We start from the raw sequence: 57,671 nt of genomic DNA, 5'->3' as shown, positions 1-57,671 counted from the left end.
ATGCCACTCAACTCGATCAGTGACCTTGTGGTCCGTGTTGTCAGTGTATGTCGCAAAAGCTTGATATTGAACGGAGTACCCTGCAATAGTAGTCTCTTCTTTCGGAGTAATAAGCAAAGACAGAGCTTCAGCATCCGTGACCTTAACATTAAAATGTTTACTCTCTAAACCACCTAAGCTACACCAAACTTGGGTGATACCTGGTGACTTACCGACTAAAGATTGCTTATCAACCACAATGATGGATGGGTCCTGGCTATGCCAAGTAACGTTCGGTGTAACCGTATGAACAATACTCTTACCAGCATCATCATTATCGTATTCATAAGTCCCGTGAACATCGAGTGTAAGGTTTAAGCCACTCGCTATAGATAATGTAGGTTCCTGAACAACCATTAATTTGGTTAGCTTAGCCTTTGTTACCGTGATGGAAATCGGGTTACTAGATACTTGATTTTCCCATGCGGTAATTGTCGCGGTACCGGGCTGTTTTCCGGTGATGATTGTGTCAGAGAGGTTCACTCTCACAGTGTCACTGTCTGATATAAGCTTCACACTTTTTGTGATATCGCGGTTGGTACCATTAGTATATTGGCCTAGGACTGTATACTTTATTACCTGTTTTGGGACTATGCTCGTTGTATCTACTTTTAGAGATAGTGTTTTTAATTTTGCTTCTTCTACCGTAATGCTGATCCATTCACTTTGCACGCTACCTACTTGTGCTCTGACACGTACGGTACCGGGTGCATGTGCAGTGGCCTTTCCTTGAACAATGGCTAAAATATCAGAACTTTCTGAGGTGTCTTTGTTTTCTACAAACCAGTCGACTTCGCCTGTGAAGGGACGTTGTGTGCCATCGGTAAATTCACCAGTGATATGAATCTGGGTATTTAGACCTTTAATGATGGTATCATCTGCACTGATCACTAATGTTGTTAATTTTTCTGCGGTAACGACCACAGGAATAGATGGTGATTGTATAGATAAGTATTCAGCATGCACACGGGTGTTACCTTCTTTGATAGCAACTAGCTCGCCCTGTTTATTGAGATGAGCGATGCTTTCATCATCAATAACCAATGTCGCAGCGTTGCTCAGGTCCTTAAATTCTTTGTTACTATAAAACCCTTTGACTGTAAGTGTTTTAGTTAAACCTTTCGGTAAATTTATTTCATCAGATTTGACGTCGACTACAACTTCGAGCTCGCGTAGTTCTGCAGGTTTTACCACTAAGTCGATGCTTGAGCTTAAGCCACGATAAGATCCTGTTAGGGTTGCGCTACCTGCTTGCATTGCGACTACCTTACCTTCGCTAACTTCAATCCCAGCCGAAGTTATCCAAGTGACACCATCAGTGACTCTACTCACACTGTCATCGGATAATGTTGCGGTTAATGATATATCTTGTCTTTGACCTTGGAGCATCTCATGTTCTTTCAGGTCAATATTAATTGATAAAGGAACTGCATCTGTGATTTTTAGCCTTGTTTTTGGGCTGATCACATTGCCTTTTGAGGCTGTGATCATTACAACCCCGGGCTTAAGTCCTTCTACTTTACCACCCGTAATAACTGCCAGTGCTTCATTATCGACTTGCCAAGATACGTCATCAGTTATGACCTGTGTAGCCCCATCGCTATAATAACCAACGGCATCATATTTCTGGGTAAACCCAGCTGGGATCGTGGAGTCTGTACGGCCAAATGTCGTCGCTTGCTTGCGATGGATCTGAATTGATGTCAGTGTTTTTTTATCTGAAGGCTTTGGTGCTTCGCCAGTACTATCGCTACTGCTACTGCTACTGCTACTGCTACTGCTACTGCTACTGCTACTACCGCTGCTGCTACCATCGCCGCCACCGCCACCGCCACCACAAGCAGTTAATATACCTAATGTACAAAAGAGTAATAACCAAGACGTAAAACGTATCATTTTCTAACCTTTTTCGGAATAAAGTAATATATATAGAAATGTTAAATAACTGAGTCCGTCCTGGAAGTACTGCTTTTAGCAATCATTGTATGTAAGTTTTTAATCTATTTCTGTAAAGCAACATATTAAAAAATGTTTCGTATGTTGCGGTATGCCGACATTTTAATTTTTTGTTGGCACTAATTTGAGGGCGCATATTATCAATAAATGTTTATAATTCACGTTGATTTACGTATCTTTTCCTGTTGCTTACATATCTTTTCTCGATGCTTACGTATCTTTTCACTTTCTATTTATGCGATAAATATCAATTGTTTAAATTCATCTTGGATGGAATGTTTTTTGAGGGGATAAGGAGACTATTAGATTTATCATTGATTGTCGCGGTACTGTTACTTGATTAATGGGATGATCCAATTGCTTGGAGTAGGGGTTACATGACGAGATTACAAAATGAAAATGCCGCTCATTTTAATTGAGCGGCATTACATATATCAACTTTATCTATGCTGATGATGATTTAGTCTATTGAGACGCAGCTGACATACCCTTGGGTATCATATGGGAGATTCATCTTGACAGGATTATCATTTTTTCTATCTAAATCAACCATGGTATTAGTATCGGTAGCATTGGTGAAATAATCACTATCTATTAGTGTCTCATCGAATAATGACATCGTTCTTAACATTTTCAGTTCTTTAACCGACGCAAGTTTCCAATTATGGCGATCGTTGAACCTTGCATTCGATAGGCCTTCGCAAAACTGCGTAGCAGACCCATCGTTGGAGTTAAAGTGCTTAAATTGTGGATGCTGACCTTGCCCCTCATAAATGACATGATCGGGTCTTAGACGCACTCGATCCGCTTCGTTTAAGGTATTATAGTCCATCATACGCAATATTTCTTTTGAAGGTGTTAAGCTAAAGAGGACATTGCTACTATTTGTGATGAAACTTACGACATTTGGTTTTCTATAGATCACATTGATGTTGTTAACAGTGAATTTTTTAGTGGTGTCAATATCACCTAATTTAGCCGAAATATCCGTACTAGACGAGGCTGTATCGTCTTGCTGACGAGCAAGAGCAAGGCCATCTTGGTCAATTGTTATTACCTCAGAGCTACTGCTCCACTCTACTTTCTCACTAATGTCATTACTTGTGCCGTCGGTGTATATACCTGTTGCACTAAGCTTCATATCAGTACCATAAATTAGTCCGAAGGAAGTTGCATCAATAAGAATCTCTCTTAACGCCTTAGGACCTACTTGAATCGTCATAGAGAATGTTATTGATGAGTCACTTTTATCGGTCACTGTAACTTCGGTACTGCCTTCTGATATCGCTTTGATTTCACCAGGTAAAGCAGTGAAAGTCACAATCGAATTATCAGCACTGTGCCAATTAAAATTCTTTGCATTTAAAGCAATCGCTTTCCCTAAACTATCAGTACCAATGCCCGATAATTGATATTTTTGACCGAGAGCAAAACCGTCTTGCAATTCATCTAGTTTAATCGTTTTTAATTTGGCTTGACCAATCTTAAGGCTAGTGCTCTTTTTTAACTTACCGAATGTTGCGCTAATGATGACAAAACCAGAATCTTTGGCATGGAGCGTATTATCTATAAAAGATGCTCTTTCTATCTCTGAACTTGTCCATTCAACCTGGTTTGTCACATTTTTCTCTGAGTTGTCAGAGTATGTCGCAACAGCTTGGTATAGGACGGAATACCCTGCATTAGTAGTCGTGTTCTTCGGCGTTATATCCAAATCTGTTGGTATTGCAGCGGTAACCATCAGTTGGTGATGATCACTTTCTATACCATTTAAAGTACACCATATAGAGGTGATGCCTGGTGTCTTACCGACTAAAGATTGATTCTCAACCGAAATGATATTGTGATCCTGACTATGCCAGGTAACATTCTGTGTCACTTTATGATGATTTTCCGCACCAGTTATCTCATCATTATCCAATTCGTAAACCCCGTAAACCTCGGGTTTAAAGGTTTGGCCAGCAGGACCTTCGTTCAGATCTGTTAATAATAACTTTATTAGCTTAGCCTTTGTTACCGTTATGGTAATCGGTTCGCTTGATATGTCGCCTCTAGATGCGGTAATTGTTGTTGTGCCGGGGATTTTTCCGAGAATTGTTCCGTCAGTATGGTTAATCCTCACAGTGTGATTATCCCTCTCTGCAAGGACTAACGTATCATTTGTTAAATTTTTTCTGGTACCATTATCATATAGACCCATGACGGTATAACTTGTTGTCTGATTTGGGATAATATTAGGTGTCTCTACGGTGAGAAATAGTTTTTGTGCTTTTGCTTTTACTACAGAGATACGGACCGATTTACTTTGCACGTTACCTACTTTTGCTGAAACATATACGGTACCCGGTACAAGTGCAGAGGCCTTTCCTTGATCAAGGGCTAAAATATGAGATCCATCCAGTTGGTACATGTCTTTTACAAACCAGTCGACTTTGCCTGTGAAGGGGCGTTGTTCGCCATCGGTAAATTCACCAGTAATATGAAGCTGGGTATTTAGACCTTCAATAATCTTTGTTTCATCTGCAGTGATCACTAGTTTTGTTAATGTTTCCGCTGTAACGACAACAGGAATAGATGGTGATTGTATAGATAAGTATTCAGCATGAACACGGGTGTTACCTTCTTTGATAGCAACTAGCTCGCCCTGTTTATTGAGATGAGCGATGCTTTCATCATCAATAACTAATGTTACTTCGTCACTTAGATCCTTAGATTCGTCGTTGCTATAAATCCCTTTAACGGTAATTTTTTTCGTTAAGCCTTTCGGTAAATTTATTTCATTAGATTTGACTTCAATTTTGAGATTATCTAGTACCGCTGGTTTTACCACTAAGTCGATGCTTGAGCTTAAGCCACGATAAGCTCCTGTTAGGGTTGCGCTACCTGCTTGCATTGCGACTACCTTACCTTGGATAACCTCAATCCCAGCCGAAGTTATCCAAGTGACACCATCAGTGACTCTACTCACACTGTCATCGGATAATGTTGCGGTTAATGATATATCTTGTCTTTGACCTTGGAGCATCTCATGTTCTTTCAGGTCAATATTAATTGATAAAGGAACTGCATCTGTGATTTTTAGCCTTGTTTTTGGGCTGATCACATTGCCTTTTGAGGCTGTGATCATTACAAGCCCGGACTTAAGTCCTTCTACTTTACCATTTGTAATTACTGCAAGTGCTTCATTATCGACTTGCCAAGTTACGTCATCAGTTATGACCTGTGTAGCACCATCGCTATAATAACCAACGGCATCATATGACTGGGTAAGCCCTGCTGCAATATCGTGTTTAATGTTACCAAATGTTGTTGCTTGCTTGATATTGATCTGGATTGATGTCAGTGTTTTTTTATCTGAAGGCTTTGGTGCTTCACTGCTACCAGCGCTACTACCGCCCCCACCACCACAAGCGGTTAATATACCTAATGTACAAAAGAGTAATAACCAAGACGTAAAACGTATCATTTTCTAACCTTTTTCGGAATAAAGTAATATATAGAAATATTAAATAACTTAGTCCGTCCTGGAAGTAACGCTTACTGCTTTCTAATTACATATAAGTTTTTTAATCTATTTCTGCAAAGCAACATATTAAAAAATGTTTAGTATATTGCGGCTGTGCCGACATTTTAATTTTTTGCTGGCACTAATTTGAGGCGGGATTTTATCAAAAAATGTTTATAACTCACGTTTATTTACGTATCTTTTCCTGTTGATTACATATCTTTTCTCGATGCTTACGTATCTTTTCACTTTCTATTTATGCGATAAATATCAATTGTTTAAATTCATCTTGGATGGAATGTTTTTTGAGGGGATAAGGAGACTATTAGATTTATCATTGATTGTCGCGGTACTGTTACTTGATTAATGGGATGATCCAATTGCTTGGAGTAGGGGTTACATGACGAGATTACAAAATAAAATGCCGCTCATTTTAATTGAGCGGCATTACATATATCAACTTTTACCTATGTTAATGACAATTACTTTTCTTCGGAGTTGCTGATATTGAAAGTAGCTGTATTATCAATATCACCTAATTTAGCAGAAATTTCCGTATTAGACGAGGTGCTATCGTCTTGCGCATGAGCAATACTATCCTTGTCAATCGTTATTGCTTCAGAGTTACTGCTCCACTCTACTTGACCACTTATGTCATCGTTTGTGCCGTCAGTGTATATACCTGTTGCACTAAGCTTCATACTAGTACCAGAAATCAGTTTGAAGGAAGTCGCATTAATAAGGATATCGTTTAACGCTTTATGACCTACAGTAAAGTGCCTCGAAGATTTTACTTTTGAGCCCGTTTTCTCGATTGCTGTAATTTTGGAGTAGCCTTCAGACATTGCTTTGAACTTACCTGGTGAAGTTAAAGCTAGCACTTTTTCATTAGCACTCTTCCAGTTGAATTTATTTACATCGATATCAAAATTTTGATATGAACTATTACTAGCAATCCCTGTTACTGTATATGTTTGGCCGACAGCAATACTACCTTCCTTTGGGTTTATAAACAGCGCCACTAATTTAGCGTCACTAATCGTAAGACTAGCGTTATCTGTTAATGTACCGAATGTTGCGTGAATGGTGACCCTTCCCGCATTTTGGGTATGGAGCGTATTACCTATAAAAGATGCTTTTTCAATATCTGAACTTTTCCATTCAACCTGGTTTGTCACATCTTTCGTTGAGTTGTCAGAGTATGTCGCAACAGCTTTGTATAGGACGGAGTACCCTGCTTTAGTTACCGTGTTCTTCGGCGTTATATCCAAATCTGTTGGTATTGCATCGGTGACCTCTAGCTCAACATGATCACTCTCTATACCATCTAAAGTACACCATACAGTGGTCCTACCTGGTGACTTCGCGACTAAATTATTATCATCAACTGTAATGATGGAGGCATTATCACTATACCAAGTAACCATCGTATTAACGTTACGAGGAGTATTTTCCCTATCGTAATAGGCGTAAACATTGGGGCTAAAGGTTTGCTTAGGATGGAGTCGAAAGTTATTTACATCGATTAATAAGTTAGTTAGCTTAGCCTTTGTTACCGTTATGGTAATCGGGTCACTGCTTATATCACCCATTGATGCGGTTACAGTCGCGTGGCCGGGGTGTTTTCCGACAATTTCTCCATGTATCAAGTCAACCTTCACATTTTCACTGTCTGAGATTATTAACCCATTTCTTGTTAAATTCACTTCGGTATTATCACTATATTGACCCATTACTTTATAATTTGTCGTCTGGTTTGGGATAATATTAGATGTATCTACTGTTAGAATGAGTTTTTGTAATTTTTCATCTTCTACATTAATCCAGATCGACTCACTTGTTACGTCATCTGCTTGTGCCCAAACCTCTACACTACCCTTTCCAATCGCAGTAGCCTGTCCTTGAACTACGGTTAAAATTTCAGAACCGTTCCCGAATATGCTTTTTACAAACCAGTTGACTTCGCCTGTGAAGGGGCCTTGTTTGCCATCGGTAAATTCACCAGTAATATGAATCTGGGTACTTAGGCCTTTATTGATGCTTTCATCTGCACTGATCACTAGTTTTTTTAATGTTTCAGCTGTAACGACAACAGGAATAGATGGTGATTGAATAGATAAGTATTCAGCATGCACACGGGTGTTACCTTCTTTGATAGCAACTAGCTCGCCCTGTTTATTGAGATGAGCGATGCTTTCATCATCAATAACTAATGTTACTTCGTCACTTAGATCCTTAGATTCGTCGTTGCTATAAATCCCTTTAACGGTAATTTTTTTCGTTAAGCCTTTCGGTAAATTAATTTCATTAGATTTGACTTCAATTTTGAGATTCTCTAGTACCGCTGGTTTTACCACTAAGTCGATGCTTGAGCTTAAGCCACGATAAGATCCTGTTAGGGTTGCGCTACCTGCTTGCATTGCGACTACCTTACCTCCGCTAACCTCAATTCCAGCCGAAGTTATCCAAGTGACACCATCAGTGACTCTACTTACACTGTCATCGGATAATGTTGCGGTTAATGATATATCTTGTTTTTGACCTTGGAGCATCTCATGTGCTTTCAGGTCAATACTAATTGATAAAGGAACTGCATCTGTGATTCTCAGCCTTGTTTTTGGGCTAATCACATTGCCTTTTGAGGCTGTTATCATTACAACCCCGGACTTAAGCCCTTCTACTTTACCATTTGTAATAACTGCCAGTGCTTCATTATCGACTTGCCAAGTTACGTCATCAGTTATGACCTGTGTAGCGCCATCGCTATAATAACCGACGGCATCATATGACTGGGTAAATCCTGCTGCAATATCATGTTTAATGTTACCAAATGTTGTTGCTTGCTTGATATTGATCTGGATTGATGTCAGTGTTTTTTTATCTGAAGGCTTTGGTGCTTCACTGCTACCAGCGCTACTACCGCCCCCACCACCACAAGCGGTTAATATACCTAATGTACAAAAGAGTAATAACCAAGACGTAAAACGTATCATTTTCTAACCTTTTTCGGAATAAAGTAATATATATATAGAAATGTTAAATAACTTAGTCCGTCCTGGAAGTAATGCTTACTGCTTTTTAGCTAATCATTGCATGTAAGTTTTTAATCTATTTCTGCAAAGCGACATACTAAAAAAATGTTTAGTATGTTGCGGTGTGCCGACATCTTAACTTTTTGTTGACACTAATTTGAGGGCGCATATTATCAATAAATGTTTATAATTCACGTTGATTTACGTATCTTTTCCTGTTGCTTACATATCTTTTCATTCCTTTATTTTCCTTATTTATCAATGCTCTGATATGAAGCGGGAAGGGCTGACTTATAGTCTTTGTGTGTGTGATGAACAATAAAGGCATGATTTAAATTAATATATCTGATTATTTACTTTATCTAATATGGCCTTTATTACGTCAAAAGAATAATACCAACAGGTGATTAATTATGGTGCGTTGGCATAAGACGGATTGCAGAGTTTGGGATTGATGGTGTATTACAAGCACTAGAAGACTTTATGTGAGCTTCCATCACTAATTAAGCATAATTAATGATTAGGTGTTTATTGAAGGTCTTCTGTTATGGTTAATCATCATTCAAGTAGTTTGTGGTTATTTCGTTCATAAAAGAAAGCATTGTTTTTAATCGTGGTGATGAACTTTTCTTACTGGCATAGACGGCATAAATCGACACATTTGGGCTAACCTTTATTTCTGGTGCAATTCTGATAAGTTTCTTTTCTTTTACTAATTTCCGACAATAAATATCAGGTAATAGGGATATTCCTGCACCTGCCACGACCGAGTCGCGTACCATCAGAACATCTTCGAGTTGGTTTGCCATAGGGAAGGTAACAGGATATTCATTTCCATCGGGTGCGAATAAACAAAAATTAGCAGGGTAATTTTCTTGGCTATGATAATAACGCACATGTTTTTGTATTTCTAACCAACTGGAGTTGACTAACTCTGGGTTAGCAGATAAATAGGCAGGGGAACTCATCCAGCAAAGCTCAATATCTGCGAGATGTTGGGCATAAAACCCTGAAGGAGCCAACGGACCAAGCTGGATCGCTAAATCTAACTTGTCTTCATACAAACTCAAGATTCGTGTTGTACTTTTCATGTTTAAGCGAATGTCTGGAAAACGCGTAACAAAGTCATTTAAATGTGGAGCCATGACTTCTCGTGAAAATGCCAAGGTGACAGCGATATTTAATTCCCCGGCAAGTCCTTTTTGGCACAATTCATCACCAGCAAGGCTAACCTGTTCGAGTAATGGTTTTAGTTGCTGATACAGTTGCGCTCCATCAGAAGTCAGACGAAGATAACGATTGTTACGTTCTAGGAGTTTCACATTAAGCCGCTCTTCTAAGCGGGCTATAGCACGACTAACACTTGATTTTTGTATGTTTAATCGTACAGCTGCTTTTGAAAAACTGTTGCTTTCAGCTACGGCAATAAATAAAGGTAAATCATTCAAATTCCAATTCATACTTATCCTAAATATAATGCGTAAATAAAATGGGTATTATGCGGTGTAAAGGTTTTATCTTCACTACAACTACTCATAGATATAGGTTGTTTAACGAACTGAGTCTGCTAACACTGAGTTTATCTTAACTATTTAACGCTATTAAGCAAGGTTGAAAACGAGCAACGCTGTGTTGCTTTATTGAGACTATTGCGGTGACGATGAAATCAATATAGTGCATGGAAGAGAGATACCTACAAATATAAAATTAAACAATAATATTAAATTAATTAAATTTATCTCTCTGATTATTCTGATTTCAACAAATAGAGAGAATCAATGCCTACGTATAAATCGAATACCTTAATGAAAATTTGTTTATTATTGGGGAGTAGCTTACTTATTATGGGGAACGCTGCTATAGGCCCTTCATTGACACAGATTAATCAGGTGTTTAATGACCCGTTCTGCGTGTCATTACTCATGACATTACCTGCGATAGGGGTGGTATTATCTGCGCCATTTGTTGACAAGCTAATGAGATTCACTGGAGAAAAAAACACACTACTTATTGGGTTGTTTATTTATGGTGCCGCAGGTAGCAGTGGTCTATGGCTTAACTCAATCTATGCGTTATTATGTTTTCGCTTGTTATTCGGCATTGGTATTGCGATATGTATGACTGTTATCAATCATATTATAGGAAGTGCATTTCAAGGTAAATCGCGTACAGATTTTATCTCTTTTCAATCAATCGCAGTTAATCTGGGGGGAATTGTGTTTGTGCTCTTAAGCGGTAGCTTAGCAGAATATAGTTGGCGTTTCCCGTTTGCCCTATATTTACTGTCTTTTGTTATTTTAATTATGTCAGCAAAGGCGATTACTATACCCATCCATAGGGATTATGAGATCACAAAACGTTTAACACTATCTGATATTAAAGGGGTCTTTCCTTCCTATGCAATGGGCTTAATTGGTATGCTTTTTTACTATATGATCCTTATTAATTTACCTTTTACACTGGCTTCATCTTTATCCTTAACGAGTAGTATGATCGGCATAGTTATGGCCGGTATGAGCGTGATTTCGGTGATTGTCGCTTATTTGTTTAGGCATATGTTGTCAACGTTGGGTGAGCGATGGTTATTGGTTATTTGCTTTACCTGTTACGCCATTGCATTAACTTTTCTTGCACTAACTCAATTTGAATGGCGGGCTTATGTCACGATTGTATTCTCAGGAATAGGTTTTGGATTATTACTACCAACGCTAAGCCATATGATAATGTCGTTAAGTACTGCGGTACTGCGTGCTCGTTTAATGAGTGGATTTGTAATGTCTTACTTTTTAGGGCAGGCGCTTAGTGCATTTGTTTTACAGTTAAATATGCTACTACCAGATGGGCTAGTTTTTCTTATCTTTGCCATGATCTCGACTATTGCTGCATGCTTGTGCGCACGTTTTCTCGATATAAAAGAGCCAAAGGAGGAGACGTTAAACGTAAAAGAGAATGAAGTCTGCTTTGAGAAGGACTTTTCATGAAATTAGTACCTGCTGTTAACTTAGTACCTCATTATATGAATGATCCCGGGTCTCTGACCAAGCGACTTAAAGCTAGATGTGACAATTTCCATATTATTGAGCAAGAAAAAGGTAAGTTGGATCCGAGTACGTTTTTTCGTCAAAGCATATTGATGAACAACCAGTCTAGTTTAATATTAGCGCGATCGTCTTTAATGTCAGAGGACGCTGTGATAGTGAATAAATTTTGTGAGCTTGGAGATAAATCTTTGGGTGAACAATTATTATTTGCAGAGCAGAATGTAAAGCGTAGTGAGTATACGTTTTTCCACGTTAGTCAGCTTGATTGTGGCATGATAAATCTAGATAGAACGGAAATAGTGTATGCAAGACGTTCTTATTTTAGATGGCAGAGCAACCAGTTATCATTACTTGAGATATTCTTACCTGATGCACATGATGTGTTAGAGGGCGCTTGTGTTGAGTAGCCATCGCTAATTAAGCGTAATTAGCGATGGCAGTAAGGCGTTGCTTATATCTGGGTGATATTAAGCGTCGTCTTCTTCTGATTCGTCAGACTCTTCAACGATTTCTTCTGCATTATCTTCAACGCTTTCTGAAACGAGGCGAATACGACGTGCGTTACGTTCGATTTGGTTTTGTAAAAAACCTTTTAATTCAGTTTCAGCCCAAACTTGTGCTTCTGCTTCTGAAGCAAAGCCAGCTTGGCTTTTTGATACAACTGTTTTTTTAGATGTGATTTTTCTCACGATTTCAGCAGTCCAAGAACCGTCTACTAGTACCAAATTAAAATCGTACTTTTTACCTTTTGCCATGTGTCTATTTCCTAGCGATTATTCAGTGTGGTGATATCCCCAAACTACTTTAGGATGCTTTATCTGAGACTAGCTTGGATATCTTATTTGTGCTTTTTCATTCTACTTAATCATCGCGATACGTTTTGTTATCAACACTGGATAAAGAGAAATGAATTAGAAGGCGGGATTCTAGGCTAAAATGACAAAAACACCAGCAGTTAATGAAATTCATCGCAACATTTTATTATATTACGCCGTTTATTGGCGGTATTTGCGTAAAGAAGGGTAATTTTAATTAGTCTTACTTGTTATATTTTATGATTGTCGGTAAAAATAAACCCTATGATTAATGACAACGTAAGAATGTATGCGCATCACTAAACCAACAAACAACGCAAATATAAGCCTACTGTTAATAGTAGCGTTTTTGATTGTTTGTATGGTTAACAATGCTTATTCATTTAATCAACCTGTGTTAAGTAATGCTCAATTAACCAGTGCTGAGTTAAATAGCCAGACTCGTGCTAATGAAAGTGTGAACTATAGTGCTGATTTTAGCGCAGTGGTGAACACGGAACTTACAGATGCCAGTTATCTTGATAGCAGTGGCGGTGTCTGTAAACTGACTGAGAAATTATTACAAAAATCCAGTACGCATATGGACGAGCTAGTCATGGTCATTTTAATGATCATCCTATTCAGTCATTATTTTACGCGTCAGCCACTCAACTTTACTTATCTAGCAAATACATTTGTCCCTTCTCGACGCCGTCACCTTATTTTGTGTAAATTTGAAGAGTAATATTTCTTAATATACCTCTGCGATAGCTTAAAATACAAAATTTAATCACTGTTTTATATTAAAGCGTATTTAATTGATGTTTATAGCTTGGGTATACAAAAGAATAATTATTTTTATCGACGCCCCATTAAATACAATTGGTATTAAAGCATCAGCAAGATGACTTTAAGTACTTTTTGGAGATATGACTTGAAGACAATAAAAACCTTATTTGTGACTTGCTTGCTATTTATATCCGCGAGTATTTCAGCGCAAACAACAGGCTGGTTACAAGCACCATCACACCCACCAATTCAGTTACGCTTTATGCTGACAGGGCAAGTGGATAAAACCAATAATACAGTGCCCGCTGTACTTGAAGTAAAGCTTGCTGATGACTGGAAAACCTATTGGCGTTCACCGGGTGAAGGCGGTATCGCACCAAGTATTGATTGGCAAGAGTCGACAAACCTTGTTGACAGTGACTGGCAGTGGCCAGTACCAAAACATTTTTCATTGCTTGGGTTAGAGACTTATGGGTATAGCGATGCGGTTAGCTTTCCAATACAGTTACAGTTCGAAGACATGAATAAACCATTGGTATTGGCGGGTAAATTAACCTTATCTTCGTGTACTAATATTTGCGTATTAACTGATTATAATATTAACATGTCGGTTGATATTCAAAGTTTGAAAGCCGATTCTGAAGCGATGTTTTTATATAACAAAAGCATTACTCAAGTACCGATAAAAGTAGATGATAATAATGCTATTCAATTAGTATGGGATCACGCTAACAGTCAATTACAAGCGACAGTGTCTGGTTATACTTGGGGTGAAACACCGACATTATTGCTTGATGGAGACTTAGATACGGCCTTTAAACTAAAGACGGTAGAAGAGTCCGGTGATCATTTAATTGCGGTATTCGACGCCAGTAATTGGCTGGGTGACGTTGAATTAATCGATAAAACGTTAAACTTAACCGTCATCACTTCAGCTCAAGCGTTGGAGTTTTCGACGCCTGTTATTGCGGGGCAAGTCACTATCGCAGGTCAGTCTCTAATGGGAATAGTACTGTTTGCTTTATTAGGTGGCTTAATCCTCAATATAATGCCGTGTGTATTGCCGGTTCTGGGCATGAAATTGAGTACTATTATCGATGCGCCAAGTGTCGAGAAGGGTAAAATAAGGCAACAATTTCTTGCTTCTGCGGCTGGTATTATCGTGTCGTTCTGGTTACTTGCGGCCTTCATTTTTACATTAAAAGTATCGGGTCAGGCTATCGGCTGGGGGATTCAATTCCAAAGTCCCTGGTTTATTGCGGTTATGGTTATTATCACAGCTGTATTCTCATTAAACATGTTAGGGGCATTTGAGTTTAGTTTATCGTCAAACTTACAAACGAAATTAGCCACCGCGGGTGATGACAGTAATCGTGGGCATTTCTTGCAGGGCATGTTCGCTACGTTACTCGCAACGCCTTGTAGCGCACCATTTTTGGGTACCGCGGTTGCTTATGCGCTGGGTGCTGATACGTTAAGTTTATTTGTTATCTTTACTGCTTTAGCCATTGGCATGGCCCTGCCGTGGTTGTTAGTTGCAACTTTTCCAAGCCTTGTCAGTCTATTGCCTAGACCTGGTGGCTGGATGGGGTCGGTGAAAACTGTTTTTGCTGGTTTATTAATGCTGACTTGTTTATGGCTAGTGACCTTGCTGTCTAATTTCTTACCTACACTTGCTATTTATGGCTTGTTTAGCCTTGTGAGCTTGGTATTTATTGGTTTTATGATAAAACTTAAAGGTAAACGCGCAGTACTTATCAGCGTTAGTGTTGGTTTGTTGCTTGGTAGCGGTGGTATGTTAGCTGCGTCGTTAACAACGAGCAAGTGGTCAAACGGTTTACCGGATGACTTAGTGTGGCAAAATCTTGATACTGTACGTATCGATGAGCAAGTCAAAGAAGGTAAAACGGTATTTGTGAATGTCACTGCGGATTGGTGTATTACGTGTAAGGCGAATAAGATAGGTGTCGTATTACAAGATCCAGTTTATAGCAAACTGCAAACAGACAATGTAGTAACAATGGAAGGTGATTGGACGGTAAGATCTGAAAACGTGACGGGTTACTTACAAAGTAACGGTCGTTTTGGTGTGCCATTCAATATTGTTTATGGTCCTAGGGCGCCAAACGGTATACCACTGCCGGTCATTTTAAGTGGCGATGCTGTGATGAATGCAATTAAGCAAGCGAGCGGCGAATAATAATTAATTTCTGCCCTGCGTATATGCGTGGGGTATGACGATTCGTAAAATAAATACAGAAACAAATTTAATAAATAGGAATAACAATGAAAACGAAATTATTAACACTTTCTACCACTATCTCAGCCGCTATTTTAGCGACGCAAATGGCGTGGGCAGCACCAGAACAAATAGATATGACGGCTGTACAACAAGATAAGTTTAACCAAATGGTAAAAGAAACCTTGGTAAATAATCCTGAAATCTTAAAAGAAGCAATTATTGCGCTACAGGCTCACGAACAGAAAAAAGTTAAAGCGCAACAAGATCAAAGCTTAGGTGATAATCATGCAGCCTTGTTTAATAATAAAATGGATCCGTGGATGGGCGCTGAAAATCCTAAGCTAACCATTGCTTACTTTACTGACTTCAACTGCTCTTACTGCAAAAAAATTGAGCCAATATTAGATCGATTAGTCGAAGAGTTTCCTGAAGTACGTGTTGTCTATAAATTTGTGCCAATCTTAGGTCCAAGCTCCAAAGAAGCCGCTGAGCTAGCATTAACTGTTTGGGAAAAAGAACCTGCAAAATTCGATGAATTACACAAAAAATTAATGTCACGTCCGAGCCGTTTAGACAGTGATGCTATTGAGAAAGTAGGTAAACTAACGGGCACTGATGAATGGGTAGATAATACGGGTGCGAGTGTTGAAACTACAATTAATGGTAGTATGAACTTGATGCGTGAGTTTGGATTAACTGGAACACCGGGTCTTATCTTTGCTGATCAAATTGTCGGTGGCCTTGTGCCTTACGAGAAGCTTAAACAGCAAGTGAAACGTGCACTAGAAGCACAACGTAACAAGTAGTGTTGATATTAATTTCATCATCAAAGGAAGCAAATAAATGAAACAACGGCTACTTGGTTGGACTAAGCAATTAGTGATATTTCTATTGTTAGCCCTTGTTATTACTACGGCTGTGGATGTATGGCGTGGGAAAGAGTTTCCGAAACATAACATTCCAGCATTAGCTGGGATGACATTGGCCGGAGAACAGGTTGACCTTGCCGAGTTAAGTAAAGATCAAGCTGTGGTTGTTTATTTTTGGGCAACCTGGTGTCCTGTGTGTCGTTTTGTTAGCCCTGCGGTTGAGACATTATCGGAATACTACCCGGTGGTGACTGTCGCCTTAAGTTCTGGTGAAGAGATAAGGGTGAAGAAATACTTACAGCATCATGAGTATGATTTTGATGTAGTGAATGATGAAAACTATGACTTGGGTCGTGACTGGAATGTGAAGGTCACCCCAACCATCTTAATTGTGAAAGATGGTGAGGTTAAATGGTTCACCACCGGATTCACCAGTTTGCCTGGGATCTGGTGGCGATTAATGTTGAGCTAAAATTCATCCCAACTTTCGTTATTTGATAATGCGGCTATCGCCTTGTCATTGGATTGCTTTTTCTGCGCCGTTATTGGCGGTGTAGTGGATTGTAGTCCATGGCGGTAGCTTGTATTATGACGACGTTGTCGCTGTTCTTGTGGTGCGTGTTGTCCGTTTTGAAGGATGGTTTCTTGTTGCTCTGTTTTTATCAATTTAAAGAATTGAATTAACTGGGTCATGTGATTAACTTGTTCTGACATGGCAGAGCTGGCAGCCGATGCTTGCTCTACCAGTGAGGCGTTCTGTTGGGTAACCTCGTCCATTTGATTTACAGCTTGATTCACCTGCTCAATACCGCAGGATTGTTCCGTTGCTGCGTTACTGACTTCTGCAATCATACTAGCAACATGTTCAACAGAATGAACGATTTCTTGTAAGGTTTCACCCGAGTCATTAACCAGTGATGACCCTCTTTTTACTTTTTCAACACTGTCACGGATCAGGTCTTTAATTTCTTTTGCTGCATCAGCCGAGCGTTGTGATAGATTTCTGACTTCAGCAGCTACGACAGCAAATCCACGTCCTTGTTCTCCGGCTCGCGCAGCTTCTACAGCGGCGTTCAGTGCGAGTAGATTCGTTTGAAATGCGATTTCATCGATGACGCTGATAATATCATTGATACGATTACTCGCGGTGAGAATATCTTTCATTGCTGAAACCGCATCTTGTACGGTTTTACCGCCGTTCTGTGCTTTGTTTTTAGCTTCTGTTGCAAGTTTATTTGCTTCATCGGTATTGGCTGCACTTTGTTTCACGGTAGCGGTGATTTCTTCCATACTCGATGCTGTTTGTTCAAGAGAGCAAGCTTGTTCTTCAGTGCGTTGACTGAGGTCGGTATTACCCAGTGCAATTTCGTGTGATGCTGTACTTACCGTCTCTGCAGAGGTTCGGATCTGGCTGATGATCGAAGTGAGTTTAGCGATAGTATTATTGGCATCATTTTTAATCTTTTGAAATTCACCATTATATTCTTGCTCGATTGACTGGGTTAAATCACCTTCAGACATACAAGAGAATAAGCCCCCGACATCGCTGACAAACGACGATGAGCTTTCGAGTAACTCATTTAATCCTAAGCTTAACTTCGTGAAGAACTCATTTTTACCTTCAAGCGAAATACGTTTAGATAAATCACCATTTGCCGCCGCTGCAACAATCGTGTCGATCTCTTGTTCGATTGCTAGCTCTGCGGTTTTATCATTCCATTCCACGACGGTACCGAGACGTTCATTCGCTGCGTTTATCACTGGATTAAGTGTTAACTGCATGGTTCTACCGCCAATATTGATATTTGCCTCATGGGTAGATGACAATCCTTGTAGTATCTGCTGTTGATGTTGTGGGTCTTTATGAAATACATCGATACTTGAGCCGAATAAATTGTCGACATTAAAGTCGGGTAACTCTTTTTTGAAATCTTTTTCAGCATTTTTAAGTAATTTATCAACCGACTCATTCATATAAATAATATTACGTTGACCATCTGCCACCATGACATTGGCTGTTACGTTGTCTAAGGCATTTTTGATACGTAATGCTTCTTCGGCGGTTAATCGTGACTCTTGAATATCGAAATTGAGTTTGGTCTGGGTGATGTAAATGGCTTGAAATAATCGACCAAACTCACTGTTATTACGAATTTCAAATTTGTTCTCGTATTTACCTTCATTAATTTGACTGAAAATACCAATTAACTGTTTGATTGGCTTCATGATAGCTCGGTGTAATACCATGATGGAAAGACAGGCTAGGATGAGGAATGTTGCCAGTCTTTCAATGCCAAGACTTACGAATGAATCCGCGATTTGTGTATGTAGCGTGCTGGCAGCTTGCAGCGTGAGTGATGTATAGTTTTGCTGCAATTGTGAAAGTGCATTAAGCGCAGGTTCATCATCAATGTTCACACTGGTATCAATTTGGCTTGTTCCAACACCGTTAGTGATAAGTGATTGAATACTGTCTAGATGCTGGCGATATTGCTCTGCGACAAGTGAGATATCTTTTAACGCGTGTTGCTCTTGTAAATTAATATCTGGTAGTGCTTGGTAGCGACTGAGCTGATTAAGTAATTTTGTATAACTTTGAATAAACTGCTGTCGGTAGTTATCATCCTGATGTAAAGCATAATTTTTAAAGTGCGGAATGATACCGCCGTAACCTAATGAGGATGTGATCTCGTTAATGAGCGCCCCACGTGCGGTGACATTGGTTTGGTAGTTATCCCAAGTGGCCTCTATTTTGTGCACGCTTGTGTATTGAATAAGCGCGCCTGCGACTAAGATAAAAGCGACAAATGTGGTCAATATTGATACTTTGGCTTTGAGTCCGGTGTTAACAAGCAGTTGTTTGAGTGTGTTCAATGGCTTTTTACGTGGTTGGTTATCGGTATTCATCGCCAGATAGGTGAGCTCTGCGTCTTTAACTTCTTGCTGTGTTGGTTTGGTTCTGACCGACATAAATTCGATGACTTGACCGTTTTTTTTGATGGGGATAACATTGGCGATCACCCAATAAAAATCACCATTTTTTACTCTATTCTTAATAATACCTGTCCACGGATTACCTTGCTGTATTGTTTCCCACAGGTCTTTAAACGCGGCTGCTGGCATATCGGGATGCCGAACGATACTGTGACTTTTACGTAATAACTCTGCTTCGGTAAATCCACTTAGCTCAATAAAAGCGCGATTTACGAATGTAATACTGCCTTTTAAATCAGTTTTGGAGACAAGAATATCTCCGTCTTTCATAAACTGTTCTGTATCCGTAATTGGCATGTTGATTTTCATTGCCATTGCCTCCAATTGGGTAAGTTATGATAAACAACCCTAGCTATAAATTGGTAATATGAGAGGCATTAGTAATAGAAATCAAATTATTGCGAGCTAGATCTTATAAAATAGATGATCTCTATAGGATTATGCGCAGCGAGGCATTAGGTCGAGTTGCTTGTGATAACGTTAAGCAGATAACAGTTTAACCCCTTTCAATACCGAGATCGTATAGCCGTATTGATTTTGATAAAACTTAGAAATAAAGCCACTAATATAAATGTATGACTTTTCAGTAACAGCTTGGCTGTGATTGAACTGAACCACACGGCCGGTATCATCTTTACCGCGTATATCGTAGCGTTTGGTGACGATTTGGTATTTACAGCTATTTACCGTAATACGGCAACGTACATAATCACCTAGCTTGCCTTTTAAGCGTAATGCCTCACTAATATTACTACCGTCATTATGTAATGCGAGTTTTTTGTCGGTTGCTAATGGTGATTGATGGCTTAACAAACCTTGGTTATTCACGATATAGTTTGAAATAATTAAAGTCGCTGTTGCCAGTTCATTTTCTGCCAGTACACTTTGTCCACACAGTTGTTTTAATTTGTCGTTTAAGCTGGTGGATTTCATTTGTTTGGTATACAAAATCGCTTTTTCAACAAACTCAAAACTGAGGTCTTTAGGATAAGCTGATTTTTGATAGCGTTGGGCTGCTTTTTTATAAGTTGCGTGATTAAAGTTATGATGGAATTGGATTGCATCCTGTTTACTGACGAAGCCGTGTTGGCGAATTTCATCTTCAACAATCGCTAAATATAAGCGTAGTGGGGCACCGGATGAATAAACTTGGCTAAAGACACTGCTTTGCAGTTGATCGAGATGACTAATTAACGCGGGTAGTTTTTGTAAATAATTAACAAATGGCATTAGTTCGGGCAGGCGTTTTTTTACACAGGCTAAATGAGCACAAAAATCACCTTGCTGCGGATGACTGAAGATAAGACCCTGACTGCGATTAGTCGTGGTATTACAGATACTACAAATACGGGTAAAACCCGGATTTTTTAATAAGTTGATTGGTTGTGCGTATTCATTTATTGCATAGATATTTTTGTTATCAGTGATATCATAATACGCTTCGATAATATATCGCTCGTCACTTTGTTCCAAAAGATCTAATGTAATTTCATAACCTTGAGCAGTCACCAGTTGGTCTGCTTTTTTTACTGTCAGCGCTGGTACAGGGTTCACAGTAACAAAGTCTGAAAAAGCAAAGGAATCAAAAGGTGCAAGTAAGTCTTCTATGGTAGACTTTAGATTAGCGTATTGCTCAGTTGTAATTAAATATGGCATTGTGGTGTTAAACAGTTATGAATAGAAAAATGGAGAGCACATACTTTATCGTGCCCGATCATATCGCGCAATCATCATCACTTTCTGATGCTGCATTTCGCTTATTAGTATGGATGTTATGCAAAAAGAATAAAGATCGCATTGCGGATTTTTCGCGTTTCTCATTGCAATCAGATAAACAGCATAGCATTACTGAACTGATTAATAAAAACTATCTTCAGCAAGATGATACTGGTTTGTACATCAACAACGCCATTATGTATGAAGACTTTAAAGAACAAGTTGAGGTGCCTGTATCTGCGCCTGATCCAAGTCTACAATATTTCCAGCAAGTATTTGATTTGGTGGCTGAGTACTCTCAGAAACGCTTGAATTTCAATAACAGTAAATTCCGTGTGCGCTGTGATGAATTTATGCGTCAAGGTTTTACTATTGAACATATCAAGGTGCTCTGTATTCAACTTAATAGCCGTAACTCTGCCTTTGACTGGTATGAGCTTGATAGCTCTGAATTACAACATATTAAAGATGTATCAGCAGTGAATAGAGTGAATGCACCATCCAGTATTCAGTCTGTGAGCAATCCGTCCTCTGCAGCGCGTCAGCCTTTTCAGCCAACGCTAAGCCGTCAAGGTGTTCGTCATATCCAGAATCAAAGTGGGTTTATGCCGAGCTATCATCAGATTAGGCAAGACCCACAAAAGATGGCGGACATTAAGCAAGTTTATGACTATTGGTTTAGTTCTAAACGCTTACAGATGTCGCAATATATTGCACCAAAACAAGCGCATTTTGAGAAACTACATAGTTTGCTAATGTTGCATTCTATTACCGAACTTAAGCGTGCTGTTGATGGTGTTGATCACCGCCGTGATTTGGTAAACAAAGGCCGTAATTTTAATGATATTTTTACTAACTCCGGTAACATTGAGAGCCTGATTAGTTTAGCGGATAGTATGGAAGTTAGCCAAGCTGATTCTCCCGCGTTACGGATCTTTAGTTATTGGCTTGAACGCACGCAAACGGCTGTCGGCATTAATTTACGCATGACCGCAGAGCAACGTGACAGACTCATATTACGTTTGGAAGTCTTTACCGAAGCCGACCTTAAATTAGCGATTGATGGTGCACAAATAGACCCTTATTATCAATCTGTTAACTTTGCGTTTGGGCTATTATTTAAAGATGATACTAGCGTGCATAGCTTGATATCATTAGCCCTGAATGGCAAACAAGATGTATCGAAAGCAAGTCGTAAAGACAGTAATTTAAACAAAGCCTTAGCTGATATGGGCATTAGTAAGTTGACGGTTGGCATGACCGCGCAAAACGGCGGACAATCACGACCACAGATGAATGAACGCACGGTAACGCCAGCGCCATTAAAAACATTGCCACCACAATTCATCGATCCGGGCTTTACTGATAGTGACGATGATTAATGTATTAATATAGTGATAGTGCCTATATGGATCTTAAAACACTAAATTTTGATAGTAGGGTGTATGGAACAAACAATTAATTTATCTCAGCCACAAACCGAAGCGATTGCAACTATGTACACCATGCTTGCAAGTAGTTTTCCGTCATTTAATTATGATTACGATTCGGCACAATTTAATATCTGGAAGCTGACATTTTCTAAATATGCGCCTGAAGCGGTTATCAAGGTCGCAGAGCAGATCCCAACACTGCGCCGCAGCAATGGTTTACCTTATGACTTTCCGCCTAGTTTACCTGTGGTTGCGGATATGATCATGCGTGAGTCTATCGTATTAATGGGCCATTCCGATCACGATAAAGCCTATGAACGCTTATTTAAATTTAAACGTAAGAGCCCCGCGGAACGTGCCGCGACGGGTGATAACTTTGTCTATACTCTATACCGCCAATTAAACAATTATATGGCGATGGACGCCGATAAATTCCGCCCTATTTTTACCCGTGAATATTTGAAACTGGCAGATGGTGTCACGAAAGGCACCATGACGTTAGAAGAAATACCACTGGCGATTGAGAGTAAATAGGCATTATTGGCTAGTATATAAACTGGTATTTGATGCCGGCGATACAAATTAATTTAATATTAAGCCTGTCTAGAGCAGGCTCTCCCCCCAACTTTGTCCCTGTTTGTAACATCCTTTTAATTGATAGCCACCACGATATTCCTGTTGGTAACAAGTATTACTAAGTTTCTATTTAGCTAAAAGTATATTTAATATGTTCTAACAACATAAATGATCTATCATTTTAATATAGTGCAATGATTAATCAGACTAAACGATATGGATAAATACCAGTGCGTCCTAAGCGAATGGCCAATTTTTTATAGCTGCTGTATCCCGTCCCAATTATTTAACTTATTTTATTCAGGATATTCATGAAGCAATCCCCCCCTATAAATCACCAAAGCGGAAAACCTGGTTATACCGGTTTTAAGCGAATATTTAAAGCGACTGGTTATTCGATGAAGGGGCTCCGTGCAGCGATTAAATATGAGTCTGGGGTAAGACAGGAATTACTATTATTACTGATATTTACGCCTGTCGCTTTTATGTTAGATGTGACTAATGTCGAAAAAATTTTATTGGTTGGAACCCTAGTATTAGTGTTGATTGTTGAGTTATTGAACTCTGCAGTTGAAAGCACGGTTGATCGCATTGGCTGCGAATACCACGAGTTAAGTGGTCGCGCTAAAGATATAGGCTCTGCAGCAGTATTTGTGAGCCTCTGCCTTGCTGCCTTTGTATGGTTTATGATTGTGGTTTTATAGTTAAAAATATAATTCGACTCGTTATAATTATAAAAGGAATAAATATATGATTTGGAATGGCATGACTAAGGTAGATTCGAATATCTTAAAAGGTTTGGGTATCTTAATGATTGCTATTCATAATTTCATGCATCGCTTTCCTACCCCTAGTGAAAATGAAATGGAATTTACCTCGGGAAAAGTGTTCAATTTATTTGATATTTTATTAACTGAGCCCGCTGGTATTATTCGTGCACTATTTAGTTACTTTGGCCACTTTGGGGTGCAGATATTTATCTTTTTAAGTGCTTATGGCTTAATGAAAAAGTACGCAAAAAATGAAAATAAGCTGTTATATATAAAATTTATTATTAGTCGCCTTGTGAAAATTTATCCGATGTTTTTACTCGCAATCGTTTCATATTTTATTTTTATGTTCACCTTTAATGTTGTTTATAAGGGTATAGGGTTTACCGAATGGTTAATCCCTCTTTCAAAACCTCTTATTTTTAAATTATCTCTGCTATATAACTTTTATCCATATCAAGGTTTATCGTTAGTTGGCCCTTGGTGGTTTTTATCGTTTATTTTTCAATTTTATTTAGTATTTCCATTTATATTGGCGATGTTCAAACGATTTGGAAACATATTTTTAATCGCTATAAGTTTAGTCAGTATCACTATTTCGTTGCTGACTAACGGTTATCTATATAGCAATGTCAGTGTTTTTATTACCGTTATTGGCCACATGCCAGTATTGTGTTTAGGGATTTATTTCGCGCAGGATAAGCCAGTTAACTTACCAAATTGGTTGTTTGGCGTGTCAATTTTAGCATTCGCCGCTGGCAATTTTAATGAGTATGCCTTCTTAGTGAGTCATTTCTTTTTTTGTATTATCTTGCTCTTTATTTTTAGCTTCATATTGAAAAACATTAAAGAGGGCAGTTTAGTATTCAAAACATGCATGTTTTTTGGCACTATCTCGATGCCGTTATTTTTGGTTAATGGATTCTTAAGAACGCCATGGGAGAGTATGGCCCGTGGGATAAACAATGAATTAATAACCATAGTATTGTGTTTATTGTTTTTGACAATCGCGTCGCTTTATTCGGTGTTTTTGTTGAAGGTTAATAATAAGTTACACCGTTTATTAAAACGATAAATCGACAACGATATGATGAGATAGCGTGCGAACGATATAATTTCGTTGCCTAGACACGCTATGTTTAGGTATCTCTATTTGGTAAAGTATATTATTTCTGAAGAGTCATTCAACGCATATTTTTCTTGCTTTATTCTTGGGTGGAAAACTGATTTAGTATAATCAATTTGTGTTGCTGTAACGCCTAACCATTCTGCGAAAGTGTGTGGGAAATCTCTCATGAAATATGTTGTATTTTGCATGTCACTGCTGGTCTTGCTACTTGAGATAAATATAAGTGGTACTTCAAGTGCTTTTCTTTGAAATAAACTCCCCACACCATGAGATTTATAGGGTTTTCTTTCTATATCCACGAGTCCGTGATCTGAAAAATAGATGATCTCATAATCTAAAGAGGTAGATTCGAGCAGAGAAACTACTTTATTTATAAAAATGCTGGTGTTTAGGATCGTATCATCATAACAGTTTTGCTCATCTTGCAATTGCTCTCTATAAGCATCTTCTAATTTGATTGCATTTTTTGTTCTTTCACAAAAATCGAAATGAGAACCAATCATATGAAGAAAGTATACATTATTTGAATTACCATCTAAATGCGCTTCTAAATCTTCGATTAAAACGAAATCAGAATTTGCTTGTTCATAACTCTTATTATGAAATATGGTTAAATCTGTTCTTTTCGCAATATTAGTGATAGGGCTATCGTATATCCCAATCTGACCTTGATTAGAAAACCAGAATGTATTAAAACCAGAAAGATTTGCTAAGTCGATAATGTTCAAGTTGTTATTAATATTTAGCTTATCATTGATGGCTAAAATTCTACTTAAGGCCATGCCGGTTTGGGGGGCTGGCGCAATTGGATCTGAAATTAACGTCATACCATTTGTTTCTTTTAGAGGTTTAGTCGTATTTCTATGGTATCCATATGAGAATAAAGATGATTTTTGCACAGATTCACCAATAATAACGACATAATTTTTCTTATTGGATGAATTTGAAACTATGATATTTTCCCATTCTGCTTTGATCGGACTGTTTTCAATTTTTTTCAACTTTGAATAGGATTGTGATAGGGCAATTGGCTTTAATAAAGGCATATTAAATAAAATGTAATAGGCTCTACTCATAGGGACCAGTACAACCTCTCCCGTTAGAGACACTGAAAATATTGAATTATTCTTGGCTTGTGATGAGGATAAACCAATTAATAAAATTAGGGCCAGAATAAGAACTAAACTGACTTTAAAACCTCCTAGGTATTGATTTAGTCTAAATAAAATAAACGGAGTTATAATTAATTGAAAAAACACAATGAATGGGATATCAATAGAATGAAATAGCTCTATAGTTTCTTTCGTATTTGTTTCCATGATACTGATATAACTACCAAGTTCAAAGCTACCATATTGAATTTTAACAAATAGAATAGCTGATGAAATGATACTGACAATGACAAATAAAAATAAGTTTAGATATTTAAATTTGAACGTTGAAGATAAAATCAAAATGAAGAGAGTGCTAATGCTGGCTTTAAGTAGAACCCCAATTATATACTTTATATTAGAATAATTTAAAGTTTTACCTAAAGATGCTGTATCTACAATGATGTAAATATAATATGTTAAAATTAAAAAAATAGAAATAGTTAAGTATATTCGACTTTTAGATAAACTAAGCGGTATTTTATTTGTCATTAAATATATAACCAAGTTAACAATAACTATATCGAATATTAGACTATAACAGTTGAAGTGAAGCTCAGATTCAGTCGTATTCTCGTCTGTAAACCAATCGTTCTGATCTAATCGGCTCCAAAAAAACCATATTTTTATACTTTGTTAACTTCACTTTTTTATATCCCTGCTTTACTTAGACAATGAGGTCAATAAGCAGGGATGTTTAATGATAGATCTGCATACGGTTAATCCGCGTTTACAAATATTTTTAAGCTTCATGCTAACCCTTGTTACTGGCCTATTGTGGTATCAGACTAAAAACTGGTTAGTGCCTGTGGTATTTCTTGTTACGCCAATGTTTTTGATTAGCTTACTGAAGATCCCATTTTATATTGTAATTACCTTTGTTATTTTTTCTTATTTTCGTATACACGAAGCCTTTCCGGTACTGATCCCGTTGCGTATTCCGCTGGCGTTTTCTCTCATGTCATTTTTTGTTTTAGGTTGGCATATCTATTTGACTAATCGAATTAAGGTTTATTGGTCAACAGAGCTGACATTTGTATGCTTGTTTCTGGGGTGGGCTGCATTTGGTATCGCATTTGCGTATAACCGTCAGGCTGCATTTACGCTTTTTTCTGATGTAATCATTAAAGTTTGGGTAATGACAATTGCGATCTGCTGGTTGGTTCGTACTATTTACCATTTTCGTATTGCGACTTATTTATACGTGGGGGCAGGGGCTGTTGTAGGGCTCAAAGCGATTAATAATAAGCTACAAGGTATTGGTCTAGTTGAAGGTACACGAGTGACAATTTCACGGGAATTTGGCTCATTAATTGGTGATCCTAATGACTTAGCGTTAGTACTTCTGTTCCCCATGTCTTTTACTTTATCAAATCTGTTGCAATCTAATATTGGTAAATTGCATCGGGTATTACTAGCAATGGCTTACGTTATTTTATTTTGGGCGATTATTGCTACGCAAAGTCGTGGTGGGCTGATGGGGATCATGGCGGTGACTGGGTATTTTGCTGTTAAGCGAATTAAGAATAAGATATATGTATTAGCGGGTGGTGCACTATTACTACCTATCTTAGTGGTGATGGCGGGTATTTCAGGTCGTACGTCTGGAGGTGCGGTAGAAAAAGGAATTGATGAATCAACCATGGGGCGGATTTATGCGTGGATCGCATCATGGGAGATGGCGGTAGAAAACCCACTGACAGGGGTTGGGGTAAATAATTTTTACCTTAATTATTACTTGTTTAGTCCTTTCTGGGATGGAAAAAACCACGCGGTACACAGTACGTGGTTTCAGGTTTTAGGTGAAACTGGATTTGTAGGTCTAGCGCTGTTCATTGCACTTATTATTGTGATATTTAGACAATTATGGCGGACAGAAGTGAGTAGTCGTGTGTTAGTTGTGAGTGAACGTAATACGATTGTAACCTGTAATGATGGTATTTTTGCAGGGTTAGTTGCGTTTTGTGTGGCTGGTACCTTTTTGACTCAGAGCTTTACTTGGCCTTTATATATTTTATTGTCGATGAACGTGGCGCTAGCTAAGATCCTATCTGAAAAATTGGCGGCGACCGATCTTAGCAAGGCTGGTTAAGAAAGTTGAAAATTTCCGATAAAGTTAAGTCTACGTATTAAATAATACCAATGATTGTGCTATGTTTTCTCTATTATTTTTTATCGAGTTCATCTGCATTGCCTGATTATTCTTTTTCTACTTTTGCTCAGTTATTTGGTGCAAATTGCCGTACATTATCGTTTTGTCCCGAGGGTGCTGTGTTTACCACTAAACGGCAACAAACCTATCACTATCCTTGGACTACGTTTGAACCTAAACTAAAGCATTTCCGTGGTTCATTTTTTGATACCTTAGTACTTAATTGGGAAAGTCAGCGTGTTCGTTTAAATGGTATTGATAAGGCTGAGGTTACAGGGTTAATTGATGAGTTGTATTTTCGTGCATTAGAGGGGAAAGAAGCCGAGATCCTCGAACTGTATCAACAGCTCACACAAGTGATTGAGCAGGGCTATATTTCCCATTCAAAATGGTTGGCTTTACAGACATGGTTATTACCTTGGGCTGATTGGTTTGAAATATTACCGCAAATTAATAAGATCCCAGCGGCTCTTAAATTACCCTTAGCACATTTACGTTTTTGGCAGCAAAGTCAGGTCGAAAATTTAGATAAATATAATCAAGCTGTAATGAACAAGCAAAAACAAAACTATAAAACCCTATTTGATAGGCTTGAAACACACCCACTTACCGAGAAGCAACGCGATGCCTGTATTGTCGCTAATGATGCTAACTTAGTATTAGCGGGCGCTGGGTGTGGTAAAACCAGTGTCATGTTAGGGCGCTGTGCGTATTTATTAGAGTCACAGCAAGCTACGGCTGATACGATCTTAATATTGGCGTTTGCAAAGGACGCAGCACAAGAAATGAAAATACGTTTAAAAGAGCGACTTCCAAACGCGAGGATCACAGTAAAAACATTTCATGCCTTAGCGTTAGATATTATCAAGCAAGTTGAAACGAATAAGCCGAAAATCAGTAAGCTAGCGAGCAGTGATAATGCGAAACAACAATTTTTTAAGCAGGCCATCGCGACGTTGCTGATGGATGCTGGCTTTAATGCATTGTTTAGTGAATATTGTTATGCCTATGTGGCTTGGTTAGGCAAGTTACCGAGTGAAAAACATGAACAAGAAGTTACGCGATTATTAGCAGGAAAAGGTGGGTATAAAAAACTGCTAACCCAACTTGTCGAATTAACGATGCAGTATAAAAATACCCGCACAGAGCGCGCTGAAAAAAGGTTAAGTGCGTTACCTGATAGTGATTTTGCGGCATTAACACATGAAGTCGTCGTTATATTACTTGAACACTATCAGACGAATTTAGCGGAAAATAATGAGATTGATTTTGATGAGATGATCACCAAGGCAAGTGATTATGTGAGTAATGGGCAGTTTAGTTCACCTTGGCTGCATATTCTTGTCGATGAATTTCAAGATATATCTCAAGCACGAGCGAGCCTAGTCAGGCTGTTACAGACGCAACATGATGATAGTAAATTATTCTGTGTTGGTGATGATTGGCAGGCTATTTATCAATTTGCAGGCAGTGATATCGCGGTTACAACACGCTTTAGTGATTATTTTGGTATGACGAGTACATTACCACTCGATACTACGTTCCGCTTTAATGACCAGATTAGTGCTGTTGCGAGCGGCTTTGTGATGGTAAACACAGAGCAAATGAATAAGAAAATAACAACATATAGCAAAGCAAAAAAAGCCTGTATACAGGTTAATTACTATCAGGTTAGTGACAATAAGCGTAGCGAAAATAAAAAAAATGATGATGCAGCAAGGTTACTGTTAGAAAAAAAATTAAAGCAAATAGCCGCGAGTGTTAAAGGCGAAGGCAAGCAAAAATCAGTGTTATTGCTCGCTCGATTTAATTTTCAATTACCGGATAATAAGACACTGACAGTGTTATCCACGCAATACCCTCAGTTAGCCATCAAAGCCATGACGGTGCATAGTTCGAAAGGGCAAGAAGCCGATAATGTAGTAGTGTTAGCGATGGAAGCAGGCGAGCATGGCTTTCCTTGTCATAAATCCCGCCACCCCTTTGCGATGATATTACAGCCTGATGTGTCTGGTTTTCCTGATGCAGAAGAGCGCCGGTTATTTTATGTGGCATTAACACGGGCTCGTCAGCAGGTATATTTACTTTGTAATAAAAGTAATCCGTCGAGCTTTGTGGAAGAATTAGTAACAGGGGACTACGCCGTTACAATTGCAAAATAGATTGGAACTTTGTCTGATAACAATTACTGCTTATTGGTCTTACTCACTAATGAGTGACTAATTAACTAACGTTGTTTGTTGTTTCAGTTCCAAGTTTACGTTGAAAATCTTGTTGTACGATTGCCAATGCTTTGATCACTGTTTCTGTCGGTAGTTGGCTTTCTTCAAGTAGTTGGATGAGGTCAACGGCAAGTTTTATATGTTTTGGCGCGTTTTCTAGCGACATAATAAAGAATCCTTACTTATTTTAGTTATATATTGCATATTAAGATTTTTAATTGGTAACGAAATTGTTATTACATAAGATCTTTCTTTTGTTCATAGCGTTGTAACTGTTGGCGGACTTTTGCTGTTGCAGCCTGACAACGTTGTAACCTTTGCCTCGTTTGTTGTAATTGAAGTGGATCGGTTTGTTGATCTATCATTGCTTGCAAACGGCGTTCATACTCTATTTGTTGCGCTAATTTTTGATATAAATAGTGTGATTTCTGCAATAACTTCTTCGCAATAACAGCATAATTTGTTTGCTCATCTTTGACTTCTCCACGCCTAAAATGACACTGTCGTAATACGCCATTAATAGCTCTAAATTGATGTGCTACTTTTTCTAATAACACGTCCTCTATAGATAATGTATTTTCTGGCGATGAGCTTGGCTGCTTTGTGTTGGTTGCCTGTTTATCAACACTCTTATCAAAACTCTTATCAAAATAGTGTTGTAAACGCGTCATACTCTTTTCTAATTCAGCTATGTATTGCTGAATATCGTGGCTGTTACCGATAAATAAGCCAGGGTAGAACAAGGCGCGATCGCGTAATTTATAATTGATGGTCGTTGTGTGACTCGAGTTGACTTGCTTACTCAACTCACTCAACTGTTTAATACGTTGGGTGAGTTGGTTGAGCTGTTGTTGCTGACGGGTTATTGTAGCCATGCTTGATAAGCCAGCTTAAAGGCAATAATAATAACGACAGTAATGAATAATGGGCGAATGAACTTAGCCCCAAAATGAATAGCTGTATGTGCACCAATGATCGCACCAACCATAATTGATAAACCCATGCTTAAACCCAGATACCAATTGATGTGGCCAAGGTAAATAAAGGTCAGCAGGGAGGTGAAGTTACTGGTAAAGTTCATTGCTTTAGCAACACCAGAGGCAAACAGGATATTAAGTTTATACAGTGCCATTGTTGAGACAGTCCAAAATGCACCGGTACCTGGGCCTGCGACACCATCATAAAAGCCGATAATACACCCTTGTAAGCCCTGCTTTTTATGTAGTGCAGGGTTATCATCAGGTAAGGTTTCACCTGTGTGTTCTTGGGTTTTGCTAAAGATAGAATAGATAGCAGTAAAGATAATAATGACGGGTAATAATTTCTCTAGCCAAGCGGTGCTGATGACGTTAACTACGAAGGTACCACATATAGCTCCGGTGGCTGTAAACAGAAATGATCGCCACCAAAATTTGGGATTAAATAAACGCTTCTTATAGAAGGTTATTGCTGCAGCGCATGAACCAAAACTGGCAGCCAATTTATTGGTACCTAATGCAAGGTGTGGCGGTAGGCCTGCACTGAGTAATGCGGGTACTGTTAATAAACCACCACCGCCAGCAATAGCGTCAATGAAACCAGCAACCAGCGCAACGCTGCATAAAATTATAAAAACCGAAGGTTCTAAACCAAGTTCTAACATCAAAACTCTATATTTCTTTTATAAGGGGGAAGCGAATTAAGCAATGCTGGTCCATAGCGTTTACTAACAACTCGCCGATCAAGTAGCGTGATTCTACCAGAATCTTTCTCTTTTCTCAGTAATCTACCACAAGATTGGATCAATTTTTTACTGGCTTCGGGAACTGAGACCTGCATGAATGGATTTCCACCAGATTTAGTGATCCATTCCGATTGCGCTTCTTCAACAGGGGAGGTCGGCACTGAGAATGGGATTTTAGTGATAATTAAATTTGTGAGTAAATCCCCAGGTAGATCAAGACCTTCAGATAAGCTACTCGTTCCAAATAAGATGCTGGTTTTATTTGCTTTCACGTTTTCTGCATGTTTTTGTAATTGTTCGGCACGTGAACTTTCTTTTTGTACCAATAGTTCTAATTTTGTTGTACTACGAATAATTTCAGCGACTTGATTCATTTGTCGGTACGAACTAAACAACACCAAAGATGCTTTTTTGTCCGGCAGTAAACTTGGGAGTTTTTCTGCTAATAACTCAGTGAAACCGTGCTCATTTGGTGCTAGTGCTAAATTAGGTATATATAGCTCTGCTTGTTCAAACTCAAACGGTGAGTCGAGTTGCAGGTGCTGCGTTGATTCATCATTTAATAAGCCGACTTGGCGGCGGAAATAATTAAAGTTGCCGAGTGAGGTTAATGTTGCTGAGGTCAAGATCGCAGCGCCACATTGCGACCACAACATGTGTTCTAGTTTACTGTCAACATCAATCAAGCTAGCTGCAAAGATATGGTCGTCTTGGCGAGTGCCACTTTTCTCTACCCATTTTGCCAGTGGTGTGCCTTTTGTTTCTTTAATCAACATGTTCCACACTTGATGCAGATTCTCGATGCGTTGCAGGTAAAAACCCACTTCGGCAATGAGTTTATTTGCTTTAACTTGTGGCAACTGATCTTGTTTTACTTGTTCGGCAAGAATATCAACAATTTTTGCTGTTTGGCTAACGCCACGTTTGGTTTCATGATTCATGTTTGCTGCCAGTTCTGCTAACGATTCTGGTAGTTCGCCATCAGCAAAGCGCCAAGAATCATCACTAAATTGGCGATCGTTAGCGGACATTAAACTGTGGACCTTGGTGAGTTCTTTACTGATAGTATTGATTGAACTGAGCAGTTTTGTGACCGGATCGGATATCTCGCTTGACGCGATAGTTTGCGTGAGTTGGCGCATTGATACCGCCATGGTTTGTAACCAGGCTTTTGCGCCGAGTACCGAAGCATGCGCTGACGAGAAATCACGGGTAATGCGTGGTAAATGATGGGCTTCATCCAGTACGTAATAACAGTCTTCTGGTTTTGGTAGAATAATGCCGCCACCAAGCTCTAAATCAGCTAATAATAAGGCGTGATTTACAATGAGCACGTCACATTGGTCCAAGGCTTCACGTGCTTTATGAAAAGGGCAATTACGGTGTGCGCTAAATGATTTACTGCAACTGTGACGGTCTGAAACAATTAATTGCCAAATATCGCCGGGGATCTGGGTGGGCCAACTGTCGATATCGCCTTTCCATTTACCTGCTGCGTAGGCCGTAAACATGCGCTTGATAAGCTGTAAATCGCGTTTTTTAGGAACTGTGGCTAAGTCAGCAAGTAGTTCTATTTGGTCATCAGCTTGCGAAAGCATGGCAAGCTTTTGTTCACAGCAATAACGCTGACGACCTTTCACCAAGGCAAACTCAAATTTAAGCCCTGATTGGCGGCGAAAGAAAGGCAGTTCTTTGTGCAAAAGCTGCTCTTGTAGTGCAATGGTGGCTGTTGAAATGACGAGGGTCTTTTTCGCTTCGGTGGCGAGCGGGATCCCTGCAATCAAATAAGCTAATGATTTACCTGTTCCTGTACCTGCTTCGGCTATAATTAAACGACGATTTTTATCAAAATTACCGGCGAGGGTTTTTGCCATTTCAGCCACAAGGATATTTTGTGATTTACGGACTGCAAAGTCAGGCAGTGAATCGCGGATGTTCTGATAAACATCACGAATAGCTTGTTTACTCTTATCTGAAAGCATGTTTACTCTTATCTGAAGCATGCTTGCTGTTTCTGCAAGCACGATTTAAAGCCAAGGTCATTAGGATTGTATTTTAGCGTAATTATACCGTCTGTATAGATATTAAGTAGGGGAACACTGATAAAATCACAGTAGTTTATAAAAATATTGACTGGCTGCTTGATTACTACTGACAAAGCTGACAAAGCTGACAAATTAGAGACTGAAAGCTTACGTTTTGTTTTATATGATTGCGTTGTTATTCATACGTCATAGTGTAAAGGCATTCATATAACTAAATTCGTTAGTATTACAGTATTGTTAGGGTTATTATTTGATCGCTATACTTGGGTTATACCGAAAAATTACAATATTCATACCATTAGACTAAATGATAGTGAACTAAACTTACCTAGCGCTTAAGTGTTTTCTTATCCCTGTATTTTACTTATTTATAATGACATAAGGTTTCTTTGAACATGTTAGAAAATGGCAAAAAACACATTTTAATTGTTGAAGATGATTTAGAGATTTGTCGTCTTCTCGACATGTTTTTACGCACTAAAGGATATAAAGTATCACTTAGCAATAATGGTACAGATGGACTCGCCGATATCATCAGATTACAACCTGATCTGGTGGTATTGGATATTATGATGCCGGGTATGAACGGTATTGAAGTGTGTAAGCAAAGTCGTGAAACTTATACTGGGCCTATTATTATGCTTACCGCTTGCAGTGAAGAAATATCTGAGATTGCAGCGTTGGATACGGGCGCTGATGGTTATCTGCATAAACCGTTACGACCGCATATTTTACTCTCTCATATTGAAGCATTGTTACGCCGCGAAAGCAGAAGTAAGAAAAATGATAATGCGTTAAGTCATACTGGTACGTTAACGATAGATACATTGAAGCGTTTGGTTACCCGTGATAATGAAGAGATTATCTTAACCGGTGCAGAATATGAAATGTTGGAATATTTAGCAAAACAAGCGGGAACAATTGTTAGCCGTGATGAGTGTTATCAAGCATTAAAAGGGGTTGAATTTGATGGCTTGGATAGAGCACTCGACATGCGCTTATCCAGTTTACGTAAAAAGATAAAAGATGATGTAGCACCGTATCAAATTATCAAAACAATTCGCTGTAAGGGCTACCTTTTTGTTAAACAATAATATATTGACTAATCTCAATCGAGTAATAAACCGTAATAAGGGTCATACACTTTTTTTTAAGCTGTATCTCAGTATTACGACCGTAATCATTGGTAGCATAGTATTATTTGTAATCATCATTTACAATTATTTTAACAATGCTGAATTTGTATACAATGCTAATTTTGTTGCACGTTTACTGGATAATTTTGAGGAAGGTAGTGAACGCTGGGATATGGAAGTGGATCTATTAAGCCAATTCACGGGTTTTTCAATTCAAACGTTATCCGCGAAAGAAGTATTAAAATATCACCAACGACATGAATTATTGGATGTTATTGATCAGGATAATGATACACCACCTTTACCTATTGGTATTGGTTGGGGCGGCGTGCATGTATATGATAACGCTAACGCTAATGATGAACGCTTGGCTGTAATCATCCCGTATTATGACAAGTCACTACTCATTATTGATACTATTTCTAGTATGGATGCACCCATGGAGGGGCCTGATGACGATAACGATGCTTTATTTTTATTATTGGGCTTTATCTTTTTGAGTATCGCATTAGTGCTGTATGTCGCTGTGAAAAATATATCCGATCATGTTTATAAATTGAGTTTGGCAAGTCAGGCATTAGCAAATGGTCAGCTCGATACAAGGGTTGTCGACAACATACCCGCCCCCTTAAATCAAATGGCGGTAAGTTTTAATGAGATGGCGATATCCTTGCAGTACTCACAGCATCAACAACAGGTTATGGCCAATGCAATTGCGCATGAGTTACGCACACCGTTAACGCGAATTCAATTAGTGATGGGATTATTAAGTGATGAAGAACATAGTACATATACGACTGAATTACATAATGATTTAAGCCGTTACACGGTTGAAATGGAAGCGTTGGCCAATGATATTTTGATGTTGCAAACGATCGAACATAAACCTTCATTGGTGCATCAAATCGTCGATTTAAGTGAGTTGATGCAATCACGTAAAATTGAATTTCAACGCCAATATCCTAGTGTCTCGCTTTCTTCAGATGTCGATACGGTTAGGGTTGATGCAAACCCTCGTTACCTGCAACTTATAGTTGATAATTTGGTGAAAAATGCGTGTTTATATGCGGATTCAACCGTCAAGCTTAGCCTAAAAAGTGATCTTGAGTATTTCAGTATTATTGTTGAAGATGATGGAGAAGGTATTTCGCCGTTACAACGTGAACAAGTATTGGATGCCTTTACACGTTTAGATAACAGCCGAAGCAGGCAAACGGGTGGTTTTGGTTTAGGTTTAGCTATTGTAAATACGATAGTTAAAACAATGAAAGCGGATATTAATATTGGCAGCAGTGAGTTGGGTGGCGCTATGTTTGTCGTTAGGTTTAAGCACGTTGTTAGTATCGCTTAGGGCTTTGTTCACTGGCTATAGCACTCCCCGAGCAAATAATTAAAACAATTCGTTGTGAGGGGCTAGCTTTTTGTTAAACAATAATATGTTTTCTAATCTTAAAAAATCTATCAATCGTAATATGGCTAATACGCTTTTCTTTAAGCTATATATCAGTATTAGCACTGTTATTATAGGTAGTATTGTCATTGTTTCGTTAGTTATGGATTACTACTATGATAATCTTAATAATGATGCATTTGTGCACGATGCTAGCTTTGCTGCCACACTACTTGATGACTTTACCGCAAGTACTGACGATTGGAATATGGAAGTAGACTTATTGAGTCGGTTCACAGGTTTTACTATTGAAACTATCTCGGTGAAAAACGCATTGGCATATCATCAAAAGCATGAATTGTTGGACGAAATTGATATAAAGCAAAATATAAACTACCCACCATTACCTGCAGGGATTGGTAAATGGGGGGTGTATGTATATCGACATGAAGAAGAAAGTGGACGTCTTGCTATTATCATTCCGCATCATGAAGGGTTATTGCTCATTATTGACCGTTTAGAAGAGGCGTACCCGATAGATGGGCCTGAAGATTTGGAAGATAATTATCCTGAGCTATTTTTATTAGGTTTTATCTTTTTGAGTATCGCTTTGGTGCTGTATGCCTCAGTAAAAAATATATCTGATCACGTTTATCGGTTGAGCACTGCAAGTTTAGCCTTAGCAAACGGGCAGTTAGATACTCGAGTTGACGATAAAATACCAGCCCCGTTAAACCAGATGGCGGCAAGTTTTAATGAGATGGCTATATCATTGCAGCACTCCCAGCATCAACAACAGGTTATGGCCAATGCTATTGCGCATGAGTTACGCACACCGTTAACGCGAATTCAATTAGTGATGGGATTATTAAGTGATGAGGAACATAGTACATATACGACTGAATTACATAATGATTTAAGCCGTTATACAGTTGAAATGGAAGCGTTGGCTAATGATATTTTGATGTTACAAACGATCGAACATAAACCTTCATCGGCGCATCAAATCGTCGATTTAAGTGAGTTAATGCAATCACGTGAACTTGAATTTCAACGCCAATATCCTAGTGTATCGCTTTCTTCAGATATCGATACGGTTAGAGTCGATGCAAACCCTCGTTACCTGCAACTTATCGTCGATAATTTGGTGAAAAATGCGTGTTTATATGCAGATTCAACCGTCAAGCTTAGCCTTAAAAATGATCCTGAGTATTTCAGTATTATTGTTGAAGATGATGGGGGAGGTATTTCGCCATTACAACGTGAACAAGTATTGGATGCCTTTACACGTTTAGATAACAGCCGAAGCCGGCAAACGGGTGGTTTTGGTTTAGGTTTAGCGATTGTAAATACGATAGTTAAAACAATGAAGGCGGAGATTAATATTGGCAGCAGTGAGTTGGGTGGCGCTATGTTTGTCGTTAGATTTAGACTCGTTGTTTAATTTAGGTGTCGTGATTTAAATGCAAAGTTTTGTTAGTATCGCTTAGGGCTTTGCTCATTAGCTATATCACTTCTCTCGAAAATCATTAAAACAATCCGTTGTAAGGGCTACCTATTTGTTAAGCAATAATATGTTTACTAATCTTAATCGAATAATAAACCGTAATATGGCACATACACTTTTTTTTAAATTGTATATCAGTATTACCGCCGTTATTATTGGCAGTATTGTGTTTGTTACTATGTTGATTAATTATTATGACGATACTGATACTGGGTTTGTACACGACGTTAGCTTTACGGCTGTGTTACTCGATGATTTTGTCGAAGATACTGACCGTTGGAACATCTCGGTGGAATTACTGAATAAAGTCATCGGTTTTACTATTAAAAAAATGACCGCTAAACAAGCATTTGATTATCAGCTGCAGCATGAATTATTATACGAAATCAATCTTAACGAGGAGAGCGATACTCCGCTTTTACCAGCAGGAATTGGTAAGGTAGGGGTATATTTACATACCGAAGAAGAGAATGATCTTCTTGCTGCGGTCCTCCCGCACAATGATGGTTTTTTACTCATCATTGACAATCCTGAAATGATTTATTCTAAGGGTTATTCAGAGGATTGGGAAGATAGTGGGCCAGAACTATTTCTATTGGGTTTTATCTTCTCGAGTATCGCATTAGTGTTGTATTCCTCAGTCAAAAATATATCTGATCATGTTTATCGCTTGAGCACCGCGAGTTTAGCCTTAGCAGATGGCCAGCTCGATACGCGAGTTGACGATAAAATACCCGCTCCCTTAAACCAAATGGCAGCAAGTTTTAATGAGATGGCGATATCCTTGCAGTACTCACAGCATCAACAACAGGTTATGGCCAATGCAATTGCGCATGAGCTACGCACACCGTTAACGCGAATTCAGTTAGTGATGGGATTATTAAGTAATGAAGAACATAGCTCGTACACAGCTGAATTACATAGTGATTTAAGTCGTTACTCGGTTGAGATGGAAGCGTTGGCCAATGATATTTTGATGTTACAAACAATTGAAAATAAACCTTCATCGGCACATCAAATCGTCGATTTAAGTGAGTTGATGCAATCACGTGAAATTGAATTCCAGCGCCAATACTCCCACGTATCTCTCTTTTCAGATATCGATACGGTTAGGGTTGATGCAAATGCTCGTTACCTGCAACTTATTGTTGATAACTTGGTAAAAAATGCGTGTTTATATGCGGATTCAACCGTCAAGCTTAGTCTTAAAAATGATCCTGAGTATTTCAGTATTGTTGTTGAAGATGATGGGGAAGGTATTTCACCATTACAACGTGAACAAGTATTGGATGCCTTTACACGTTTAGATAACAGCCGAAGCCGGCAAACGGGTGGTTTTGGCTTAGGTTTAGCGATTGTAAATACGATAGTTAAAACGATGAAGGCGGAGATTAATATTGGCACCAGTGAGTTGGGTGGCGCTATGTTTGTCGTTAAGTTTAAGCACTCAAACTGAAGTTGAGTGCTTAACTAAAAATAGCTTTCGTTATTTATACGGTACGTAATTCACGACGTAAAATCTTACCGACTGCTGTTTTTGGTAATTCATCTATAAATACGATCTGCTTAGGCACTTTGTAGCCGGTTAAGAAATCCTTACAGTGAGAAATAACATCTTCTTCTGCAAGATCTTGGCTTTGTTGTGATCTGACGATAAATGCCTTCACTGCTTCACCTGTCTTTTCTAGTGGTACGCCAATTACAGCCGCTTCTTGGATACCCGCGTGATTAGATAAAATCTCTTCGACTTCATTAGGGTATACATTAAAACCCGACACAATGATCATGTCTTTCTTACGGTCAACGATTTTGTAATACCCATTATCAAGTCGCTCTGCAATATCACCGGTTTTGAAGTAACCATCACTTGTCATTACTTCTGCTGTTGCATCATCACTACGCCAGTATCCTTGCATTACTTGTGGACCGCGAACGGCTAATTCACCAGCCTCTCCAGGCGCTACTTCTTTATCATTTTCATCAAGCAGTTTAATTTCAGTTCCTGGTACGGCAGATCCAATCGAACCAATCAAAGTTTGCCCTGGTAGGTTAAAAGTAACTACCGGTGCTGTTTCTGATAATCCATAGCCTTCACAGATATCGCATCCTGTTACTTCTTTCCATAGCTTAGCGGTTGAGCTTGTTAATGCTGTACCACCAGAAGTCGTAATTCTTAATTGACTGAAGTCGAGACCTCTAAATTCAGGAAGAGAACATAAGCCTACAAATAAAGTATTAAGACCAGAAATAGCAGTGAATTTGATGGTCTTAATTGAATTAATAAAACCAACCATGTCACGTGGATTTGGAATCAATACTGAGTGAGCGCCAGTGCTGAAGTACAGTAGTAGGGTGATATTAAATGCGTAAATATGATAAAGCGGGAGTGGTGATACAAGAATTTCTTCACCTTCGGTAATCAAGCAGGTTAAACGACCCTTCGTTTGAAATGTATTACTTAATACATTGCTGTGACTTAGCATTGCGCCTTTTGATAAACCAGTCGTGCCGCCTGTGTATTGTAAAACGGCTAAATCATCAAGATTACAAGTCACAGGTTGATAAGCGCAGTTTTCACCAAGAGCAATCGCGTCGAGTAATGAAATAGTATCTAGCTGCTCTGAGCCTTGTTCTTGTGGCGCAAGTAAATCGGCTGCATGCGTTGTGATCACTGTTCTGATGTTGGTATCAGGCAGGACTTTTTCTGCTACAGGGAGTAGATCTGATAGGATCACTAATGCAGAGGCTTCTGAGTTATTAAACTGGTGTAACATTTCTCTTGGTGTGTAAAGTGGGTTGGTATTGACTAATACTAATCCTGCACGTGTAGCACCATAGGCTGCAATTGGAAATTGAGTGATACTGGGTAACTGAATTGCAATTTTATCACCGGGCTTTAGATCTGTATGATTTTGTAAATAAGATGCAAAAGCGGCAGAAAGTCGGTCAATTTCTTTAAAGGTAAGCGTTTTTCCTAAGCAAGTATACGCTGGTTTATCAGCAAACTTTTCACATGTTTGTTGTATCAAATCTGCAATACAATTGATTCCGTTCAATTCGATTTTTTCTACAGCGGCATTCGATAACATATAATTCTTCCTATCTATCAAGTTGTGTTGTGAATATAAGGTGGTACCTAGTTTTAAAGTTTGTTGCTAAATACCCGTTACAAACGGGTTATTCAACCTGAATTTATTTGAATAATAAATTTAAACAGTCGTATGATTTATTATATTACAGTTGAATTTGTGGATTGCCGCGATCAATACGACGTTTCTATAAATAGATTAGCTAATCGGTTTAGTTTATATGCGAAATGTTGTTCGAGGATACTTTACAGGGGAAGCTCGAATTAACTGCAATCATTAATGATATTGCAGTTAATTTGGATAATATTTTCACTTGGGTACTTATAAATCGAGGTACATTAACACTGGGATGAGAAGAATATTAAAAACGACGAGGTAAGTTGCCAAAGTGAATATCTTCTTAACCTTATTACAACGATAGATAAAGTATTCATCAAAATGATGTAGATGTTCATCACGGCGAATATAATGGAACAGTTGCATCTGTTTGTTGTAATTACCTTCGGTACTGAAAAATACACGCCCATTAACACGTTGGTAAAGCAGCGGATCAATATCTTTCATGCGATATAGCAAGCAACGTAATGATGACACTGCCCGTGCTACATTAATGAGAGTAATAATAGAGAAGGCGATAAAGATTAGATCACTATTATTCATACTATCTCCTCAGTGACGGCTTTCATTGTACCTAACTGATAATCTATCTTACCTTAATGAGTTTAATATAAATTTTGGTTTTCGGTAGGCATAATCCAGAAAAGCCGTGTTAATTTTACTTAATTGTATTGGTTACGCTGAATAATTTTGAATAGAGCTCTGGTTGTGATTGTCGCGCTGCAATTGTAAAACGGTAATTTCCAATTATCGGATTATACCAACGTGCTTGGTAGATCCCCATATTATGTCTGCTGCTTGCTAGGTAGCGGACTTCAATATCATAGCCTTCATCAGAAATAGGCATGTGTCCTCTTTTGACATCCTCCCATTTACCCTGTTGGTTTTCTTCTATTTTAACGAGTGGGAGATGAAACGAAATTTCAGCAGGATTTACATCTACCCATTCAAATTTGATGTAGTTCTCTTGTTCGTTATCTGAGGGAGAAGGTCCATGATGAGGGCTTATCATTTTTAGAGTCGGCTGCGCGTGTACCGTCCGTTGTCCAGCGCTTTTTTCTTGAGCAGATAATTGGGGTTTAATGGTAACGTTATAACGCCATATCGGTAAGGTCTCATTGATGGTGTTGTTTTGCATATCCTGAGCAAGGACGCTTAATTGGGCGCTGAGATAAGCGGTTGTATATTTACCATATAACGTATGTCCGCCTTCATAGTATTGTTGAAAATACTCTTCCTGTGTTGTGCTATAACCAAAATAACCATTTGCATTGCTGGTTACCCAGATATGCTTAATGGGCTGCTCCTCACGGCTAAAAGCGTTTACCACATGGCGGGTTATTCGTCGTCCAGCTTCTGCGGTGACTTCAAACGGTAAGGGAATGATGGCCGCGTCGTTAATTCTGATTAGCTGGAATAAAACGGTATTCGGAAAACTCTTGATCGGCGCTAATAATTGTTGTGGGTATTTATAACCGAGATAGGCTTTATTACCTTGACAACCATCATTAAAAAACCAACTTCGAGTGACCGCGCTACCGCCGCGGAAGAATGGATTTAAGCCAAGGTAAGGAGTTCGACGTTCATAAGCCCCTCCGGCAACGGGCGCACCGACTGCAGGCGCTTTACAAAGTGTGATATCACCTATTCTGTTATTGTGTTGAATGTTGATTTCTCTTGCAGCAGTGGTGATATTTATGGTGCTAGTAAGTTGAGATGAAAGGGCGTTAAACAAACTAATCGACTCTTTACCAATACCTTTGCCTAAGCGCTTGGCGGCAGGCCAGTTGACATTAAAATGTGTAAATAAATTATCACCAAGATCGGGTAGTGCTGGGGCCATATCTCCTTGGGTACCAGTTGTTAAGGCATGTACTATAGGCCAAGGTGTGAGGTACTGTTCTTGAATATGCCATTGCAGGTCTTTTTGTGCATAAGCAAATAAATCTGCATTATAAACTTCTACCGCAGGGCTTAGTGCCGTTGCATGTACCGAAAAACTCGAAAATGCGGCAAGTGGTTTAAACTGGCCTAAATGATCTTTTACATCAATACGGATCATAGATAATGTTGGATTTACAGCATTAAATTTAGCGTCCGGATCCTTGGGGTCTATCCCACTTATATTGTTGTTATATAAATAAGCGCTTAATGAACGGTTACGATTATAGCCGTATATATCACGCTGACCCGTGGCTATTTTGGCTGTTTTTTGTTGCGAAATGGCTTGTTGAATACCTGTACTAATTTGTTGAGTTAAAAAGTTTAAATATTGCTCGTCTAAACCTGCCTGACTCGACATGTGTTTATTGTAAAAATCATTCTCAAAATGGTTTGCAGGTGCGGAATGTGTATGTGTGGCTGTTATTACAATATCACTTATCTTTAGTCCTAAATTGGCAACCTCTGATGCGACCTTGTGGTGCAGCAGTAATGACGCTGAGGTCAGGTCTGTTTGTACTAATGCTGTCGCATTGCCTTGCCCATCATTAATATAAATCACTCTGGCTTTTAGGCGAGTCCTGAAACCGACACCTTTATTCGCCATGACTGAATAGCCACCCATAGCCATGCCCGGAGGTGGCGTTATATCAACGGATATTGCGCCAGCAGTTGCGATACCTGTCGATACAATAGGGACGGGGTTTGGTGGTATTAAATTAAGTTGTTTTTTCATTGAGCACGCTGGCAGATAAAGTGACGCAACCAAGATAATTAGCGGTGTGATAAACCGTTTTAAAATGAAAATCATATGACTATCCTTAGTCTTGATTATGCAAATAGAGGCAGCCATGCCTTCACTATAGCTTCAAATTATAGAAGGACTTTACGTCACTTGCAATGCAGTAAAGGTGAGGTTGAAGTGATTAAAAAGCATTGAGATATACGAGGTCGATAGGTGTATGTTTATGCATTAGATAAACTAATGTTTTTGTGGGTGAAAAACTACGGTGTTAATACATCTTTTTTACTTGCTCTGTGATGCCTTCAAGATTATTATTCCGCCTGAAATGCAGAGTAAGATATTGTATATATGGATTTAGCCTGTCACCAATCTTTTCATTATCAATCAAGATAGAGTTTAACTCTATAATCTACGGTTTTTAGTTATAAATCCCGATTTTTATTCTTAACTTATTGTGAGGGTATGGTTGTGCGTCAACAATCGTCTTCTGCCAACATGGCAAAATTACTATTTCTAATTATTATTCTGACAGCTGTCGGGCAAATGACACAAACGATGTATGTGCCCTCTATCGCTGCAATGGCAAGCGATTTTGCTGTACAGCCCACGTATTTACAAGCTGTTATGGCAGCTTATTTGATTCCTTATGGGTTATCACAGTTTGTCTATGGGCCATTGTCGGATCGTATCGGTCGACGACCAGTGATTATAGTGGGGATGCTGATATTTTTATTGGGAACGTTAGGTGCGCTGCTCGCATCGTCTTTTGAACTGTTTCTATTGGCAAGCTTTATTCAAGGTGCTGGTACGGGCTGTGCGGGTGCTATGTCGCGGACGGTAACGCGTGATTGTTATGATGGGGCATCATTACACAAAGCAAATAGCTTAGTGAGTATGGGCGTGATTTTTTCACCTTTACTTGCACCTGTGGTTGGTGGTTATCTGTCAATGGCGTTTGATTGGCATGCCAGTTATGTGTTTTTACTGATTTTTGGTGCCTTGGTTACATTAGCTATGTTTGTGATGTTTGATGAAACATTGCCTAAAGAAAATCGTCGTAATGAACGCGTTTGGATAAGTTATAGTTATGTGCTGAGTAATCGCCAATTTCAAGGGTATGTATTTTGCTTGATCGCAACATTTGCGGGGATTGCCGTATTTGAAGCGGCTGCAGGGGTATTACTCGGCAGCGTGTTAAAACTCGATCCAACCACAGTAAGCTGGTTGTTTGTATTGCCACTGCCGGGATACTTGTTAGGTGCGTGGTTATCAGCAGCATTAACAGCGCGTATCGGTCAACGCCATCTATTTAATATTGGCATGGCGACACTGATCATTGGGGCCTTGATTATCTTTATACCGGGAATGGCTGGACTTGTTACTGTGGTATCGCTGATCGGTGGTGGGTTTGTGTCGTTTATTGGTGCTGGCATTATATTCCCTGCAGCAACGACCGCGGCAATTCAACCTTTCCCACATCACGCAGGTACAGCGGGGGCTATTTTAGGTGGTATGCAAAATTTAGGCGCAGGTCTTGCGACTCTAGCTGCATCTTTAATGGGCGCAAAGGATCAATTTAACCTTGGTTCTGTGATGTTAGTGACTGCTGTTCTGGTTGTGTTAAGCCTGCTTTGGGTTCGTCGTCGTTTCGCGAATGACGCAGCAATGACACCGAGTTTATAAATGAATGACGTGGGAACAGGGATGTTCCCGTTTGAATTAATGCTCATGTTCTCGATAATGAGGATCGGTCCAGCAGCGTGGTAGTTCTTCGCCAGATAGAAAAATGAGATCTGATTTCTTAAATGATTCAGGGTCTTGTTGCTCTTCGCCTACCTGATAACGACCTAATACACTATCGTGGTATAGATTAGTGAGATCATCTTGTCCTATTACTTCTATCATGTCGTTATTGCTTCTATGTTTAAAAAACATAATTGGCTCCACTCATTAGCTGTTTTCTACTAGTCAAGTATAGCTTGCGGTTACCTTTTATTTTTATTATCGTTAAACTGTTCATGGCAATGGACAACTGATGTAGGTGTAATATGACAAAACCTTTCTCACAATCGTGTGAAAATAATAAACAAGCTATTTTGAGTGTTCTCAATAGCGAGTTCATTCAACCCCAGAGGATATTGGAAATTGGTACGGGAAGTGCACAGCATGCCGTGTATTTTGCTGCGAAATTACCGCACCTTACTTGGCAAACAAGTGATCTAGCGTGTAATCATGCTGGGATTAATTGCTGGTTAGACAGCGTGTCGTTGACTAATTTACAACGGCCATTATTGTTAGATCTACACCAGCCTTGGCCGATTGAAAAAGTGGATGGTATTTTTACTGCGAACACTTTACATATTGTTAGCTGGCCTTTAGTTAAAAAATTCTTTCAAGGTGTTGGTGAGCATTTGTCATTAGGTGGCAAACTATGTATTTATGGCCCGTTTAATTACATGGGGAAATTTACCAGTCAAAGTAATGCTGATTTTGATGTGTGGTTAAAGGATCTTGATGCGGAGCGTGGTATTCGCAATATTGAAGCGATTAGCAAGCTTGCAATTGAACAGGGGCTTACATTAATACATGATCATACTATGCCAGCTAATAATCGTTTATTAGTGTTTGTGAGGTCTTAGTTTTTCGCTAACAGATAAACCTCTTTCACACGAGGTGCAGCCGCGACAAGCAGAGCGTGTTTTACTGCTTCGGTCTAGTCGACCACGCAGCACTTTACAATAGGCATTTTTTAACATAAAAGTGAATTATATGGAATACATTCAGCATATTATTAATGAGATGAGCCCACTCTTACAGGAATATGGTTATTTTATTCTAGCGCTGATGGTCGCAATTGAAGGTATGGGGATTCCTGCACCGGGACAATCGTTATTAATCGTTGCCAGCTTAGTAGCATCACAAGGACAAATGTCATTGCCGCTTGTATTGCTCACTGGGTGGGGAGCAAGCCTGTTTGGTAATACTTGCGGTTATATGATTGGTCACAAATTTAGTCACATTATCAGCAGTAAAAATTGGATAAAGGAACAAAGGTTACAGAAAATTAATACCTTTATAGAAAAGTATGGTCTGCTTGGCTTGGTATTAAGTCGTTTTATTGAAGGTGTGAAGCAATTTATGTGTTTAGGTTGTGGGATTGCTAAAATGCCATTCAAATTTTTTATGTTAGGTAACGTTTTAGCGGTCAGTATCTGGATTGTCTGTTTTGGAGTATTACCCGCTTATTTTTATCACGATCTTGGTGCTATTATCCATTTTTATCACCTTCATCAGCAACAAAGCTGGGCAATAGTAGGTAGTATTTTATTATGCTTAGCACTATTCATTACGTGGAAAAATAGTACTAAGAAATAACACCTTAATTTGTTCAGTTACTCATCATCTTCGGTTAGCGTGGTGTGATTTATTAACGTCTTTCACAAGATGTGCAGCCGCGACAGGCTGAGCGTGTTTTACTGCTTCGGTCTAGTCGACCACGTTGCACTTTACAATAGGCATTTTTTAAGCAACGTCGATAATCAAACCAATCTTGCGGTTTTGTTAGTATCACATAACCGTTAAAACGTTTAAGCAGATCATCTTGCCATTCATGCATCAAGGCGCTGTCAAAACCAATATCAAAATAGCGTAATAGCGCCGAGATACTTGTTAATTTTTTTAATGTGTCTTCAATGCTGGTGGCGGGTGCTGTTGGCATGGCTATATGTATCTTAACTGGTAGTGATGACGGTGGATTGTGATATTAGACATTTTCTCATCTTGCTTGGTGAGCGTAAATGTAAATCAGGGGTTTGATTGAAGTAGATCAAAATAAGCATTCTATCCGAGTATTAAGTATTATCTAAAAAGTGCTTTACTTAATAATGATTATCAAATATAAATAAGAACTATTATCATTTGTAAATCATAATTAAACAGGATGTTTATGACTCAATCTCTTACCCCCCAAAAAATACTGACCGCGTTAACCCTTACTTTAGCGAGCCCGATGGTTTTGGCACACGCAGGACATGATCACAGCGATCCACTGTCAGGGTTAATTCATTTACTTTGGATCGCGCCAGTTGTATTGGCTGCTGGATATGCAGTATTTGCTATTCGTCGTGCTAATCGCATTAAATCAACCGAAAAATAAGGGAAAACCGTATGTTATTTAAATTAGTATCGGCAATGGATAAGAAATTGTCATTTAGTCAGGTATCTGCGCATTGTGATATTCCATGCAAGATCTATGATCCTATCTCGGCGCAGTTAGCTGTACTCACAATGATACGTATGGTTGATTTATTGGATGAGTTTGGCTGTAAAGATTCTTTCAGCTTAAATGATCAAGCGCAATTTGGACGTTTAATTACCGAGAAAGAAGTGCATGGTTTAAAAGTGAAAGAAGAAATTCGAGTTATTTGGGGCGATTATATTAAACAGCCGCAATTAGAGCAGTACCCAGAACTACACGAGTTGACTCATAGTATTATGCTCGCAGCATCTAAAGCTAAGCAGAATATTGATAAAGACGCGACACTGGATTTATTAGCAAAAGTTAATCGATTTGCCGAAATATTTTGGGCTACAAAAGGTGTAGACACATTTACCGCCACATCACCGTACCCACCTGCGCAACAACTTGTTTATCCTAAACTCGATTGCTAGGTTTTCATATTAGCCGAGTTCGGGGGACGAGTATGTCACCTTGTATTCCCGAAGGAAGTTATGTCTTGGTTAACTGCTGGCATTCTCTGCTATCGGTAAAACCAGGACGAATTATTAAGGTTCGCCATACCCGTTATGGCGATATTATAAAAACCCTTGATCATATTGATGAACAAGGGTTTTTATGGTTACGTGGTGAGCATAAAAGCAGTATATCTACGTTTGAAATGGGACCGATAAACCAACATCAAGTGATTGGGGTTATTTGGTTTATCGCTAAATCCCCACCAATAAACATTTAAATGATAATAAGTCTCATTTGTATTGAGAAAATGTTTATTCCTTGTTAGTATTATCGGTATTGGATTAATAACAAGGAATTAACATGCTTCGTCAGTTTGGTTTTACTACATCATCACTACTCTTCTTCTTCTCACTTTTTTTATCCATGTCAGTGTGGGCTAGTTCTTCTTCAAAAGAGGAACATAAATTTAAAGTTGTCACTACGTTCACTGTGATTGCCGATATGGCCAGAAATGTTGCTGGTGACGCTGCTATTGTCACATCCATCACCAAGCCGGATGCAGAGATCCATAATTACCAAACGACACCGGGTGATATTCGTCGTGCGCAAGGCGCTGATTTAATTATCTATAACGGCCTTAATCTAGAGCTATGGTTTGATAAGTTTTTCCATAATTTACGTGATGTACCTAGCGTTGTGGTCACAGAGGGCATAGTACCGATGGGCATAGCGAAAGGACCTTATTCTGGAAAACCTAACCCTCACGCTTGGATGTCTGCGCCTAATGCATTGGTTTATGTTGAAAATATCCGTCAAGCACTGGTTAAATATGACAGTGTGAATGCTGCTATTTATAACCAAAATGCCAAGCGTTACAGCGCACAGATTCTCGATGCAGTTAAGCCATTTAAACAGAAAATTGCAGCAGTACCGAAAGACAAACGTTGGTTAGTTAGTAGCGAAGGGGCATTTAGCTATTTAACGCGTGATTATGATTTGAAAGAGCTTTATCTTTGGCCCATTAACGCCGATGCACAGGGCACTCCACAGCAAGTACGCAAAGTCATCGATGAGATCAAAGCCAACAATATTATCGCAATATTTAGTGAAAGTACGGTGTCGGCTCGGCCTGCACAGCAAGTCGCGCGTGAAACCGGCAGTCACTATGCTGGTGTGTTATATGTGGATTCATTAAGCGCGATTGATGGACCTGTACCAACCTATATTGACTTGCTTAAAGTCACGCTAAGTACAATAGCAGAAGGACTAAATCAATAATGATGGGATTAGAAGTTAATGATATCAGCGTGACTTATCGCAACGGTCATACCGCATTATTCAATGCCAGCTTTAGTTTACCTAAGGGTTCTATTACAGCGTTAGTAGGAATAAATGGCAGCGGTAAGTCTACCTTATTTAAGGCGATAATGGGGTTTGTTACTTTGGCTAAGGGCTCTGTAAATATTTTGGGCTTACCGGTTAAAAAGGCGTTAAAAAATAATTATGTTGCTTACGTACCACAGAGTGAGGAAATTGACTGGAACTTTCCTATTTTAGTCAAAGACGTCGTGATGATGGGTCGTTATGGACATATGAATATGCTGCGTATCGCGAAGCAAAATGATCACGATAAGGTTAATATGGCGCTTGATCGTGTCAACATGGGGGAATTTAAACACCGTCAAATTGGTGAGTTATCTGGTGGTCAAAAAAAACGGGTGTTTTTAGCACGTGCATTAGCCCAAGAAAGCCAAGTTATTTTACTTGATGAACCTTTTACGGGGGTTGATGTAAAAACGGAAGAACAAATTATGGCGTTATTACGTGAGTTACGTGAGGAAGGAAAAGTTATTTTAGTGTCCACACATAATCTTGGAACAGTGCCAGAATTTTGCGACAGAACCGTGCTCATTAATCGTACCATATTAGGTGCAGGTTTAACGCGTAACATATTTACCCAAGAGAACCTACAAAAAACGTTTGGTGGTGTATTACGTCATTTCATTCTAGCGAGTGATGAACTTCATGAGGATGATGATGCGAGGCAGGTGACGGTACTTTCTGACCATGAGCGTCCGGTTGTACTTTATGGCGAAGGTGAACAAACGTCTGTTGTGAGGGAGCGATGCTAGAGATATTGTATGTGCCATTTAGTTATGACTATATGGTCAATGCTATTTTTATTAGCTCGCTGGTGGGCGGCGTTTGTGCTTTTCTGTCTGCATATCTTATGTTGAAAGGCTGGTCATTAATTGGTGACGCGTTATCACATGCGATTGTTCCCGGTGTGGCAGCCGCATATATGCTGGGTTTACCGTTTGCTTTAGGGGCTTTTTTCTCGGGTGGTTTAGCGGCAACCACTATGTTGTTTTTAAACCAACGCACAAAGTTAAAAGAAGACGCAATCATAGGTTTAATTTTTACCTCATTTTTTGGCTTGGGTCTGTTTATGGTATCGCTGGCCCCGACATCGGTGAATATCCAAACAATAGTGTTGGGTAATATTCTGGCGATTACCCCCGCTGATACAGTGCAGTTACTCTTAATCGCGGGCATTTCACTGTTTGTATTAATATTAAAATGGAGAGATCTAATGGTGGTTTTCTTTGATGAAAACCATGCTCGTAGCATTGGTTTAAATCCAAATGCGTTAAAGATCCTCTTTTTTACCTTACTCAGTGCATGCACCGTAGCTGCACTGCAAACCGTTGGTGCATTTTTAGTTATTGCGATGGTAGTGACACCCGGTGCGACAGCTTATTTATTAAGTGACCGGTTTTCACGTGTGATTATATTAAGTGTTGTCATCGGATCCGTCAGTTCATTTGTTGGCGCTTACTTAAGTTATTTCATTGATGGTGCAACGGGGGGGATTATTGTGGTCCTTCAAGCGATAGTATTTATTCTGGCGTTTGTATTTGCTCCCAAGCATGGCTACCTAGCCGCTAGATATAAAGCCAGACAAACGATAAGGACGCTATGATGGTTACATTACTTGATACATTATCTGAGACAATATTAAACGCAGTATTAGAGCCTTTTTCATTTACTTTTATGCAGCAAGCATTCGTTATTGTGTTGTTAGTTGCGATTCCGACTGCTTTGTTGTCGTGCTTCTTAGTGCTAAAAGGTTGGTCCTTAATGGGCGATGCAATATCCCATTCGGTATTGCCAGGCGTGGTTGTCGCTTATGTGCTCGCTATTCCTTATATTGTTGGTGCGTTTGTTGCGGGAATGTTTTGCGCATTAGCGACCGGGTTTATTAAAGACAATAGTCGGTTGAAAGAAGATACCGTCATGGGCGTCGTGTTTTCGAGTATGTTTGGTCTGGGCTTGGTATTGATGACCAAAATAGAATCGGGTGTGCATTTAGATCATATTCTGTTTGGTGACGTCCTTGGGGTTACATGGCACGATATTTTAGAGGTGGGGGTTATTGCCTTTCTCGTTGTGGCGTTTATGTTGATTAAAGGTAAGGATCTATTAGTATTTGTATTTGATCATCAACATGCTAAAGCCATTGGTTTATCGACAACTGTATTACATTATGGTTTGTTATCGCTATTATCATTAACTATAGTTTGTGCGCTAAAAGCGGTGGGTATGATCTTGGTTATAGCAATGCTAATTGCCCCCGGTGCAATTGCATTTTTACTGACGAATAAATTTCAAAGTATGCTGTTTGTTGCCTTGCTGATTTCGTTACTGACGTCATTTTTAGGGGTGTATTTAAGCTTTTACCTCGACAGTGCACCTGCACCGACGATAATCATGCTATTGAGTATTACGTTTGTTTTGGTGTTTATTTATAGCAGCTACCAGGCGAAAGTAACTGCATCAAAATATTTACACAGTAATGTAGCGGGAGAGCTAAGCTGTTTGTAAGTCAGCAAGCCATTGCTGTTCAAAGTCTTTCATCCGTAAGTGCTTACGTGAGTTTTCATGGGCTTGTTTGTGCTGGTCTGATGTAAATGGACCTGCTTGACAGTAATGACAGCAATCGTCACCTAATATTGGCGGTTGCGTGAGTTGGGCACTGAGCGCTTGTGTAAGCTGGTTCCCTGCTCGTTGACTCCATACGTAAGTAATACCTTTGGTATCTTTAACATGTTTATCACGATCGACATTACGTACACGGTATCCAGGGAAGTTTACAATGTCGAAATTCATTTCACCCAAGTAATTAATATCGGTATTGAGTATCAGCGAGTGTTGAATATTCCATTCAGAATAGGGTTTTACGTCTTTACTGGTGATATAACACAACTGTGGGCCAGTGGGATCTAACAATTGTTCGCTTGCATTAATCAAAAACTGACGTAAAAGCCGACGATTAAGCGTATTGATCCCAATACCCGCGCATTTTTCATTGAATTCTGATTTAGACGTGAACCCTGGTACTAATGGAAATTGAAAAATAACCAAGTCAAAGCTATGTTTAGCCACTGTAGACCAAGTCTCTGGGTTGGTTATATCGAACTCAGTTAAAACTTGGCAATGGCAGTTTAATAGTTGTTGATGAAAATCATCACCGTACTTAGATTGTAAGGTGTTGAGAGAATCATAAATCGTTGCTGTTAAGTGTTGCGGAGCATGGTGTCTAAATAAAGCATTGGAGAATGACAGATCACCATCACCAACTGTTAATATGCGCCATTGTGGATCAATATACATGGTCAGAAACACTCACTAATACTATAAAACAGAATATTATACGGTAGACCAGTCTAAAATTCACTTCCACAATGCCAATATCATTATTATTTCTATACTTAGGTTAACTTTTTTGCTTAAGGTATCGCAATGAAACATATCGCGATTGTTGTTCCAGAATTTCCTATTGCCTCAGAAACGTTTGTTGTTACTGAGATACAGGCCTTAGCAAAGGCGGGGCACAGGGTTACGGTATTTTGTTTTATTAAGCGAGAGTTAGCCATTACATTACCTCAAAACGTCAGTGTGATTGATGTAAACAGTGCGTCAAATAGGGATGTCTCAAAATTTGTAGCCAAAAGGCCATTCGCAATGGTCAAGGCATTGATGTGTGCTCAAAATCAGCATGCAATTTCAACCAAGTCATTATTGCTGTATGGGGCAAAACTGGCTTATCTTGCCAGTAAGTCTTGCTGTGATCATTTTCATTGCCATTTTATGCATTGTAGTTTGGCTTATACCTTGGTTGCAGCCCGCTGGCTTGATATTGCTACGTCGAGTGTTGGTCATGGTCATGATGTATATGTGAATAATGATGATATTCAGTTCAAGTTATCTGCTTGTGATTTTAATATTGCGGTATGCCAAAGTATGGTTGATACATTTGAGAGGCTAGGGGCTAAGCATACCCATCTTTTGCACAGTGGAGTTGATCTCTCTCAATTTATTGCTCACCCTGCACCTGTCCATAAAAAACTCGAGCTCCTTTTTGTCGGTCGGTTAGTCGAAAAAAAAGGCGTTGTATACGCTCTACAGGCGCTTGCTTTAATTGCTGAAAACCAACGTCCTCATTTAGATATTGTAGGTCAAGGGCCATCACAAAAACAATTATATGACTTGGTTAAAAAACTAAAGTTGAAGGCATTTGTACGCTTACTTGGTTACCGTTCTCCACATTGGATAGGACGGGAAGGCGCTAATTATGATGGCTTTGTTGCGCCGTTTTGTACTTCGGAAGACGGGGACCGCAATACGGAACCTATGGTCTTAAAGGAGGCTATGGCGATGGGGTTACCTGTGATCACGAGCGATGTGATGGGCTGTAGTGAAATCGTGACCAAAGATACCGGTTATATTGTTGCGCCGAAGGACACTATCGCGCTAAAACTCGCGATTGAAAGCTTTATGCAATGCCAAAATAATGTCAGGGAACAGATGAGAGTATTAGCAAGGCAGCGCGTTGAACAATGCTTTAACGCGCAAGTACAAGCTCGTCGTTTATCTCATTTAATTGAAGGAACCAGAATTAAATGAATAGTCTGAGAGAGATGTTTATTTATGGTTTTGGTATCTTTCTACTTAAAGGATTGGGTTTCATTATGATGCCCATTGTCACCCGGATATTAACGCAAGTTGAATACGGAGAGCTTAATTTTTTAGTCAGTATTGCGTCGATGATAAGTTTGTTCCTGACGCTAGGGCTTGGTGATGTATTATTTCGTTTTGCGAGTAGCCAAGTGCAAGAAGATAATGCGGCGGTAATGCGCCAATGCTTTCGATTATCACTCTTGTGTGCGGTTATATTTCTTGGTCTTGCTTTACCTTTAAGTGGTGTGATCATGACGTGGCTACCTGTTAGCTTACGTTTATTTGATCTGCAACTATTACTCATTAGCCTATCTTTATCTTCATTACTCACTGTGCCGTACTGCTATTTTAGAATGACACATCGCGCTCTGCCCTTTATGTTCTTTTCGATTGTGCAAGGCGGGCTACAAACCACGCTGTCGATAGTGTTACTTTTATCTGGTTATGGTGTCACGGGGATGATGTTATCGAGTGCGATTAGTAGTTCGGCAGTCGCAGTTGGGGTGTTGATCTATTTCCGTCGCCACTTACAAGGTCAGCGTGCTTCTTTTTCAATTCAGCATTATCGTTATATTGCATTTATTGTTTGCTCGGGTATTTTTGTGTACGGCCTTAATGGGGCTGAGAATTGGCTGGTGGTTATTCATCTAGGTAAGCAACAGTTAGCTATATTTTTTGCCGCAGGACAGTTTGGACTGATGATATCAGTCGCGTTTGAACCCTTTCGTATGTGGTGGTATGCGCGGCGTTTTCAGGTTCATGATATAGACCCAAAACAAGGCGCTAAATATGCAATGTTAGGTGTACAAATTGGCATGTTGTTAGCCGGAAGTATGTTATTCATGGCGCCGATTTTGATGGATGTAATGCTCCCAGACAGTTACCGAAATAGCGTTAGTTTGATCCCTTGGATGTGTTTGATTATGGCGTTACGTTTTCATTCTGAATTGTTGAATATCGGCTGTTTTTTAAAGAGAAATGCGCAATGGACATCGATTATTGATGGCGTGTGTGCATTACATTTGGTGCTCATTGGTTACTGGACTATTGGTGAATTTGGGGTTACTGGTTTATTGCTGACAATGGTATTCACTGTATTCATTCGCGGTGTGCTGTTTTATGTGATAAGTCAGCGATTGGTTTACTTATCTTATTCTAAATCACACTTATTTATTTCGTGGCTAGTTTTTATTATTTTATTGCTTGTGCACATTAGCAAAGTTGATGGTTATCGTGTGATTGAATTTATTCTTCTCGCGATAAATACATTATTATTAGTATATTTTCATCGGGATTTATGGCGTGATTTAGAATTGACGGCATAGCGAAGATATATATCACTAATTTTGAATTCGTGACTAAAGTTAGAATATTAAGGTATGTGCCATAGCGTTGGCATGACAAGGAGTCCTTGTATGGAGTTTACTGCGTTATTAGTTGAAGACAGTGCTTCTGTAGGTGCTATTTACAGTACTTACTTGCGTACTGAAGGAGCCAAGGTTACTCATGTTCAATCAGGGCGAGATGCACTTGCCGAGCTTACTCGATGGCAACCTGATTTACTGATTTTAGATATCCAATTACCTGATATGTCAGGTATGGATATTTTGATAACTGTGCAGCAACGACACCCTGATATCAGCATTATTATGATTACGGCTTATGGCTCGATTGATATTGCGGTCGATGCAATGCGCGCTGGCGCATTTGATTTTTTGGTTAAACCTTTTGATGCGAAGCGTCTTTCAATTACAGTACGTAATGCGATTAAGCAGCGGAATTTAATTAATTTGGTTGCCAATTACGAAAATAGTTTACCTAAAAATAATTTTCAAGGTTTCATTGGGGAATCACTCGCAATGCAGGCGGTATATAAAACGATTGATTGTGTCGCGAGCAGCAAAGCGTCTGTCTTTATCGTCGGCGAAAGTGGGACAGGTAAAGAAGTTTGTGCGCAAGCTGTTCATGATTGTGGTATACGAAAAACGAAACCTTTTGTTGCACTTAATTGTGCTGCGATACCTAAAGAATTGATTGAAAGCGAAATTTTTGGTCATATGAAAGGTGCGTTTACAGGTGCAACATCTAATCGTGATGGCGCAGCAACTCGCGCCCACGGTGGGACGCTTTTTCTTGATGAAATATGCGAAATGGACCTTGATTTACAGAGTAAGTTATTACGCTTTATTCAAACCGGCGTATTTCAACGTGTTGGTGGGTCACAAGAAGAGCATGTTGATGTGCGTTTTATTAGCGCAACCAATAGACAACCTTGGAATGAGGTGTCGGCAGGCAGATTCCGTGAAGACCTTTTTTATCGTTTACATGTGATCCCCATTGAGTTACCCCCTTTACGTATGCGTAATAATGATTGTCTTATAATTGCTCAGCAATTACTGAATGACTACAGTATTGAAGAGGGCAAAAAATTTAAAGGTTTTGATAGTAAAGCAATCGAAATAATTACGAATTATTCTTGGCCGGGCAATGTGCGCATGTTGCAAAATGTGATTAGACAGATAGTTGTTTTAAATAATTCGGGTCTAGTAACAAGTGCAATGTTACCAATTGAAATGCTTCAAGAAAATATAGTAGATGAAGAGAAAAGAAATCCACATTTATTAGCGTTTGATGACTGTCTAAATTTATTACCTTCACGCAAGAATTTACCGACTCTGATTTCTCATGACAGTGATAATTTTAAGCCTGAGAATGTAAGACTGATTACAGAGGTAGAGGACGATATAATCCCATTGTGGCAAAGTGAAAAACAGATTATTGAAAATGCGATAGCACATTGTAATGGTAATGTGCCAAAAGCCGCAGCCTTGCTTGATATAAGTGCATCAAC

The 57,671-nt window shown here is 39.1% G+C and carries 47 protein-coding genes (2 of these 47 only partly in view); 29 read left to right on the top strand and 18 right to left on the bottom strand.

The genetic code is table 11. From position 1 onward, the window contains the following. From HWV02_RS15500 to HWV02_RS15485, 4 genes are all read right to left on the bottom strand, one after another. Positions 1–1,935, bottom strand: partial view of an Ig-like domain-containing protein gene (locus HWV02_RS15500; protein ID WP_211688598.1) — the 5' portion only. The gene continues 1,119 nt to the left of window position 1, outside the view; only the first 1,935 of its 3,054 coding nucleotides appear in the window; its start codon is at positions 1,933–1,935; its stop codon lies beyond the left edge, outside the window. Positions 1,936–2,455: 520 nt separating this feature from the next. Continuing rightward, the gene (locus HWV02_RS15495) at positions 2,456–5,461 is read right to left on the bottom strand and encodes an Ig-like domain-containing protein (RefSeq protein ID WP_211688596.1); all 3,006 of its coding nucleotides are present in this window, start codon (positions 5,459–5,461) and stop codon (positions 2,456–2,458) included. 521 nt (positions 5,462–5,982) lie between these two features. Further along, the gene (locus tag HWV02_RS15490; protein ID WP_211688594.1) at positions 5,983–8,493 is read right to left on the bottom strand and encodes an Ig-like domain-containing protein; all 2,511 of its coding nucleotides are present in this window, start codon (positions 8,491–8,493) and stop codon (positions 5,983–5,985) included. Positions 8,494–9,083: 590 nt separating this feature from the next. Continuing rightward, entirely contained in the window at positions 9,084–9,992 is a 909-nt protein-coding gene (locus HWV02_RS15485; protein WP_211688592.1) for a LysR family transcriptional regulator, read from the bottom strand. Positions 9,993–10,310: 318 nt separating this feature from the next. Between HWV02_RS15485 and HWV02_RS15480 the strand changes: the two genes are divergently transcribed. Both HWV02_RS15480 and HWV02_RS15475 read left to right on the top strand, forming a co-directional pair. Further along, a complete protein-coding gene (locus HWV02_RS15480; protein ID WP_211676660.1) occupies positions 10,311–11,513 on the top strand; it encodes an MFS transporter in 1,203 nt (400 codons plus the stop codon). Continuing rightward, entirely contained in the window at positions 11,510–11,980 is a 471-nt protein-coding gene (locus HWV02_RS15475) for a chorismate lyase (protein ID WP_211676659.1), read from the top strand. Before HWV02_RS15480 ends, HWV02_RS15475 begins: the two co-directional genes overlap by 4 nt. A gap of 60 nt (positions 11,981–12,040) precedes the next feature. On the opposite strand, the gene HWV02_RS15470 is transcribed toward HWV02_RS15475, so the two are convergent. Beyond that, positions 12,041–12,328: a DUF3622 domain-containing protein gene (locus HWV02_RS15470; protein WP_211672317.1), complete on the bottom strand. Its 288-nt coding sequence runs from the start codon at positions 12,326–12,328 to the stop codon at positions 12,041–12,043. A 349-nt stretch (positions 12,329–12,677) separates the two neighbouring features. Here HWV02_RS15470 and HWV02_RS15465 point away from each other — a divergent pair, with 349 nt between their 5' ends. The 4 genes from HWV02_RS15465 to HWV02_RS15450 all read left to right on the top strand — a co-directional run bounded on the left by HWV02_RS15465 (position 12,678) and on the right by HWV02_RS15450 (position 16,739). Then, the gene (locus HWV02_RS15465) at positions 12,678–13,112 is read left to right on the top strand and encodes a hypothetical protein (protein ID WP_211688590.1); all 435 of its coding nucleotides are present in this window, start codon (positions 12,678–12,680) and stop codon (positions 13,110–13,112) included. A gap of 159 nt (positions 13,113–13,271) precedes the next feature. Further along, positions 13,272–15,356 carry a protein-disulfide reductase DsbD family protein gene (locus tag HWV02_RS15460; protein ID WP_370629408.1) on the top strand — a complete coding sequence of 695 codons (2,085 nt, stop codon included), beginning with the start codon at positions 13,272–13,274 and terminating at the stop codon, positions 15,354–15,356. 86 nt (positions 15,357–15,442) lie between these two features. Next, the gene (locus tag HWV02_RS15455; RefSeq protein ID WP_211676656.1) at positions 15,443–16,204 is read left to right on the top strand and encodes a DsbA family protein; all 762 of its coding nucleotides are present in this window, start codon (positions 15,443–15,445) and stop codon (positions 16,202–16,204) included. Between the two features lie 37 nt (positions 16,205–16,241). Further along, positions 16,242–16,739: a protein disulfide oxidoreductase gene (locus HWV02_RS15450; RefSeq protein WP_211688586.1), complete on the top strand. Its 498-nt coding sequence runs from the start codon at positions 16,242–16,244 to the stop codon at positions 16,737–16,739. Here the strand turns inward: HWV02_RS15450 and HWV02_RS15445 are convergent. Together HWV02_RS15445 and HWV02_RS15440 are read right to left on the bottom strand one after the other, a co-directional pair. Further along, positions 16,736–19,576: a methyl-accepting chemotaxis protein gene (locus HWV02_RS15445; protein WP_211688584.1), complete on the bottom strand. Its 2,841-nt coding sequence runs from the start codon at positions 19,574–19,576 to the stop codon at positions 16,736–16,738. The two genes, HWV02_RS15450 and HWV02_RS15445, sit on opposite strands and share 4 nt — an antisense overlap. Before the next feature lie 165 nt (positions 19,577–19,741). Further along, a complete protein-coding gene (locus tag HWV02_RS15440) occupies positions 19,742–20,917 on the bottom strand; it encodes a hypothetical protein (RefSeq protein WP_211688582.1) in 1,176 nt (391 codons plus the stop codon). Between the two features lie 17 nt (positions 20,918–20,934). Between HWV02_RS15440 and HWV02_RS15435 the strand changes: the two genes are divergently transcribed. The 4 genes from HWV02_RS15435 to HWV02_RS15420 all read left to right on the top strand — a co-directional run bounded on the left by HWV02_RS15435 (position 20,935) and on the right by HWV02_RS15420 (position 24,831). Beyond that, complete coding sequence (locus HWV02_RS15435; RefSeq protein ID WP_255550399.1) at positions 20,935–22,359, top strand: hypothetical protein; 1,425 nt, start codon at positions 20,935–20,937, stop codon at positions 22,357–22,359. 63 nt (positions 22,360–22,422) lie between these two features. Then, positions 22,423–22,944 (top strand): hypothetical protein, encoded by a 522-nt coding sequence (locus tag HWV02_RS15430; protein ID WP_211688580.1) that lies wholly within the window; start codon positions 22,423–22,425, stop codon positions 22,942–22,944. Positions 22,945–23,297: 353 nt separating this feature from the next. Then, entirely contained in the window at positions 23,298–23,690 is a 393-nt protein-coding gene (locus HWV02_RS15425) for a diacylglycerol kinase (protein ID WP_211688578.1), read from the top strand. A gap of 61 nt (positions 23,691–23,751) precedes the next feature. Further along, entirely contained in the window at positions 23,752–24,831 is a 1,080-nt protein-coding gene (locus HWV02_RS15420; RefSeq protein WP_255550398.1) for an acyltransferase, read from the top strand. 74 nt (positions 24,832–24,905) lie between these two features. On the opposite strand, the gene HWV02_RS15415 is transcribed toward HWV02_RS15420, so the two are convergent. Continuing rightward, positions 24,906–26,528, bottom strand: coding sequence for a phosphoethanolamine transferase (locus HWV02_RS15415; protein WP_211688574.1), 1,623 nt, complete (start codon positions 26,526–26,528; stop codon positions 24,906–24,908). A gap of 208 nt (positions 26,529–26,736) precedes the next feature. Between HWV02_RS15415 and HWV02_RS15410 the strand changes: the two genes are divergently transcribed. Together HWV02_RS15410 and HWV02_RS15405 are read left to right on the top strand one after the other, a co-directional pair. After that, positions 26,737–28,128 (top strand): O-antigen ligase family protein, encoded by a 1,392-nt coding sequence (locus tag HWV02_RS15410; RefSeq protein WP_211688572.1) that lies wholly within the window; start codon positions 26,737–26,739, stop codon positions 28,126–28,128. A 50-nt stretch (positions 28,129–28,178) separates the two neighbouring features. Then, positions 28,179–30,350, top strand: coding sequence for a UvrD-helicase domain-containing protein (locus HWV02_RS15405; RefSeq protein WP_211672306.1), 2,172 nt, complete (start codon positions 28,179–28,181; stop codon positions 30,348–30,350). A 61-nt stretch (positions 30,351–30,411) separates the two neighbouring features. Here HWV02_RS15405 and rsmS read toward each other — a convergent pair whose 3' ends face one another. The 4 genes from rsmS to dinG all read right to left on the bottom strand — a co-directional run bounded on the left by rsmS (position 30,412) and on the right by dinG (position 34,115). Next, a complete protein-coding gene (gene rsmS, locus HWV02_RS15400) occupies positions 30,412–30,576 on the bottom strand; it encodes a pleiotropic regulatory protein RsmS (protein WP_211672305.1) in 165 nt (54 codons plus the stop codon). Positions 30,577–30,646: 70 nt separating this feature from the next. After that, a complete protein-coding gene (gene priC / locus HWV02_RS15395; RefSeq protein WP_211688570.1) occupies positions 30,647–31,285 on the bottom strand; it encodes a primosomal replication protein PriC in 639 nt (212 codons plus the stop codon). After that, on the bottom strand, positions 31,273–32,052 hold the full coding sequence (locus tag HWV02_RS15390; RefSeq protein WP_211672303.1) for a TSUP family transporter: 780 nt from the start codon (positions 32,050–32,052) through the stop codon (positions 31,273–31,275). The genes priC and HWV02_RS15390 overlap by 13 nt, the downstream gene beginning before the upstream one ends. Beyond that, on the bottom strand, positions 32,052–34,115 hold the full coding sequence (gene dinG / locus HWV02_RS15385; protein ID WP_211688568.1) for an ATP-dependent DNA helicase DinG: 2,064 nt from the start codon (positions 34,113–34,115) through the stop codon (positions 32,052–32,054). Before dinG ends, HWV02_RS15390 begins: the two co-directional genes overlap by 1 nt. A 458-nt stretch (positions 34,116–34,573) precedes the next feature. Here dinG and HWV02_RS15380 point away from each other — a divergent pair, with 458 nt between their 5' ends. From HWV02_RS15380 to HWV02_RS15365, 4 genes are all read left to right on the top strand, one after another. Next, complete coding sequence (locus HWV02_RS15380) at positions 34,574–35,272, top strand: response regulator transcription factor (RefSeq protein ID WP_211676643.1); 699 nt, start codon at positions 34,574–34,576, stop codon at positions 35,270–35,272. Beyond that, a complete protein-coding gene (locus HWV02_RS15375) occupies positions 35,259–36,665 on the top strand; it encodes an ATP-binding protein (protein WP_211676642.1) in 1,407 nt (468 codons plus the stop codon). Before HWV02_RS15380 ends, HWV02_RS15375 begins: the two co-directional genes overlap by 14 nt. A gap of 70 nt (positions 36,666–36,735) precedes the next feature. Beyond that, positions 36,736–38,148 carry an ATP-binding protein gene (locus HWV02_RS15370; protein ID WP_255550393.1) on the top strand — a complete coding sequence of 471 codons (1,413 nt, stop codon included), beginning with the start codon at positions 36,736–36,738 and terminating at the stop codon, positions 38,146–38,148. 166 nt (positions 38,149–38,314) lie between these two features. Beyond that, positions 38,315–39,667 (top strand): ATP-binding protein, encoded by a 1,353-nt coding sequence (locus tag HWV02_RS15365; RefSeq protein WP_255550390.1) that lies wholly within the window; start codon positions 38,315–38,317, stop codon positions 39,665–39,667. A 34-nt stretch (positions 39,668–39,701) separates the two neighbouring features. Here HWV02_RS15365 and HWV02_RS15360 read toward each other — a convergent pair whose 3' ends face one another. The 3 genes from HWV02_RS15360 to HWV02_RS15350 all read right to left on the bottom strand — a co-directional run bounded on the left by HWV02_RS15360 (position 39,702) and on the right by HWV02_RS15350 (position 44,169). After that, positions 39,702–41,300 (bottom strand): AMP-binding protein, encoded by a 1,599-nt coding sequence (locus tag HWV02_RS15360; protein WP_211688565.1) that lies wholly within the window; start codon positions 41,298–41,300, stop codon positions 39,702–39,704. Between the two features lie 321 nt (positions 41,301–41,621). Then, the gene (locus tag HWV02_RS15355) at positions 41,622–41,960 is read right to left on the bottom strand and encodes a universal stress protein UspB (protein WP_211688563.1); all 339 of its coding nucleotides are present in this window, start codon (positions 41,958–41,960) and stop codon (positions 41,622–41,624) included. 115 nt (positions 41,961–42,075) lie between these two features. After that, complete coding sequence (locus tag HWV02_RS15350) at positions 42,076–44,169, bottom strand: neutral/alkaline non-lysosomal ceramidase N-terminal domain-containing protein (RefSeq protein ID WP_211688561.1); 2,094 nt, start codon at positions 44,167–44,169, stop codon at positions 42,076–42,078. Between the two features lie 396 nt (positions 44,170–44,565). On the opposite strand from HWV02_RS15350, the gene emrD reads away from it, so the two are divergent. After that, the gene (gene emrD, locus HWV02_RS15345; RefSeq protein ID WP_211688559.1) at positions 44,566–45,786 is read left to right on the top strand and encodes a multidrug efflux MFS transporter EmrD; all 1,221 of its coding nucleotides are present in this window, start codon (positions 44,566–44,568) and stop codon (positions 45,784–45,786) included. Positions 45,787–45,822: 36 nt separating this feature from the next. Here emrD and HWV02_RS15340 read toward each other — a convergent pair whose 3' ends face one another. Beyond that, positions 45,823–46,038 (bottom strand): acetyltransferase, encoded by a 216-nt coding sequence (locus HWV02_RS15340; protein ID WP_211676636.1) that lies wholly within the window; start codon positions 46,036–46,038, stop codon positions 45,823–45,825. 113 nt (positions 46,039–46,151) lie between these two features. On the opposite strand from HWV02_RS15340, the gene HWV02_RS15335 reads away from it, so the two are divergent. Then, positions 46,152–46,742 (top strand): DUF938 domain-containing protein, encoded by a 591-nt coding sequence (locus tag HWV02_RS15335; RefSeq protein ID WP_211676635.1) that lies wholly within the window; start codon positions 46,152–46,154, stop codon positions 46,740–46,742. 130 nt (positions 46,743–46,872) lie between these two features. Further along, positions 46,873–47,478, top strand: a complete 606-nt coding sequence (locus HWV02_RS15330; protein WP_211688557.1) for a DedA family protein — start codon at positions 46,873–46,875, stop codon at positions 47,476–47,478. Between the two features lie 52 nt (positions 47,479–47,530). On the opposite strand, the gene HWV02_RS15325 is transcribed toward HWV02_RS15330, so the two are convergent. Continuing rightward, positions 47,531–47,821: a nitrogen fixation protein NifW gene (locus HWV02_RS15325; RefSeq protein ID WP_211688547.1), complete on the bottom strand. Its 291-nt coding sequence runs from the start codon at positions 47,819–47,821 to the stop codon at positions 47,531–47,533. Between the two features lie 228 nt (positions 47,822–48,049). On the opposite strand from HWV02_RS15325, the gene HWV02_RS15320 reads away from it, so the two are divergent. The 7 genes from HWV02_RS15320 (at position 48,050) to HWV02_RS15290 (ending at position 52,684) form a co-directional block, all read left to right on the top strand. After that, positions 48,050–48,259, top strand: a complete 210-nt coding sequence (locus HWV02_RS15320; RefSeq protein WP_211680389.1) for a hypothetical protein — start codon at positions 48,050–48,052, stop codon at positions 48,257–48,259. 11 nt (positions 48,260–48,270) lie between these two features. Then, positions 48,271–48,774 (top strand): superoxide dismutase, Ni, encoded by a 504-nt coding sequence (gene sodN, locus HWV02_RS15315; RefSeq protein ID WP_211676633.1) that lies wholly within the window; start codon positions 48,271–48,273, stop codon positions 48,772–48,774. Positions 48,775–48,806: 32 nt separating this feature from the next. Then, complete coding sequence (locus HWV02_RS15310; RefSeq protein WP_255546846.1) at positions 48,807–49,076, top strand: S24/S26 family peptidase; 270 nt, start codon at positions 48,807–48,809, stop codon at positions 49,074–49,076. Positions 49,077–49,159: 83 nt separating this feature from the next. Beyond that, positions 49,160–50,077, top strand: coding sequence for a metal ABC transporter substrate-binding protein (locus tag HWV02_RS15305; RefSeq protein ID WP_211688545.1), 918 nt, complete (start codon positions 49,160–49,162; stop codon positions 50,075–50,077). Beyond that, the gene (locus HWV02_RS15300) at positions 50,077–50,931 is read left to right on the top strand and encodes a manganese/iron ABC transporter ATP-binding protein (protein ID WP_211676630.1); all 855 of its coding nucleotides are present in this window, start codon (positions 50,077–50,079) and stop codon (positions 50,929–50,931) included. Before HWV02_RS15305 ends, HWV02_RS15300 begins: the two co-directional genes overlap by 1 nt. Continuing rightward, a complete protein-coding gene (locus tag HWV02_RS15295; RefSeq protein ID WP_211676629.1) occupies positions 50,925–51,782 on the top strand; it encodes a metal ABC transporter permease in 858 nt (285 codons plus the stop codon). The genes HWV02_RS15300 and HWV02_RS15295 overlap by 7 nt, the downstream gene beginning before the upstream one ends. Then, positions 51,779–52,684, top strand: coding sequence for a metal ABC transporter permease (locus HWV02_RS15290; RefSeq protein ID WP_211676628.1), 906 nt, complete (start codon positions 51,779–51,781; stop codon positions 52,682–52,684). Before HWV02_RS15295 ends, HWV02_RS15290 begins: the two co-directional genes overlap by 4 nt. Here the strand turns inward: HWV02_RS15290 and HWV02_RS15285 are convergent. Beyond that, entirely contained in the window at positions 52,670–53,473 is an 804-nt protein-coding gene (locus HWV02_RS15285) for a class I SAM-dependent methyltransferase (protein ID WP_211688543.1), read from the bottom strand. The genes HWV02_RS15290 and HWV02_RS15285 overlap by 15 nt on opposite strands. Before the next feature lie 129 nt (positions 53,474–53,602). Between HWV02_RS15285 and HWV02_RS15280 the strand changes: the two genes are divergently transcribed. The 3 genes from HWV02_RS15280 to HWV02_RS15270 all read left to right on the top strand — a co-directional run. Next, positions 53,603–54,766, top strand: coding sequence for a glycosyltransferase (locus tag HWV02_RS15280; protein ID WP_211676626.1), 1,164 nt, complete (start codon positions 53,603–53,605; stop codon positions 54,764–54,766). Continuing rightward, positions 54,763–56,145, top strand: coding sequence for a lipopolysaccharide biosynthesis protein (locus tag HWV02_RS15275; RefSeq protein ID WP_211688541.1), 1,383 nt, complete (start codon positions 54,763–54,765; stop codon positions 56,143–56,145). The genes HWV02_RS15280 and HWV02_RS15275 overlap by 4 nt, the downstream gene beginning before the upstream one ends. Positions 56,146–56,235: 90 nt before the next feature. Beyond that, positions 56,236–57,671 carry the 5' portion of a sigma-54 dependent transcriptional regulator gene (locus tag HWV02_RS15270; protein WP_211688539.1) on the top strand. It continues 55 nt past the right edge of the window, so 1,436 of the gene's 1,491 nt are visible here — the first part of the coding sequence; its start codon is at positions 56,236–56,238; its stop codon lies off the right edge, out of view.

The sequence above is a fragment of the Moritella sp. 28 genome, from assembly GCF_018219435.1.
Classification (GTDB): Bacteria; Pseudomonadota; Gammaproteobacteria; order Enterobacterales; family Moritellaceae; genus Moritella.
Note: the sequence above shows the minus strand (reverse complement) of the source record. Positions and strands in the feature narration are given on the sequence as shown.

What these genes read in the sequence shown, in the direction of transcription:
- HWV02_RS15410 (WP_211688572.1), top strand. Translation starts at nt 26,737, where the DNA reads ATGATAGATCTGCATACGGTTAATCCGCGTTTACAAATATTTTTAAGC.
- dinG (WP_211688568.1), bottom strand. Translation starts at nt 34,115, where the DNA reads ATGCTTTCAGATAAGAGTAAACAAGCTATTCGTGATGTTTATCAGAAC.
- HWV02_RS15480 (WP_211676660.1), top strand. Translation starts at nt 10,311, where the DNA reads ATGCCTACGTATAAATCGAATACCTTAATGAAAATTTGTTTATTATTG.
- HWV02_RS15335 (WP_211676635.1), top strand. Translation starts at nt 46,152, where the DNA reads ATGACAAAACCTTTCTCACAATCGTGTGAAAATAATAAACAAGCTATT.
- HWV02_RS15405 (WP_211672306.1), top strand. Translation starts at nt 28,179, where the DNA reads ATGATTGTGCTATGTTTTCTCTATTATTTTTTATCGAGTTCATCTGCA.
- HWV02_RS15285 (WP_211688543.1), bottom strand. Translation starts at nt 53,473, where the DNA reads ATGTATATTGATCCACAATGGCGCATATTAACAGTTGGTGATGGTGAT.
- HWV02_RS15450 (WP_211688586.1), top strand. Translation starts at nt 16,242, where the DNA reads ATGAAACAACGGCTACTTGGTTGGACTAAGCAATTAGTGATATTTCTA.
- HWV02_RS15290 (WP_211676628.1), top strand. Translation starts at nt 51,779, where the DNA reads ATGATGGTTACATTACTTGATACATTATCTGAGACAATATTAAACGCA.
- HWV02_RS15295 (WP_211676629.1), top strand. Translation starts at nt 50,925, where the DNA reads ATGCTAGAGATATTGTATGTGCCATTTAGTTATGACTATATGGTCAAT.
- HWV02_RS15340 (WP_211676636.1), bottom strand. Translation starts at nt 46,038, where the DNA reads ATGTTTTTTAAACATAGAAGCAATAACGACATGATAGAAGTAATAGGA.
- HWV02_RS15275 (WP_211688541.1), top strand. Translation starts at nt 54,763, where the DNA reads ATGAATAGTCTGAGAGAGATGTTTATTTATGGTTTTGGTATCTTTCTA.
- sodN (WP_211676633.1), top strand. Translation starts at nt 48,271, where the DNA reads ATGTTATTTAAATTAGTATCGGCAATGGATAAGAAATTGTCATTTAGT.
- HWV02_RS15325 (WP_211688547.1), bottom strand. Translation starts at nt 47,821, where the DNA reads ATGCCAACAGCACCCGCCACCAGCATTGAAGACACATTAAAAAAATTA.
- HWV02_RS15455 (WP_211676656.1), top strand. Translation starts at nt 15,443, where the DNA reads ATGAAAACGAAATTATTAACACTTTCTACCACTATCTCAGCCGCTATT.
- HWV02_RS15425 (WP_211688578.1), top strand. Translation starts at nt 23,298, where the DNA reads ATGAAGCAATCCCCCCCTATAAATCACCAAAGCGGAAAACCTGGTTAT.
- HWV02_RS15435 (WP_255550399.1), top strand. Translation starts at nt 20,935, where the DNA reads ATGAATAGAAAAATGGAGAGCACATACTTTATCGTGCCCGATCATATC.
- HWV02_RS15415 (WP_211688574.1), bottom strand. Translation starts at nt 26,528, where the DNA reads ATGACAAATAAAATACCGCTTAGTTTATCTAAAAGTCGAATATACTTA.
- HWV02_RS15365 (WP_255550390.1), top strand. Translation starts at nt 38,315, where the DNA reads ATGGCACATACACTTTTTTTTAAATTGTATATCAGTATTACCGCCGTT.
- HWV02_RS15440 (WP_211688582.1), bottom strand. Translation starts at nt 20,917, where the DNA reads ATGCCATATTTAATTACAACTGAGCAATACGCTAATCTAAAGTCTACC.
- HWV02_RS15465 (WP_211688590.1), top strand. Translation starts at nt 12,678, where the DNA reads ATGCGCATCACTAAACCAACAAACAACGCAAATATAAGCCTACTGTTA.
- HWV02_RS15475 (WP_211676659.1), top strand. Translation starts at nt 11,510, where the DNA reads ATGAAATTAGTACCTGCTGTTAACTTAGTACCTCATTATATGAATGAT.
- HWV02_RS15495 (WP_211688596.1), bottom strand. Translation starts at nt 5,461, where the DNA reads ATGATACGTTTTACGTCTTGGTTATTACTCTTTTGTACATTAGGTATA.
- HWV02_RS15320 (WP_211680389.1), top strand. Translation starts at nt 48,050, where the DNA reads ATGACTCAATCTCTTACCCCCCAAAAAATACTGACCGCGTTAACCCTT.
- HWV02_RS15485 (WP_211688592.1), bottom strand. Translation starts at nt 9,992, where the DNA reads ATGAATTGGAATTTGAATGATTTACCTTTATTTATTGCCGTAGCTGAA.
- HWV02_RS15380 (WP_211676643.1), top strand. Translation starts at nt 34,574, where the DNA reads ATGTTAGAAAATGGCAAAAAACACATTTTAATTGTTGAAGATGATTTA.
- HWV02_RS15300 (WP_211676630.1), top strand. Translation starts at nt 50,077, where the DNA reads ATGATGGGATTAGAAGTTAATGATATCAGCGTGACTTATCGCAACGGT.
- HWV02_RS15305 (WP_211688545.1), top strand. Translation starts at nt 49,160, where the DNA reads ATGCTTCGTCAGTTTGGTTTTACTACATCATCACTACTCTTCTTCTTC.
- HWV02_RS15430 (WP_211688580.1), top strand. Translation starts at nt 22,423, where the DNA reads ATGGAACAAACAATTAATTTATCTCAGCCACAAACCGAAGCGATTGCA.
- HWV02_RS15490 (WP_211688594.1), bottom strand. Translation starts at nt 8,493, where the DNA reads ATGATACGTTTTACGTCTTGGTTATTACTCTTTTGTACATTAGGTATA.
- HWV02_RS15470 (WP_211672317.1), bottom strand. Translation starts at nt 12,328, where the DNA reads ATGGCAAAAGGTAAAAAGTACGATTTTAATTTGGTACTAGTAGACGGT.
- HWV02_RS15390 (WP_211672303.1), bottom strand. Translation starts at nt 32,052, where the DNA reads ATGTTAGAACTTGGTTTAGAACCTTCGGTTTTTATAATTTTATGCAGC.
- HWV02_RS15355 (WP_211688563.1), bottom strand. Translation starts at nt 41,960, where the DNA reads ATGAATAATAGTGATCTAATCTTTATCGCCTTCTCTATTATTACTCTC.
- HWV02_RS15445 (WP_211688584.1), bottom strand. Translation starts at nt 19,576, where the DNA reads ATGGCAATGAAAATCAACATGCCAATTACGGATACAGAACAGTTTATG.
- HWV02_RS15280 (WP_211676626.1), top strand. Translation starts at nt 53,603, where the DNA reads ATGAAACATATCGCGATTGTTGTTCCAGAATTTCCTATTGCCTCAGAA.
- emrD (WP_211688559.1), top strand. Translation starts at nt 44,566, where the DNA reads ATGGTTGTGCGTCAACAATCGTCTTCTGCCAACATGGCAAAATTACTA.
- HWV02_RS15310 (WP_255546846.1), top strand. Translation starts at nt 48,807, where the DNA reads ATGTCACCTTGTATTCCCGAAGGAAGTTATGTCTTGGTTAACTGCTGG.
- HWV02_RS15460 (WP_370629408.1), top strand. Translation starts at nt 13,272, where the DNA reads ATGACTTTAAGTACTTTTTGGAGATATGACTTGAAGACAATAAAAACC.
- rsmS (WP_211672305.1), bottom strand. Translation starts at nt 30,576, where the DNA reads ATGTCGCTAGAAAACGCGCCAAAACATATAAAACTTGCCGTTGACCTC.
- HWV02_RS15360 (WP_211688565.1), bottom strand. Translation starts at nt 41,300, where the DNA reads ATGTTATCGAATGCCGCTGTAGAAAAAATCGAATTGAACGGAATCAAT.
- priC (WP_211688570.1), bottom strand. Translation starts at nt 31,285, where the DNA reads ATGGCTACAATAACCCGTCAGCAACAACAGCTCAACCAACTCACCCAA.
- HWV02_RS15330 (WP_211688557.1), top strand. Translation starts at nt 46,873, where the DNA reads ATGGAATACATTCAGCATATTATTAATGAGATGAGCCCACTCTTACAG.
- HWV02_RS15420 (WP_255550398.1), top strand. Translation starts at nt 23,752, where the DNA reads ATGACTAAGGTAGATTCGAATATCTTAAAAGGTTTGGGTATCTTAATG.
- HWV02_RS15350 (WP_211688561.1), bottom strand. Translation starts at nt 44,169, where the DNA reads ATGATTTTCATTTTAAAACGGTTTATCACACCGCTAATTATCTTGGTT.